Origin of the sequence: Priestia sp. J2 (assembly GCF_020790095.1) — a bacterium.
GTDB classification, from domain to species: Bacteria; Bacillota; Bacilli; order Bacillales; family Bacillaceae_H; genus Priestia; species Priestia zanthoxyli.
The window spans coordinates 160,001-210,000 of sequence record NZ_CP086208.1 but is presented as its reverse complement, the minus strand read 5'-3'; the positions used below and the strand labels follow the sequence as shown (position 1 = coordinate 210,000).

49 protein-coding genes and 6 tRNA genes (2 of these 55 running past the window's edge) are annotated in these 50,000 nt (G+C 37.9%); 7 read left to right on the top strand and 48 right to left on the bottom strand.

Annotated elements, in window-relative coordinates; translation table 11 throughout:
• The 7 genes from LJY09_RS01215 to LJY09_RS01185 all read right to left on the bottom strand — a co-directional run.
• Positions 1 to 42, bottom strand: a tRNA-Gln gene (locus tag LJY09_RS01215); it reaches 33 nt to the left of the window's first position.
• A gap of 11 nt (positions 43 to 53) precedes the next feature.
• Positions 54 to 129, bottom strand: a tRNA-Asp gene (locus LJY09_RS01210).
• A gap of 29 nt (positions 130 to 158) precedes the next feature.
• Positions 159 to 234 (bottom strand) — tRNA-Val (locus LJY09_RS01205).
• A gap of 24 nt (positions 235 to 258) precedes the next feature.
• A tRNA-Glu gene (locus LJY09_RS01200) sits at positions 259 to 333 on the bottom strand.
• A 9-nt stretch (positions 334 to 342) separates the two neighbouring features.
• A tRNA-Ser gene (locus LJY09_RS01195) sits at positions 343 to 433 on the bottom strand.
• A gap of 3 nt (positions 434 to 436) precedes the next feature.
• Positions 437 to 511, bottom strand: a tRNA-Asn gene (locus tag LJY09_RS01190).
• 134 nt (positions 512 to 645) lie between these two features.
• Positions 646 to 1,095 (bottom strand): SprT family protein, encoded by a 450-nt coding sequence (locus tag LJY09_RS01185; protein ID WP_028411875.1) that lies wholly within the window; start codon positions 1,093 to 1,095, stop codon positions 646 to 648.
• 109 nt (positions 1,096 to 1,204) lie between these two features.
• On the opposite strand from LJY09_RS01185, the gene cmpA reads away from it, so the two are divergent.
• Positions 1,205 to 1,321 carry a cortex morphogenetic protein CmpA gene (gene cmpA / locus LJY09_RS01180; RefSeq protein ID WP_013055014.1) on the top strand — a complete coding sequence of 39 codons (117 nt, stop codon included), beginning with the start codon at positions 1,205 to 1,207 and terminating at the stop codon, positions 1,319 to 1,321.
• A gap of 57 nt (positions 1,322 to 1,378) precedes the next feature.
• Here cmpA and LJY09_RS01175 read toward each other — a convergent pair whose 3' ends face one another.
• From LJY09_RS01175 to acpS, 14 genes are all read right to left on the bottom strand, one after another.
• Positions 1,379 to 3,553 carry a Tex family protein gene (locus LJY09_RS01175; RefSeq protein WP_155010745.1) on the bottom strand — a complete coding sequence of 725 codons (2,175 nt, stop codon included), beginning with the start codon at positions 3,551 to 3,553 and terminating at the stop codon, positions 1,379 to 1,381.
• An 84-nt stretch (positions 3,554 to 3,637) separates the two neighbouring features.
• A complete protein-coding gene (locus LJY09_RS01170; protein WP_033580804.1) occupies positions 3,638 to 4,243 on the bottom strand; it encodes a PP2C family serine/threonine-protein phosphatase in 606 nt (201 codons plus the stop codon).
• Positions 4,243 to 5,037, bottom strand: a complete 795-nt coding sequence (sigB, locus tag LJY09_RS01165) for an RNA polymerase sigma factor SigB (RefSeq protein ID WP_013055011.1) — start codon at positions 5,035 to 5,037, stop codon at positions 4,243 to 4,245. Before sigB ends, LJY09_RS01170 begins: the two co-directional genes overlap by 1 nt.
• A complete protein-coding gene (rsbW, locus tag LJY09_RS01160; RefSeq protein ID WP_025753516.1) occupies positions 5,003 to 5,488 on the bottom strand; it encodes an anti-sigma B factor RsbW in 486 nt (161 codons plus the stop codon). Before rsbW ends, sigB begins: the two co-directional genes overlap by 35 nt.
• Complete coding sequence (locus tag LJY09_RS01155) at positions 5,485 to 5,817, bottom strand: anti-sigma factor antagonist (RefSeq protein WP_013055009.1); 333 nt, start codon at positions 5,815 to 5,817, stop codon at positions 5,485 to 5,487. The genes rsbW and LJY09_RS01155 overlap by 4 nt, the downstream gene beginning before the upstream one ends.
• Positions 5,818 to 5,876: 59 nt before the next feature.
• Positions 5,877 to 6,887, bottom strand: a complete 1,011-nt coding sequence (locus LJY09_RS01150; protein ID WP_013055008.1) for a PP2C family protein-serine/threonine phosphatase — start codon at positions 6,885 to 6,887, stop codon at positions 5,877 to 5,879.
• 13 nt (positions 6,888 to 6,900) lie between these two features.
• Entirely contained in the window at positions 6,901 to 7,302 is a 402-nt protein-coding gene (locus LJY09_RS01145; RefSeq protein ID WP_013055007.1) for an anti-sigma regulatory factor, read from the bottom strand.
• A gap of 3 nt (positions 7,303 to 7,305) precedes the next feature.
• Positions 7,306 to 7,662 carry an STAS domain-containing protein gene (locus LJY09_RS01140; protein ID WP_013055006.1) on the bottom strand — a complete coding sequence of 119 codons (357 nt, stop codon included), beginning with the start codon at positions 7,660 to 7,662 and terminating at the stop codon, positions 7,306 to 7,308.
• A 2-nt stretch (positions 7,663 to 7,664) separates the two neighbouring features.
• Positions 7,665 to 8,501 (bottom strand): RsbT co-antagonist protein RsbRA, encoded by an 837-nt coding sequence (locus LJY09_RS01135; protein WP_013055005.1) that lies wholly within the window; start codon positions 8,499 to 8,501, stop codon positions 7,665 to 7,667.
• Positions 8,502 to 8,658: 157 nt separating this feature from the next.
• A complete protein-coding gene (gene ndoA, locus LJY09_RS01130; protein ID WP_013055004.1) occupies positions 8,659 to 9,009 on the bottom strand; it encodes a type II toxin-antitoxin system endoribonuclease NdoA in 351 nt (116 codons plus the stop codon).
• A gap of 4 nt (positions 9,010 to 9,013) precedes the next feature.
• Positions 9,014 to 9,295, bottom strand: a complete 282-nt coding sequence (locus tag LJY09_RS01125; RefSeq protein ID WP_013055003.1) for a CopG family ribbon-helix-helix protein — start codon at positions 9,293 to 9,295, stop codon at positions 9,014 to 9,016.
• 200 nt (positions 9,296 to 9,495) lie between these two features.
• On the bottom strand, positions 9,496 to 10,686 hold the full coding sequence (alr, locus tag LJY09_RS01120) for an alanine racemase (RefSeq protein WP_034327253.1): 1,191 nt from the start codon (positions 10,684 to 10,686) through the stop codon (positions 9,496 to 9,498).
• A gap of 113 nt (positions 10,687 to 10,799) precedes the next feature.
• Complete coding sequence (locus LJY09_RS01115) at positions 10,800 to 11,858, bottom strand: LolA family protein (RefSeq protein ID WP_033580802.1); 1,059 nt, start codon at positions 11,856 to 11,858, stop codon at positions 10,800 to 10,802.
• Between the two features lie 58 nt (positions 11,859 to 11,916).
• A complete protein-coding gene (acpS, locus tag LJY09_RS01110) occupies positions 11,917 to 12,282 on the bottom strand; it encodes a holo-ACP synthase (protein WP_028411881.1) in 366 nt (121 codons plus the stop codon).
• 64 nt (positions 12,283 to 12,346) lie between these two features.
• On the opposite strand from acpS, the gene LJY09_RS01105 reads away from it, so the two are divergent.
• The gene (locus tag LJY09_RS01105) at positions 12,347 to 12,949 is read left to right on the top strand and encodes a rhomboid family intramembrane serine protease (protein WP_028411882.1); all 603 of its coding nucleotides are present in this window, start codon (positions 12,347 to 12,349) and stop codon (positions 12,947 to 12,949) included.
• A gap of 8 nt (positions 12,950 to 12,957) precedes the next feature.
• On the opposite strand, the gene uvsE is transcribed toward LJY09_RS01105, so the two are convergent.
• The 4 genes from uvsE to LJY09_RS01085 all read right to left on the bottom strand — a co-directional run bounded on the left by uvsE (position 12,958) and on the right by LJY09_RS01085 (position 18,295).
• A complete protein-coding gene (uvsE, locus tag LJY09_RS01100) occupies positions 12,958 to 13,929 on the bottom strand; it encodes a UV DNA damage repair endonuclease UvsE (protein ID WP_033580801.1) in 972 nt (323 codons plus the stop codon).
• A 95-nt stretch (positions 13,930 to 14,024) separates the two neighbouring features.
• Positions 14,025 to 15,536, bottom strand: coding sequence for a degradosome RNA helicase CshA (locus LJY09_RS01095; protein WP_028411884.1), 1,512 nt, complete (start codon positions 15,534 to 15,536; stop codon positions 14,025 to 14,027).
• 196 nt (positions 15,537 to 15,732) lie between these two features.
• Positions 15,733 to 17,115, bottom strand: coding sequence for a UDP-N-acetylmuramoyl-tripeptide--D-alanyl-D-alanine ligase (locus LJY09_RS01090; RefSeq protein WP_033580800.1), 1,383 nt, complete (start codon positions 17,113 to 17,115; stop codon positions 15,733 to 15,735).
• Between the two features lie 97 nt (positions 17,116 to 17,212).
• Complete coding sequence (locus LJY09_RS01085; protein ID WP_013054995.1) at positions 17,213 to 18,295, bottom strand: D-alanine--D-alanine ligase; 1,083 nt, start codon at positions 18,293 to 18,295, stop codon at positions 17,213 to 17,215.
• A gap of 293 nt (positions 18,296 to 18,588) precedes the next feature.
• On the opposite strand from LJY09_RS01085, the gene LJY09_RS01080 reads away from it, so the two are divergent.
• From LJY09_RS01080 to LJY09_RS01070, 3 genes are read left to right on the top strand one after another with little or no spacing between them, the layout of a single operon-like run.
• Positions 18,589 to 19,101 carry an FMN-binding protein gene (locus LJY09_RS01080; RefSeq protein ID WP_033580799.1) on the top strand — a complete coding sequence of 171 codons (513 nt, stop codon included), beginning with the start codon at positions 18,589 to 18,591 and terminating at the stop codon, positions 19,099 to 19,101.
• 14 nt (positions 19,102 to 19,115) lie between these two features.
• Positions 19,116 to 20,045, top strand: a complete 930-nt coding sequence (locus LJY09_RS01075) for an FAD:protein FMN transferase (protein WP_228123024.1) — start codon at positions 19,116 to 19,118, stop codon at positions 20,043 to 20,045.
• A complete protein-coding gene (locus LJY09_RS01070) occupies positions 20,026 to 20,916 on the top strand; it encodes an RnfABCDGE type electron transport complex subunit D (RefSeq protein ID WP_228123023.1) in 891 nt (296 codons plus the stop codon). Before LJY09_RS01075 ends, LJY09_RS01070 begins: the two co-directional genes overlap by 20 nt.
• A gap of 16 nt (positions 20,917 to 20,932) precedes the next feature.
• Here the strand turns inward: LJY09_RS01070 and LJY09_RS01065 are convergent, their stop codons facing one another.
• From LJY09_RS01065 to mscL, 10 genes are all read right to left on the bottom strand, one after another.
• Positions 20,933 to 22,168, bottom strand: coding sequence for a sensor histidine kinase (locus LJY09_RS01065; protein WP_028411889.1), 1,236 nt, complete (start codon positions 22,166 to 22,168; stop codon positions 20,933 to 20,935).
• The gene (locus LJY09_RS01060; RefSeq protein WP_028411890.1) at positions 22,161 to 22,838 is read right to left on the bottom strand and encodes a response regulator transcription factor; all 678 of its coding nucleotides are present in this window, start codon (positions 22,836 to 22,838) and stop codon (positions 22,161 to 22,163) included. Before LJY09_RS01060 ends, LJY09_RS01065 begins: the two co-directional genes overlap by 8 nt.
• A gap of 145 nt (positions 22,839 to 22,983) precedes the next feature.
• A complete protein-coding gene (locus LJY09_RS01055) occupies positions 22,984 to 24,096 on the bottom strand; it encodes an acyltransferase (RefSeq protein ID WP_155010744.1) in 1,113 nt (370 codons plus the stop codon).
• Between the two features lie 218 nt (positions 24,097 to 24,314).
• The gene (locus tag LJY09_RS01050; protein ID WP_028411892.1) at positions 24,315 to 25,388 is read right to left on the bottom strand and encodes an ABC transporter substrate-binding protein; all 1,074 of its coding nucleotides are present in this window, start codon (positions 25,386 to 25,388) and stop codon (positions 24,315 to 24,317) included.
• Positions 25,385 to 26,191, bottom strand: a complete 807-nt coding sequence (locus tag LJY09_RS01045) for an ABC transporter permease (RefSeq protein ID WP_028411893.1) — start codon at positions 26,189 to 26,191, stop codon at positions 25,385 to 25,387. Before LJY09_RS01045 ends, LJY09_RS01050 begins: the two co-directional genes overlap by 4 nt.
• Before the next feature lies 1 nt (position 26,192).
• Positions 26,193 to 26,993, bottom strand: a complete 801-nt coding sequence (locus tag LJY09_RS01040) for an ABC transporter permease (protein WP_028411894.1) — start codon at positions 26,991 to 26,993, stop codon at positions 26,193 to 26,195.
• Entirely contained in the window at positions 26,983 to 28,092 is a 1,110-nt protein-coding gene (locus LJY09_RS01035; RefSeq protein ID WP_028411895.1) for an ABC transporter ATP-binding protein, read from the bottom strand. Before LJY09_RS01035 ends, LJY09_RS01040 begins: the two co-directional genes overlap by 11 nt.
• Before the next feature lie 20 nt (positions 28,093 to 28,112).
• The gene (locus tag LJY09_RS01030; RefSeq protein WP_028411896.1) at positions 28,113 to 28,655 is read right to left on the bottom strand and encodes a helix-turn-helix domain-containing protein; all 543 of its coding nucleotides are present in this window, start codon (positions 28,653 to 28,655) and stop codon (positions 28,113 to 28,115) included.
• Positions 28,656 to 28,856: 201 nt separating this feature from the next.
• Complete coding sequence (locus LJY09_RS01025) at positions 28,857 to 30,926, bottom strand: LTA synthase family protein (RefSeq protein WP_099000531.1); 2,070 nt, start codon at positions 30,924 to 30,926, stop codon at positions 28,857 to 28,859.
• A gap of 194 nt (positions 30,927 to 31,120) precedes the next feature.
• Positions 31,121 to 31,516: a large conductance mechanosensitive channel protein MscL gene (mscL, locus tag LJY09_RS01020; protein ID WP_028411898.1), complete on the bottom strand. Its 396-nt coding sequence runs from the start codon at positions 31,514 to 31,516 to the stop codon at positions 31,121 to 31,123.
• A gap of 277 nt (positions 31,517 to 31,793) precedes the next feature.
• Between mscL and LJY09_RS01015 the strand changes: the two genes are divergently transcribed.
• On the top strand, positions 31,794 to 32,330 hold the full coding sequence (locus LJY09_RS01015; protein ID WP_155010743.1) for a L,D-transpeptidase: 537 nt from the start codon (positions 31,794 to 31,796) through the stop codon (positions 32,328 to 32,330).
• Between the two features lie 36 nt (positions 32,331 to 32,366).
• On the opposite strand, the gene LJY09_RS01010 is transcribed toward LJY09_RS01015, so the two are convergent.
• The 12 genes from LJY09_RS01010 to sigW form a co-directional block, all read right to left on the bottom strand.
• Positions 32,367 to 32,852 (bottom strand): VOC family protein, encoded by a 486-nt coding sequence (locus LJY09_RS01010; RefSeq protein ID WP_028411900.1) that lies wholly within the window; start codon positions 32,850 to 32,852, stop codon positions 32,367 to 32,369.
• An 89-nt stretch (positions 32,853 to 32,941) separates the two neighbouring features.
• Positions 32,942 to 34,084, bottom strand: a complete 1,143-nt coding sequence (locus LJY09_RS01005) for a mannitol-1-phosphate 5-dehydrogenase (RefSeq protein WP_028411901.1) — start codon at positions 34,082 to 34,084, stop codon at positions 32,942 to 32,944.
• Between the two features lie 5 nt (positions 34,085 to 34,089).
• Positions 34,090 to 36,180 (bottom strand): BglG family transcription antiterminator, encoded by a 2,091-nt coding sequence (locus tag LJY09_RS01000; RefSeq protein WP_033580794.1) that lies wholly within the window; start codon positions 36,178 to 36,180, stop codon positions 34,090 to 34,092.
• A 60-nt stretch (positions 36,181 to 36,240) separates the two neighbouring features.
• Positions 36,241 to 38,133: a PTS mannitol transporter subunit IICBA gene (locus LJY09_RS00995; protein WP_155010741.1), complete on the bottom strand. Its 1,893-nt coding sequence runs from the start codon at positions 38,131 to 38,133 to the stop codon at positions 36,241 to 36,243.
• A 160-nt stretch (positions 38,134 to 38,293) separates the two neighbouring features.
• Positions 38,294 to 39,862: an SH3 domain-containing protein gene (locus tag LJY09_RS00990; RefSeq protein WP_099330569.1), complete on the bottom strand. Its 1,569-nt coding sequence runs from the start codon at positions 39,860 to 39,862 to the stop codon at positions 38,294 to 38,296.
• A gap of 143 nt (positions 39,863 to 40,005) precedes the next feature.
• Positions 40,006 to 40,722: a YebC/PmpR family DNA-binding transcriptional regulator gene (locus tag LJY09_RS00985; RefSeq protein ID WP_013054976.1), complete on the bottom strand. Its 717-nt coding sequence runs from the start codon at positions 40,720 to 40,722 to the stop codon at positions 40,006 to 40,008.
• A gap of 861 nt (positions 40,723 to 41,583) precedes the next feature.
• Positions 41,584 to 43,386, bottom strand: coding sequence for a glutamine--fructose-6-phosphate transaminase (isomerizing) (glmS, locus tag LJY09_RS00980; protein ID WP_014461996.1), 1,803 nt, complete (start codon positions 43,384 to 43,386; stop codon positions 41,584 to 41,586).
• Between the two features lie 430 nt (positions 43,387 to 43,816).
• Positions 43,817 to 45,163 (bottom strand): phosphoglucosamine mutase, encoded by a 1,347-nt coding sequence (gene glmM / locus LJY09_RS00975; protein ID WP_028411905.1) that lies wholly within the window; start codon positions 45,161 to 45,163, stop codon positions 43,817 to 43,819.
• 28 nt (positions 45,164 to 45,191) lie between these two features.
• Positions 45,192 to 46,748, bottom strand: coding sequence for a CdaR family protein (locus tag LJY09_RS00970; RefSeq protein ID WP_028411906.1), 1,557 nt, complete (start codon positions 46,746 to 46,748; stop codon positions 45,192 to 45,194).
• Entirely contained in the window at positions 46,741 to 47,562 is an 822-nt protein-coding gene (gene cdaA / locus LJY09_RS00965; RefSeq protein ID WP_013054971.1) for a diadenylate cyclase CdaA, read from the bottom strand. Before cdaA ends, LJY09_RS00970 begins: the two co-directional genes overlap by 8 nt.
• 191 nt (positions 47,563 to 47,753) lie before the next feature.
• On the bottom strand, positions 47,754 to 48,359 hold the full coding sequence (locus LJY09_RS00960; RefSeq protein ID WP_013081391.1) for an anti-sigma factor family protein: 606 nt from the start codon (positions 48,357 to 48,359) through the stop codon (positions 47,754 to 47,756).
• A 14-nt stretch (positions 48,360 to 48,373) separates the two neighbouring features.
• A complete protein-coding gene (sigW, locus tag LJY09_RS00955) occupies positions 48,374 to 48,937 on the bottom strand; it encodes an RNA polymerase sigma factor SigW (protein WP_013054969.1) in 564 nt (187 codons plus the stop codon).
• A gap of 164 nt (positions 48,938 to 49,101) precedes the next feature.
• Here sigW and LJY09_RS00950 point away from each other — a divergent pair, with 164 nt between their 5' ends.
• Entirely contained in the window at positions 49,102 to 49,263 is a 162-nt protein-coding gene (locus LJY09_RS00950; RefSeq protein WP_013054968.1) for an aspartyl-phosphate phosphatase Spo0E family protein, read from the top strand.
• Between the two features lie 82 nt (positions 49,264 to 49,345).
• Here the strand turns inward: LJY09_RS00950 and rocF are convergent, their stop codons facing one another.
• Positions 49,346 to 50,000: the 3' portion of an arginase gene (gene rocF, locus LJY09_RS00945; protein ID WP_028411907.1), read on the bottom strand. Its footprint extends 245 nt past the window's final position; the window shows 655 of its 900 coding nt (coding positions 246–900); the start codon falls outside the window, past its right edge; its stop codon occupies positions 49,346 to 49,348.

Below are 50,000 nucleotides of genomic sequence, written 5' to 3'. Positions count from 1 at the left end.
ACGGAATCAAAATCCGTTGCCTTACCGCTTGGCGATAGCCCAATAATTTAAAATGGCGGTCCCGACGGGAATCGAACCCGCGATCTCCTGCGTGACAGGCAGGCATGTTAACCGCTACACCACGGGACCATCCAAAATTATGTATGAAACAGTCAAAATGGTGGAGGATGACGGGATCGAACCGCCGACCCCCTGCTTGTAAGGCAGGTGCTCTCCCAGCTGAGCTAATCCTCCACAGGATATGTAAATAAAAATCAATGGTGACCCGTACGGGATTCGAACCCGTGTTACCGCCGTGAAAGGGCGGTGTCTTAACCGCTTGACCAACGGGCCATTATAAAATGGCGGAGAAGGAGGGATTTGAACCCTCGCGCCGCTTACACGACCTACACCCTTAGCAGGGGCGCCTCTTCAGCCACTTGAGTACTTCTCCATATGGCTCCACAGGTAGGACTCGAACCTACGACCGATCGGTTAACAGCCGATAGCTCTACCACTGAGCTACTGTGGAATAATATTTATCAGACTTCTTACATTGTAATCGACATTATATGTAATGTCAATAAGTTTTTGTAATTTCTTTGCCGTTTATTTGAGACGGCTTTATTAATTTACCATAATGAATCTATTTTAGTCAAGCATCTTCTACATTTTTTTTAATTTACCTTTACACTTCCCACAAACATATTTAACTGTGTTCACTTTTCTTTTTCGAACATATTTTTGATCACACTGCATACATACATATATGTGCTCTTTTTTCTTTCCATCACTTTCTTTTTTCAATGCCTGACAAAATCGAGGTGCATCTACTTCTTTCATTAACCTTTTAAAGTCTTGATCTCCATGCTTATACCCTTTCCCCTCAATATGCAAATGATAGTGACAGAGCTCATGTTTAATAATTTCTACTATTTCTTGTGTGCCATATTGTTCAAAGTATTTGTAGTTTACTTCTATATTAGATGTACGTAACAAATACCTTCCGCCTGTCGTACGTAACCGAGAATTAAAAGTGGCTTCATGACGAAATGGTTTGTGAAACAGCTTCAATGAAATTTCTTCTACAAGTATTTGTAAATCCTTATCATTCATCTTACATACTCCTCTACTGTATGAAATCACCTGACTAGCTCTTGGGGCATACACTTCATTACATACTCACTATTCACCTTATCATAAATGAAAAGGAGTGATTGTCCTTATGCCAATGTGGCTACAAAAACAAATGAGGCGCGCTTATTCTGAAAAAGACCGTGCACAAATAAAATTGCTCAACCAATGTTGGTTTTTTTATCAAAAAAATAATTCCGCTTCTTAAATCACTTCTTTTTACAAATAAAATTGCCTTTTCAGAAAATCTGAAAAGGCAATTTTATTATTGATGGGGCGGAATCATCGTCAGTGCAACTCTTCCTTTTTTCATATCTACGTCTTCTACCCACACATTCACCAAATCTCCTACTGAAACGACATCGAGGGGATGCTTAACGTACCGATTCGTTAATTTAGAAATATGGACTAGACCGTCTTGCTTAACTCCTATATCGATGAACGCTCCGAAGTCTACGACGTTTCGCACCGTTCCTTCAAGCTGAATACCTTTTGCTAGATCCTCTAGCTTCAAAATATCCTGACGGAGCAAAGGTTTTGGCAGTTCATCACGAGGATCTCTTTCCGGTCTTACGAGCGCTTCTATAATGTCTTTTAAAGTAAGCTCCCCTATACTTAGTTCTTCTGATATTTCGGGTAAAGAAATATGTTTTAATGCTTCTTTTACTTTCTCCGTTCCAAGTTCAGTCTCTTTCACTTCCGCTTTCTTTAAAAGCTTTTTAACGTCTCCATATGTTTCAGGATGGATACCCGTTCTGTCTAAAGGTTCTTCACCTTCTATAATACGTAAAAACCCAATACACTGCTCATATGTTTTAGCCCCTAGACGCGGAATTTTCTTCAACTGTTTTCGGTTAGAGAATTTTCCGTTTTCATCCCGATATTTTACAATGTTTTGAGCAACTGTCTTATTTAGACCAGCAACGTATTGTAGAAGCGAAGCAGAAGCCGTGTTTGCATTCACTCCTACTTGGTTTACTACTGTCTCTACAATAAAAGTCAGTGAATCATTTAATTGCTTTTGAGACACATCATGCTGATATTGCCCTACTCCTACCGACTTAGGATCGATTTTCACAAGCTCAGCCAGCGGATCTTGCAGCCTTCTGGCAATCGATACAGCGCTTCGCTCTTCTACTTGAAAATCAGGGAATTCTTCTCTAGCAACATCAGAAGCCGAATATACGCTTGCTCCCGCTTCATTCACAATCAAATAATAAACTGGGTTTTCAATTTCTTTAAGAACATCCGCTACAAATTGCTCCGTTTCGCGAGATGCCGTTCCATTTCCAATTGCCACTACTTCAATAGGGTATTCAGCGAACATTTTCTTTAATTTATTTTGTGCTTCAGCTGCTTTTCTCACAGGAGGATGTGGATAAATAACATCAATTTTTAATACCTTGCCTGTTTCATCTACTACAGCTAATTTGCAGCCTGTTCGAAAAGCTGGATCTACTCCTAATACCACTTTCCCTTTCAATGGAGGTTGGAGAAGAAGTTTTCGTAAGTTTTCAGAAAAGATGTGAATGGCTCTTTCTTCCGCTTTTTCTGATAGGTCTTTACGAATTTCGCGTTCAATAGATGGTTCTATTAAGCGTTTATAAGCATCTTCTATAGCTGAGATGATATAACCTTCAGCTGAAGAATCCCTTTTCTTGATTACTTCTTTATGTAAATATGAAAGAATACGATCTGTAGGCGCGTCAATACTCACTTTTAAAATACCGTCTTTTTCTCCTCTATTCATAGCTAAAATACGGTGAGGAACGATTCGCTTTACCGCTTCTGTATATTCATAGTACATTTCATAGATATTTTTTCCATCTTTTTCCTGATCTTTGACTGAAGTAACAATTATGCCATCTTTTACAGTGGTCGTACGAATCCATTGACGGTAAGATGCTTCGTCAGAAATTTGTTCCGCTACAATGTCTAGGGCTCCCTGAATAGCTTCGTCAGAAGATTGAACTCCTGCTTCTTCATTTATGTATGTTTGCGCTTCAATGTTCACGTCAGAATTCGGGAAACTTAGTAGCCACTGTGCTAATGGTTCAAGACCTTTTTCTTTTGCTACAGTTGCTTTTGTACGTCGTTTTTGCTTAAAAGGGCGGTATAAATCTTCTACTTGCTGCAATTTCTTCGCTTGATGAATTTGAGCAGACAGTTCCTCAGTTAATTTCCCTTGCTCTTCAATTAATCGGTGAACTTCCTGTTTACGCTCCTCTAAATTCATTAAGTAGTTCCAGGAATCTAAAATATTCCGGATTTGGACTTCATCCAAAGCACCAGTTTGTTCTTTTCTATATCGAGCAATAAAGGGAACTGTATTACCATCTTCTACTAAAGCAATTACGTTTTGTACTTGCTTGTGTGAAATCTCTACCTCTTTACTTACACGTTGAACAATTTGATTATCTAATTTCGTTGCAACAGACACAGCTTATCCTCCTACCTAAATGAAACTTTGTCTCTATTGTAACAAAACTCACATGCAATAACACATGTGAGCTAAAAAGAAAGGCTATGCAGTTGGAAGATGACCAGCGATATACGTAATATCGTCATTATGAGATCGAATTGCTGCCTGTAGGCGTGTCGACAATTGATCGACATTCATCGAGTTAGCAAAAACAGATTTAATCTCTTTTAATTCTAAGCCATCTGTATGAATCAAAAATTTAGAACCGGAGTCATATGGGAAGGTTTGTGTGCGGAACTTTTGAATTTTCCCTGATAAAAAACCTTGAATTGGCAGAGGGTACGTTAATTTCCCCTCCGGAGAATACAGATAAAAGCGGATATTACCTACATTTGTGTAATGAAATTCGTTATGTTTTTTATCAATTTTCAAAATAGCTACTGCTGCGCCTCTTGTATGTCGAGTAGCCTTGTTGCACTTAGAAATGATCTCATCTACATCTAGATGATGATGAGCTTTCGCTACATCCGTAACAGCTACAGAAGCGGCTCTGGCTTGTTCACCGCTTCCTAATCCATCTGCCACTGCACATAGAAAATAATCATCCGTTTCTTTGACATAGTAACTATCTCCACAACACACGTTCCCTTGCTTTGGCTCTTGATATATATGAGTTTGAATCGACTTTGTATTCGGGTCTACTGTCATCACGACATATACTCCGAATCGTTAGAATCTGAGCGAGCTGCAGTCCTTAGCTTATCAAGAGCTCTTCTTTGCAGTCGAGATACATGCATTTGAGAAATCCCTAATTTCTCACCGGCATCTTTTTGACTCAGATTTTCAATAAATGTATAGCGAATTACTTCTTTTTCTCTATCGCTTAATACATGAAGAATCTTTTCTAACACTAAGCGCTGATCAGTTTTCTCATAACCCGACTCTTGTTCACCTACTAAATCAAGGATTGTAACAGTACTTCCATCAGAGTCTGCTTCAATAGAATGATCAACAGACAACGCTTGATAACTTTGCCCCATCTCCATCGTTTCTAAAATTTCTTCCTCTGTCACTCCGATATGATCAGCAATTTCTTTTACTTGAGGAGATCGCTGTAAACGGGTTGTTAGCTCTTCGACAGCTGCTTTAATTTTAGGACCTAATTCTTTGATGCGGCGCGGTACGTGAACACTCCACGTTTTATCGCGTAAAAATCGCTTAATCTCTCCAATGATTGTAGGAACAGCAAACGATTCAAAACTTCTTCCAAATGAAGCATCATACCTTCTAATAGCTCCTAACAGTCCTAGCATCCCTACCTGCACAATATCTTCATGTAAGCTTCTGCCTTTTGAATAACGACGTGCAATAGATTCAACAAGGTTCTTGTAATGTACTACTAGATCACTTTGTGCTTCTTCATCCTGCGTTTTTTGAAAGCGCTCAATTCGTTCCTGAACCTGTTCTTTAGTTAATTTCATAGGTTGAGACTGTGTTTTCATCACTCTCCACCTGCTCTCTTTGCACATACTTAGTCATCATTAGCGTTACACCTTTTGAATTGACCATTTTCACTTCGTCCATTAGTGTTTCAATTAAATATAAACCAAGTCCACCTTCAGGAAGAAATTCAACTTCTTTTGATGTTTCATAAGGTCCTATATGTTCCTTAAGCTCTTCAAAATTAAAGCTTTCGCCTTTATCGACCACCATGATTTCTAAACGGTCATCAAATAAACCAAAACCTACTCTCACTTCACCATTTTCTTCACTCTTGTAAGCATGCTGTACGGCATTTGTACATGCCTCACTCACAGCAATTTTCATATCTTCAATTTCATCATAAGAAAAACCCATCCGGTTCGCTACACCAGACAGCGTCAGTCGAATAATCGCTACATAGTCTGGCTTAGCAGGAATCTTCATCTCAACAAAGTCATAAGGCTGTTTCATTTTACGCCACCTTCTACTTGTGAATTCACGTTTAAAATGTCTGTGAGGCCCGTAATATCAAATAAGCGCTTGATGCGCTCTGATACACCAACAAATTTCAAAGAGCCGTTATTTTTCTTATTGGCTTTTAACAATGCAATAAATACACCTAGTCCTGTACTATCCATGTATGATACATCGGTTAAATCGACTATAATTTCCGGTTCAGTATGTTCAGTAATTTCCATGAACTTTTCTTTTAGCTTAGGTGCTGTATATGCGTCAATCTCTCCAGCCAGCTTAATACGATATGCTTGACCGTCCTTTTGTATATCTATTTTTAAATTCATCGTATTAGTAGACCCCCTCTAATTTTGTGCTATCTTTTCTGTACCCTTATTTAGAATACTTAAACTAAACTCTTCAAAATAATCAATGTAAAGTCATCTCTCAATTGAAAATGCTGTAATTTTTCCAGCTCTTTATATACAGATTCTACAATTTCTTGAGGAGACAAATGCATGTATTTTCGAATTAATTTTATGATGTCCAATCTTTCGATAAATCCTTCTTCAGTTCTGCATTCTGTTACACCATCTGTTAACAGAACAATCATATCGCCTTTTGAAAGCTGCTGCTCGTACTGAAGATATTTCACATGGCGATCGACTCCTAGCACGAGTCCTTTTGCTTCCAAATCTTCAAATGAATCAGCTTTGGCATCATAATAAAAGCCTGGCTCATGCCCTGCAGATGCATAATCAAATAAGTTTGTCTCGGGATTATAACTTCCGTAGAACATCGTAATAAACATACTTGGATCTACGTTTCTCTCTACAATATTATTCAAGTTCTCCAATACGTAACTTGGATTTTTTCTTGAGTCCGGTAAGCTGTCCATTGCATACTTGATCATAGACATACACATTGCAGCTGGAATTCCTTTTCCGATCACATCGGCAATGGCAATACTTAATCCACCGTGCTCTTCTTCTACAAAGTGAAAATAATCTCCGTTCATCTGTTTAGCAGGTACGCTAATCGCGCCAATTTCTAAAGTTGAACTAGCCGGAACCTTTGTCCCTAACAGCGTCTGCTGGACGTTAGCGGCAACTTCGATTTCAGAACGAAGTTCCCGCTGCTTATTTTTTAATGTTTGATGCTCACGAAGAGCAAGACCGTAGCTAATCATTACCTCAAGTAAAAAGTCCAGAGAATGCAGCACTTTTTCTGGAATATCAGAATAAATTTCTTCAATCACTTCTTTATGAATGCTCACAATATCTTCTGGCGATATTTCATTCTCTAAAGATTTTCTACTTAGTTTTTGTCCTTGATACAAAATTTGTTCATTTTGTGTTTGGATATAGTTCCCCAAAATATCTTTGTATAAATCTCTCATCTCTTTATCAAAAGACATTATCTATTTCCTCCTACCGGAGCCACTTAACTGCTTTAATCTCAGTACCTTCTCCGACATTTGTTTCGATGTCAAACTCATCCATCAATCGTTTTACCCCAGGAAGCCCAGCTCCTAGTCCACCCGATGTTGAGTATCCATCTTCCATTACTTTGCGAACGTCGGGGATACCTGGCCCTTCATCTGTTGCTACGACAAGAAGACCGTTTTTTCCTCCACGATTTAATTTCTCAATATAGATTTGACCCTTACCCGCATATAGGTAAATATTACGAGCTAATTCAGAAATGGCGGTTGTAATACGAGCTTGGTCAACTGTTCCAAACCCTAGCTCTTTCGACACATTTCTACCTAATTGGCGTGCCGCTACGATGTCCCATTCTGTTACGATTTTTACGCTGGATTGGAATTCCATATACTAATCCCCCAATTCCGATTGGAGTTTCTCAAGACCTTTTTCTAAATCGAGTGCAGTAAGAACATCGTTTAGGCCAATCCCTAACTCAACAAGTGTAATAGCTACTGCAGGCTGGATACCTGTTAATACTACTCTGGCCCCCATCAAATTAGACATGCTAACCACGTCACCTAACACTTTTGCGATGAATGAATCGATCATATCAATTGAAGTTAAATCGATTACCACTCCTTTTGCTCCAGTTTGATGAATTTTACTTAGCAAATCTTCTTGGAATTGAATAGCCGTTTGATCATCCAGCTCCCATTGAATGGATACCAATAAGTAGTCGTACAATTTCAAAATGGGTATTCTCACGTTTATTCCTCCGATTCTATATCAACTATTTTCCGCTCAGTCATTTCTAACGCAAACTCTACACCTTTTTTTAATGAGTTTTTCGTAATAATTTCATTTAAGTTAATACCTAAGTTCACAATAGTCTGAGCAATTTCCGGACGAATTCCTACTAACAAACACTTGGCTCCAACCAAACGTACGGCTTCAGCAGCTTGAATGATATGATGGGCAACCATCGTATCCACTACTGGTACTCCGGTAATATCTATTAATACGACCTCTGATCGGTGCTTTACGACACCTTGCAGTAAGTTTTCCATAATTTTCTTTGCACGATCGGTGTCAATTGTTCCCACAAGCGGCATTACCGTAATTTTATCAAATACCGGTATTAATGGAGCAGACAATTCTTGAAGTGCAACTTTTTGCAACATAACTGTATTTTCCCACGAGTTGGAGTATTGTTCTACTATTTTGTTATAAATAGGGCTTAACCACTTGTCAAACCGATAGAATAATTCAGAATGAGTTTGATCAGCCTTTACATGTTCACTGTTTACATACCCTTCAACCACTACATGACCCAAGTTACGTACACCCTGTGTCAAATAAGCAAGAGGCCATCCTAAACTCACAACTCGTCCTACTACTTCCTCTAGTTCCTCTGCAAAATTTTCCTGATCACGGAATGCTTTTGCCAAAAGTAAATTTACAAAATCAGAGCTTACATTTACGTACACTTGCTCGGATACAATGTTTTTAATCCGCTCTGTTTCCACATCATTCATTAACACTAGCCATCGATCAAAAATTTCTGATTTATGATTTTGTATATAATTGAATAAATCTTGATTCATGAGGTCCTCCTTGTGAGTCAATACACTCATTTATATCTATATATATATTATCATTTTTAAAACGTTTCTTATTACAATATACGTTTACTGATTATTCCTAGTCAAATTAAAAAAGTTGCTCATAAAGGAGCAACTTAGCATAAATGGAAGTATAATTCTAAAAGTCGATAAGTCCTACACTGATTTGCAAGGCTTCATCCACTCTGTCCATCATTTCATCATCTAAATGGGTAATCTTGTCTGTTAGCCTCTGTTTATCAATAGTACGAATTTGTTCTAGTAAAATAACTGAATCTCGCTCAAATCCATAGCGCTTTGCATCAATTTCAACATGCGTAGGTAACTTTGCCTTTTGAATTTGAGCAGTGATCGCAGCTACAATAACAGTTGGGCTAAAACGATTGCCTATATCATTTTGAATGACAAGTACAGGGCGAACGCCTCCTTGTTCTGAGCCAACAACAGGAGATAGGTCAGCAAAATAAACGTCGCCACGTTTGACTACCAAGTCATTACCCCCCGCTTACTAAACGATCCACAGTATGATCAGCTTCATACTCTGCTAGAAAAGCCTCGGAAGCAATATTTAAGTTTATCTTTGCCATCTCCATATATCCACGTCTCATTGATTCGCGAATATGGCGTTTTTTTCGCTCACGAAGGTACAATTTTGTTGCTTGGTGAATAAAATCACTTCGGTTGCCATTTTCTTGTTTAACCATAAGATCGAGCTCCGATACTAAATTTTTCGGTAATCTTACTAGGATTTCTGTAGTTGCGCTCGCTTCAGACACAAACATACACCTCCAACATCAATACACACACCAATAGTCTCATCTTTCCTTATCATAACATTGATTAGCTTTAATGGAAAGTTAATTCTGTCAATTTCTACACTATTATCGTCAATTGATACCCTCTTTTATGCATGGAAGTTATTATTTTATTGTCTTTTGTTCGCAGGCTTTTTATGTTGACTCAGGAAGATGTATATTCAGCGCAAGATATAATTATTAACATGAATGTGCTGAGAATCTCTTGTATAAACCCTCGGAACCCTTGCTGCAATCATGCAAGGGATTTCATAATTAATTGTTTCAAGATGCTTTGCTACTTCATCAATTGTAATTTCAGCACCTTGTTGTTTTCCAATAAATGTTACTTTTGTACCCATTTTATACATTTTAGGCAATTTAATCATTAATTGATCCATGCATATCCTACCAACAATTGGCACTTTAACTCCATCTACTAACACTTCAAAATTACTTAATTTACGAATCCAGCCGTCTGCGTATCCTACTGGAATAGTAGCAATCCATTCATCTTCTTTAGCTTCATAAGTAGCTCCGTAACTGATATGACTCCCTTTTTTGACTTTTTTAACATGCACAATACGGCTGTGCAGCGAAAAAGCTTGTTTTAACGGAATTGGCAAGACTTCTTTTAATTCCTCTGAAGGACTCAAGCCATACATAGAGATACCTAAGCGTACGCCATTAAAGATATCGCTCGGACGACGAAGCAAAGCTGCGCTATTTGCACAGTGAATCATCGGAGGTGTAAAACTATGTTCTTTCACAATTCGAACCATTTCTTCAAAGAATGTGTATTGTTTTTCAAAATAAGACGAATTTAGCTCGTCTGCTGTTGCAAAGTGCGTAAACACTCCATCCAGCGCGAACCCTGAATGAGAAGTGATGATATTCATCGTTTCGTGTAATTCTTCTTTTGTTCTAATTCCTAAGCGACCCATGCCTGTATCTATTTTTAAATGCATATGCAACTGACTGTTTGCACCTAGAATGGACGCCGCTTCTTCAATCCAAGCTTTGCTATAAGCAGTGACCGTTACATCCCACTCCAATGCAGTTTGAATGTGTAAGGGAGGCACGGCTCCTAATACTAAAATGGATTCCTTTATTCCTTTTTTTCGAAGAGCAATAGCTTCATCCAAAAAAGCTACAGCTAGCATATCAGCGCCAGCTTGAAGCGCAATCTCTGCTACTTCTTTATCTCCATGCCCGTACGCATTCGCTTTTACTACGGCCATTAACGTTTTATGCCCCGGTATCAGTTCTCTTACATGATTCACATTTTGAAAAATGGCTTCTACATCAATTTCTGCCCATGTTTCTCTATAAAATGCATCCATTACTACGACACTTCCTTTTTTCAGAACCATTCTAAACGTACTTTCCTCTGTTAGTATAATACATCTATAGCCAAACTTCATCTCGATCTTTATTCAAATTAAGCAAGAACAAGCCTACATATATGCAGGCTTGTAAGCTTCTCTTATTTTCCCATCTGACTTTGCACAGATCTAGCAACTGTACTCAATTCATCTGGTGTCAGCTGATCAGAAGCCAGCATAAAGTCTACTCCATTATATGTCCAAGATAGACTTTTATCCGTTAAAGCTCCCACAGTAAAACCTAAATCAAATGGCTCTCCGGCAGTAACTGTAGATGTTGCTGTTTTAGCTACTTGCGCTTTTTCTTGTACAAGCGTAAACGGCTTTTCTCCTTTGTACATTAAAACGACTCTCTCACCATTTTCCGTCTCAATTTTCTTTTCCTTGGACAGCTTTGTACCTTTTGGAACGTCCTTAGGATAAAGAACGCTAAATGATTTGTGCTGAGCTAATGTCGGAATGTCAATCTTTGCACTTGTCATGTTTCTTTTTGTATCAAAAGCCCCTTTATCAAACTTAGAATCGAATTTCACCTTAGAGAAATCAACTTTTATTAACACTTTATTATCCGTATCCATAATTTTAACCGACACAGGCGCTAAGTCACTTTTGTTCAGCGTAATTTCTTGTTTAGGAAGCATTGTGCTATTTTGATAGTTCGTTTTTGTTTCAAAAATATAATGTTTATCCGTTGACTTAAAACTTGCCTTTTCATCCTTCACAATATCTTGGACAAGGGATTCATACAAATAAGCTTGACTGCTATTTTGCGGCCAGTCACTTTGAAAACGAAAGCTTTTATTTAAGGCAGGCGTTAAAACAAAAACCCCTTCATCATTACGCAAAATCATTTGGCTTTGATCTTTCTTTGTATTTTTCAAATTCACTCGATAGTACATAGGCTTACTATGCCAAATCTCTACATCGTATACTTGAGCATCTTTCCCTGTATTCAATGTCATCTTAGCATCTGATTTATACCCCGCCATTTCTTGTACCTTGGCATCCAATGCATCTGTTACATCCTGCTGACTTTTTTCACCGCATGCTGATAAGGCTAAGAGAAAAAAGGCGCAAACAAATAAGCCAATCCATTTTTTATGCATTTCCCCAACTCCTTTGTTTCGTATATTCACAGCTAAACGGAGAAGCAAGAACATATCTTGTCTCCCCTATCCACACTATGAATATATGAACAAGAAATAGTGAATATGCAGACTAGCTTGACAAGCGTTCAATAATTACTTGAGCAATCGCATAGTGCGCACTGTGGGAAATAGATACGTGTACAGATGCTTCCAGTGGTTGTTTTGTAACAATGTGGGGTTTCCCTCTTTCATCATTCACGATTTCGATATCTTGGAAGCTGAAATCTTTCCCTATTCCTGTTCCAAGAGCTTTCGAATATGCTTCCTTCACAGCAAATCTTCCTGCTAAAAATTCGACCTTACGTCGGCTTGATAGCTTTTCATAGCGTTCTCTTTCATTTTTTGTTAAAATCCGAGTAATAAAAGCGCTTTGACGCTGCACCATTTTTTCAATCCGCTCTAACTCTGTAATATCAATTCCAGTTCCTATAATCATTTTCATTTAATCCTCTCTTACAGAATAGTATATAAAAATGCCTTTATAAAAAGGAGTGACAAATATGTTCGTACGCACAGAAAATGCAGCTGAATTTAAACGTTTTTATCCTGTTACCTTCACGCTTATCTGCATCCACATTGCGCTATGGTTACTTGCCGCTCTTCCCTCACACCTTGCAGAATCTTTTATACATCAGCTTATTGGTGTGAATAGTTTAATTTCCCAAGGAGACTACTGGCGGCTTTTCACACCTATCTTTTTACATCTAAGCTTTTCACATCTTCTTTTTAACTCATTTTCATTGTTCTTGTTAGGACCAGGCGCTGAGCGTATTCTTTCTTCTTATAAGTTTCTTCTATTCTACCTTACGTGTGGATTGCTTGGAAATATCGTTACATTTCTAATCCAATCTTCTTTTTACAGCCATGTGGGTGCATCCGGTGCCATTTTCGGACTGCTCGGATTTTACCTCTATCTTGTCATAAAACAAAAGCATATGCTTTCTAAAAGCAACCAGCAAATCATTGTCGTCTTTTTAATTATTGGATTACTTTCAGGTCTGCTAACGCCAGGAACCAACAATACAGCTCATTTCGCTGGAGGTATTGCTGGATTTCTTCTCGCTTTTCTTACGTTCAAACAGAAAAACAAGCCACAGATATGAGGCCTGCTTTAGGATTTAATATAAAAAGTGGATGAGTTAATAAATTCCACATCTTCATAAGTCTTCAAATCTCTTACTAACTGAAAGAGCGCTTCATCTTTTTTCTTAGCTTCAATCATGCAATCAATTTGCGGTATCGTTCCATTTACTTCTTTTAAAAAGCTGTAAAACCCATTAACATCGATATAATCTGCATGGGCTCTAAATTCTTTATCACTTTTAGGACTAGATATATGCATTTTTAGAGGAAGTGTTTCATGTTCCCATGTTCTAATGATACGGTCCCAATGCTCTTGCCATGAAGTTTCATCGTTGTTCGCCTGATGATGATGAAGATCAAAAATGATTGGGACATTTAGTTTTTCACATAAATACAAGACGTCTTTTATATGAAAGGTTGTATCGTCGTTTTCCAACATAATCATTTGCTGAAGGGATTGAGGTACAAGCCCCCAATTATGAATAAACTGCTCCAGTGCTTTTTCTTTATCATTATAAGCTCCTCCAACATGTAGAACACAGCGATTTTGAAGCGGAATATCCATTCCTTTCAGCAACTTTTGATGCATGCGAAGAGTTTGGATAGAATGCTTAAAAACCTCTTTATCCGTTGAGTTTAAAACAACAAAATGATCCGGGTGAAAATCTACTCGCATTGGATGTTCCTTCAAAAATACAGAAATACGCTGAAGAGCATCTTTTAAAGGAGCTATGTAGTTCCACTCTTTTAGTGCCTCATGGTTAGCTAATGGAATTAACTTAGAACTGAATCGAAAAAACTCAATTTCACTCCACGCATTATGTTTTAATAACCGTAAGCAGTTTTCTAAGTTGGATATTGCAATACGTTCGAGCTTGCGAATGGCCGCTTCATGGTCTTTCACACGCTGAAATTGTGCAAAAGTCATTGTTTGAGAAGGAGAACTATTTTCCAAATGAACGCTCATCGCCACATAACCTAACCGAACAATGGTCGACATTAGTGAACACCCCATTTTATTTTACTCATAGTGTGCACCAATAAAATAGCAATTAACACATAAAAAAAACGAGCCTGTTAAGGCTCGTTTTTATTTTACGCTTTGCTGCGAGAATCTTTACGATTACTGCTGCTATTGCGATTTCTATTATCACTGCCGTTGCTTCCACCGCGACGCTTGTCACCAAAACGCTTTGAGTTTCCACGACGATTTTGCTGTGAGTAGTTTTTAGAGTTAGAACGTGAACGACCTCCGCCATTTCCACGTTTGTTTTTATCACCTTTTGCAATTACCGGTGGTTCAGCAGTTAATTGAATTGGTGATTCATTTGGTTCTTTTGTAAATAATTTGATTGCCGCTGCCACTAATGAAACTGAATCGTGCTCTTCAAGTAACTCTTCTGCCAACTGTTTGTAGTAAGATAAGTTGCCTTGTGTCACAGATTCCGTTAATTTGTCAGCCGCAATACGCTGTTGACCTTCCATTGCTTCATCAAGCGTTGGAGCAGTCATACGCTCCATTTTACGTTTTGTTGTACGCTCAATATTGTGTAACTGTCCAGTTTCTCTTGGCGTTACAAATGTCATAGCAGCACCCATTTTACCAGCACGTCCTGTACGTCCGATACGGTGTACATAGCTCTCCGGATCTTGAGGGATATCAAAGTTGTATACATGAGTAACACCAGAAATATCAAGTCCGCGTGCAGCTACGTCTGTCGCAACTAATACATCAATAGAACCTTCTTTAAATTGACGTAGTACAGATAGACGTTTCGATTGTGTCAAGTCACCATGGATACCTTGTGCAGAATAACCACGCATATTTAATGCTTCTGATAACTCATCAACACGGCGCTTTGTACGACCAAAAATGATAGCTAATTCAGGTGATTGCATATCTAAAAGACGAGTAAGGATATCAAATTTACGCTTTTCTTGTACTTCTAAATAATACTGCGTAATGTTTGGCATCGTTACTTCTTTTGCTTTTACTTTTACCACTTTTGGTTCGTTCATGAATTTTTCAGCAATGCGACGGATTGGAGTAGGCATTGTTGCTGAGAATAAAAGTGTTTGGTGGTTCTCAGGTACGTTTGATAAGATTTTTTCAATGTCTTCGATGAATCCCATGTTTAACATTTCATCTGCTTCATCTAAAATAACTGTATGAACGTCTTGTAGACGAAGTGTACGACGATTAATATGATCTAGCATACGTCCTGGTGTCCCTACGATGATATGAGGGTGCTTTTTCAATGCACGAATTTGACGACTGATATCTTGACCACCATAAATTGATAGCACGCGTACGCGCTTTGTTTGACCAATTTTGTAAAGTTCTTCAGATACCTGTACAGCAAGTTCACGAGTAGGAGCAATAATTAACCCTTGAATTGCATCTACGTTTACATCAACTTTTTCAATAAGAGGAATACCAAATGCCGCTGTTTTCCCTGTTCCTGTTTGTGCTTGTCCGATCAAATCGTGACCTTCTAGTGCTAATGGGATAGTTTCTGATTGAATTGGTGTTGCTTCTTCAAAACCCATTTTACTCACAGCTTTGTTAAGCTGTTGACTTAATCCTAAATCTTGAAATAATGCCAAGTTTTTCAAACTCCTTTTATATTTAGACTATCTATATTTTACAAAAAAAAGCATTCTCCGAGGAAACGGAAAATGCTCTAAACGACTACTTCAATAAATTCAACGTTTAGAGTATAAGCGCCTCAAGACACTCAGACTACATCATAACACTATGGCTTTCCGTTTGCAATAGAGCTTACTTATACTCTTTTTAATATCACGGTAATTTATGCATCATTTTTGAGATAACTTCCTCAAGCTTCATCCCTCGAGATGCTTTCACTAAAACCACATCTTCTCTTGTTGTAATCGCTGTTAATTTTTCAACAAGCTCATCTTTCTCCTCAAAGTGTATTACCTTATCTTCTGCAAAATTATTTTTTGCTCCTTGCTCAATTTCAACAGATAAAGGACCGTATGTTAGAACATAATCAATTTTTTCTGCTTGAATAAACTCTCCCACTTCTTTGTGGAACTCTTTTTCCTGATCGCCTAATTCAAGCATATCCCCGAGAACAAGAATTTTTTGCTTATAGCCTTCTAAATCATGCATCAACGTGATAGCCGCTTTAACGGACGTTGGACTTGCGTTATATGCGTCGTTAATGAAGGTCAGGCCATCTGTTCGTTTTACAAGCTCCATACGCATATTTGTTAGCTTTAATTCTTTTAATCCCTTAGCGATTGTTTCGTTGTCTAGTCCAAAATAATGACCTACCGCAATAGCAGAAAGCGCATTGTGAACATTATGTTTACCTAATACCGGGATAAAGAATGAATATGTTGTTTCACGTGAAACAGTGAATGTTGTTCCTAACTCTTCAGCTGAAATAGCACTTGGATACAAATCGTTTTGTTCTGAGCTGCCAAATGTCACCGTTTCAAATGCTGGATTAACTACGCGCGACGTTAAAAGTGGCTCATCACCATTATAGACAAGCTGACCTGTTGGTGCTAAGCCGCTTGTAATTTCTAATTTTGCCTCCGCAATTCCATCACGACTTCCTAAGTCTTGAAGGTGCGATTCTCCGATATTTGTAATAATGGCCACATCAGGCTCCGCTAAATTAGAAAGAAACTCAATCTCTCCTCGGCTGCTCATGCCCATTTCTAAAACGGCAATATCATGAGTTTCATCTAAACGCAAAATAGTAAGCGGCATGCCAATATGATTATTAAAGTTTCCATCTGTTTTCAGAACACGGTAAGTTGTATCAAGCACAGCTTTCACCATGTCTTTTGCCGTTGTTTTTCCGTTACTTCCTGTAATGCCCACTACTTTAATATCTAACTCGTGACGATAGGATTTCGCTAATTGCTGAAGAGCTTCTAGCGTATCATCGACTAAAATAACGCTAATGTCTGTCGGTGGGTTTTCTTCATCTTTGTTCCACAGAGTAGCGACCGCTCCGTTTTCAATTGCTTTATCGACAAATACATGCCCGTTAAAACGTTCCCCTTTAATTGGGATATATAAATTGCCTTGCTGAATAGTTCTCGTATCAATTGAGACTCCCTCAATTACAGTTGCTTCGTTCCCGCTATGAAATACACTTCCTGGAATCATTGCAGCTAGCTGTTTAAGCGTACGTTTAATCATTGTTGGTTTGCTCCTCTCGATATAAAGTAAACTATGGATACTATTTAATTGAAACTAAACACAGAAACACTATTCATGATGAATAGTGTTGTGTGAGTTACATTGTGTGTTTAATTTGCTGCTTTTCGGTATGACGTTCAATTGCTAGTGATACAAGTTTTTCAATTAAATCTGGATATTCAACACCTGCGTGTTTCCACAATAACGGGAACATACTGAAAGGTGTAAAACCAGGCATCGTATTCACTTCATTAATAATGAATTTACCTTCTGATGTTAAGAAGAAATCTGCACGTACAAGACCAGATCCATCAATTGCTTTAAATGCTTTGATTGCTAGTGCTGACATTTCTTGATGCTGTTCTTCTGTAATTTCAGCTGGAATAATAAGACCTGTATCGCCGTCTTCATATTTTGCTTTGTAATCGTAAAACGCTTTTTTAGGTAAGATTTCTCCAACTACTGAACAAGCTGCTTCATCATTCCCTAACACACCAATTTCAACTTCACGACCAACTGCTGCTGCTTCTACAATGATTTTTCGATCGAATAAGAAGGCTTCAACAAATGCCGCTTCTAACTCTTCGCGGTTATCACATTTGCTAATCCCAACACTTGAACCTAAGTTTGCTGGTTTAACAAAGCAAGGGTATCCAAGTGTTTCTACTTTTTCATAAGCAGCCGTTCGATCTGCTTCCCACTCGCGGCGGATAAATGATACGTACTCCACTTGAGGCAGACCTGCCTGTGCAAACAGCTGCTTCATTACAACTTTATCCATACCAGCTGCTGAAGCTAATACGCCGTTTCCAACATAAGGAATATTCAATAATTCTAATAATCCTTGTACCGTACCATCTTCTCCATTTGGACCATGAAGAAGTGGGAAAATAACATCTAGTTGATCATCTGTTTTTGAATCTGTTAATGCAAACATTTCTGTATTCAATGAAACTGGTGAAATAGCTGTTCCGTTATCTTGAATTTCTAATTGAGCAACTGTTTCAAGCGGACCAGTCAGCTGTGTGCCGCGAATCCATTTTCCTGTTTCCGTAATGTAAATTGGATGCACTTCATATTTATCGTGATTAATTGCTTTTGAAACTGCTAGAGCTGTTTGTAAAGATACTTTATGTTCAGCGGATTTTCCTCCGTATAAAAGGCCAAGCTTAATTTTCACTGATGTTCCTCCTAACACATATTCATCTTTTCTATTTTATCATGCACGTTTAGATAGTAAACAGAAATATTAACTATTATTACGTATGTCAAAATAGCTAGGCTTGTGAAAGAAATTCCAGCTTCTCCTTTCATTATTTAAAATGACCTTTTCACTTGAATCATTTATTTTTGAAAAAACTTTTTTGATTTTAAATCTTTTTTAAAAGTTTATTTATAAAGTTTATTTATGCTAAAGATCACCATCAATAATCGAAACTATAGTTCTGGTATAAATCGGGAGGTTCAACAAATATGAGCAAAATGGGAAAAACGATGATTGCTGCATGCAGCGTAGCCATTGGAAGTATTTATGCAACGGGTTATATAAACACTCTATCTGACGCGCAAGCTGTTCAAGTCACACCGGCTCATCATCAGAAAAAAACGAGAGATCAGACAGACAATCAAACAATTGTTAATGATAACTGGGGAGAAGATATCGCTTCTTCTAATAAGCACCCTTCATCAGCGAGTACCGAAAGTTCTGCTCCTAAAACAAAATACAAAGATGGAACGTATTCTGGTCAAGGAAGCAACCGTATCGGAACTGTTTACGTATCTGTGACCATTAAAAACGACCGAATTGATACAGTTGAAATTACAGAAGCGGATACTCACTATTCTGAGAGTTACATTGAGGATCTTCCGTCTCAAGTCGTACAAAGACAAAGCTCAGATGTCGACGTCGTGAGCGGAGCAACGCTTAGCACAGAAGATTTTCAAAATGCCGTGGATGACGCCCTTCAGCAAGCAATGAATGCATAAAGGAGAAACGAATGATGTCCATAAAAACGTATAGCCGCTCTGTCTTATGTATGGGAACAACCGTGTCCATTCAAGTAATTGCTCCCCAATCGGAGGAAGCAAATGTCCTTCACCATATCTCAAAGGCATTTACTATTTTTAAGACCGTCGAAACGACATGCAGTCGATTTGATGCCAAAAGCGAAGTTATGAAGCTAATTAGACATATCAAAGAACCTGTTGCTGTTAGCCCCCTATTATTTGAAGCCCTTCATTTCGCTATCTTAGTAGCAGATGAAACGCATGGAATCTTTGACCCAACGGTAGGAAAACAATTAGAAAAACGTGGTTTTAACGAACATTATTTAGATGGAAAGCTCGTACAAGTGAACGAAGCAGTCGATTCTGGAAGTTATAAAGACATCGTATTGAATACACATAAAAAAACGGTTCTCTTACAAAAACCGATGATTATAGATCTTGGAGCGGTCGCCAAAGGATTAGCTATTGATTTGGCTGCCCACTCCCTTCCTTATCAGCATTTTATGATTAATGCCGGAGGAGACATCCTAGTTAAAGGACTCAATCAACACGGAGATTTGTGGAAAGTCGGGATTCAGCACCCTCAGATTCAAACGCAGTCATTACTGACCTTGCGTGTAACAGATACGGCTGTCTGCACATCAGGAAATTATGCTAGAAAAAATAAGACGCAACCATTCATGCATCATTTGGTTAATCCCTTATCTCCATCTACTAGAAGCAGTCTAATGAGTTGTACAGCTATTGCTCCTTCTGCCATGCTGGCCGATGCATTATCTACATCAGCTTTTATTTTAGGAGCGGAAAAAGGAGTAAATTTATTGAATGATGCCGACGTACGCGGCGTACTCTTCGATTCTAGTTTCACTCCTTTTTTCACATCAGATATGGAGGAATTAATGAATGATGACCACACGTTCTGAACGAAGAAGCGGTGTTAAATATATTAGTACACCCAAAGGTTATATTATTGTAGATGAAAACAAACCAAAAGAAATAAGTCGGTGGGGGCAGCTAGTTAAAACACCTAAAAGATACGTGATGGCTATGCTGCTGCTTTTAACCTTATTAGGTGAATTCAACTCTTCTGCCTTTCAAGGATTAGGACACCTACTACTCGCCGTATGCTCGGCGGCCGCCTTAGATTTAGGATTTTCTTTTGCTTATAAAAAGAAAATTCAGCTTCCTGACGGCGGAATTATTACTGGATTAATTATTGCCTTAGTGCTCAGCACCTCTACACCTGCTTGGGTCACATTTTGCACTGTAGCTGTTGCTATTTTATCGAAGCACTTAGTAAAAGTAAAAAAGAAGCCTATTTTTAACCCTGCTGCTTTTGGTCTTCTCTTTTCACTTATTGTCTTTTCAAGCGGCCAAAGCTGGTGGGGAAGCTTATCTTTACTACCCGTCTGGCTCATTGTATTCGTGTTTGTGACAGGGTACCTTGTGACGAGCAAAGTAAATAAATTCCCTCAAGTATTTGCGTTTTTAGGCGTGTATTTTGCTATTTTTACGATTATGTCATTAATAGGAGTAGGTGATGTAGCGGATGCTTTACGAGCTCCTTTTGTTAATTCCGCTTTATTTTTAGCCTTCTTTATGGTGACGGATCCGCCAACTTCTCCTGCGAAGTATAAAGACCAAATAAAATTTGGGATGCTTGCAGGGGCGATTAGCGCCGTAGATTACTTAGTTTTTGGCGGCCTTGCCTATTTATTAATCGGCCTGTTACTTGCTAATGCATGGAAAGCATGGAAGACTGCAAACAAAAAAGTGACAAAAAAAGCTGCCTAATGACAGGCAGCTTTTTTCATAGCGGAATTTTCACATAAAATTCCGTACCCACGTTTTTTTGACTAAAAACCTTAATTTCTCCGTCATGAGCTTGTACAATCCATTTGGCAATCGCGAGCCCTAAACCTGATCCTCCTTCGGCACGCGCCCGACTCTTATCACTTCGATAAAAGCGATCAAACACATACGGAAGATCTTTCGCTTCAATTCCAATGCCTGTGTCTTTGACAATTAGCATCATAGAGTGATGATGTTTCTTTAGACTAATATGAATGCTTTCTCCAGGTGGGGTGTACTTAAAAGCGTTGTCTAATAAAATCATACATAGCTGATGAAGTCGTTCTTGATCTCCTCCGCACATTAACGATTCAATTTCCCTTGTGAAATGCAGCTCCTTTAGTTCAAATATAGGCTCAAACTGATTAGCTACTTTATCAACTAGCTCACCCATATTAAAGACCGTTTTGTTTAGCAGCTGTGCACTTGAATCAGATCTAGCGAGTGTTAGTAAGTTGCCCACCAGCTTCGTCATCCGCTTTACTTCGTTTAAGCTTTGATAAATGTTTTCGCTTTCTTGCTCAATCGTATGATTTGGTCGTCTAAACAATAGCTCGAGATGCGTTTGCATCACGGAAAGAGGCGTCCTTAACTCATGGGAAGCATCTGCAATAAATTCGACTTGTTTGTTCCAAGATTTTTGGATAGGTACAAGCGCTCGATTGGCTAAAAACAAGCCAGCTACAAGCGAAAGAAGCAGTCCAATAAAAGCTGAAATGACAAGAAGAAAAGCAAGGTGCTCTAAGGTTTGAGTTTCTGGATCTACGTTTAAGACAAGTTGAATTGTTGAAACGTCTTGATCTTTTATATATCCTTCATTTTTCACATTCATCACTCGATAAGCATGACCGTTTACCTCTTGCGACGTTTGGATTTTTCCTTCTGAGAGCGCAGGCTTAAAGTCGTCAATATCGTTTGTATATAACCCTTTTTTAGGTGTAATTTTGATTAATTTTTTATCACTGCTCCAAAGTAAAAACGCAACGCGACGTTCTGTTTCTCTCTCATTGTTTTCCTGAATTTCATGTAAATTTCTTTTTTTAACCTGCTCGCTCATCTCACTTAGCCGATTGTCCGGGTTTAAAAAAATAAGATGCTGCATGTAAAAATATAAAACCACACTAAAAATGCTCAAGATAACCATCAGCACCATTGTGTTAAATAACACAAGCCTGATTCTCGTCTTTTTAAACATGCTCTTCCCCTTTTAACATAAAGCCTACGCCTCTGACTGTACGTACATAATTGTCACAATTAAAAGGCTGAAGCTTCTTTCTTAAATGGTGAACATAAACATCAACTACGCCCACTCCTACATCGGATGTAAAACCCCATACCCGATTAAAAATTTGATCTCGAATAAGGATTTGTTCTTTATTTCGAATAAAATATTCCAAAAGCTGAAATTCTTTAATCGTTAACGTGAGGACACTTCCATTAATCACTACTTCATGATTGGCTTCTCGTATAGAAATGGGACCATATGAAATCATACCTTCTTCTGCCTGCAAGTCCCTAAGCATTACCCTTAACCTCGCAAAAAGTTCAGCCATGGCAAAAGGCTTAACCAAATAATCATCGGCTCCATAGTCGAGTCCTTTCACTCGATCTTCTACACTATCTTTTGCAGTAAGAAAAATAACTTTGGTCAACACCTTTTGTTTTCTTAGTTTTTTTAGTATGTCAAGCCCTGTCATACCCGGCAGCATAATATCTAAAATTAAGGCATCATAAATATTCTGCTCTGCTAAAAACAAACCTTCATCTCCATCAGACGCACAATCAACTTCATATCCTTCTTCTTTTAAGCCTTCTACGATACCGTGTAATAATGAAGCATCATCTTCTACTACAAGTACACGCATATCAAATTCCCCCTTTTGTGATTACCTAAATAATCATTATCTTAGCATGTCACTTTTAAAAATATTTTAAAACTAGCGCGTTATCATCTCTTATACTTTATAAAAAAAGTTATGCCTGCAAGCAGGCATAACTTTTAACTAAACGCTATTTATGATCAGGACGTCGGTAAATGAACACCGCTTCTTTTGGCAGTTTACCAAACAAAAAGCTAGCAAACGGTAAAAGACGATGACATCCCCAAATAATGAGGTAACAGCCCGCTAATGTCAAAATATAACGTGCCAAGATTTCCACGTGAAACATATAGTTGCCTTGTATTGGTACTGCTTTTGCCACAAAGTTTAAAACCATTGGATGAATCAAGTAAAATCCAAACGAGTACATGGCAATATTTTTAACGACCGTCACGGACTTCACAGAAAGCTTTTCAGCTAATATCTCTGCAATTCGGAAGAAGAAATAACTTCCCACGACCAAATAAAGCGTATTAACAGCCTCATACGTAAAGCCTGAAATGTGAATTGTCTTCATTGTGTATAAGTGATAATTTAACAGTGAAATAGCTATTCCCGATCCGAGCGTCACCAGAAATAATACAATATTTGAACGACTGTACTTTTTATCCACTTGTTCGCGATAATAAATACCAATCCAACCGCCGAGTAAAAACGTAGCCATTGTATTTAAAAATAAATTAAATGAAGTGATATGATACGTATTGTTAAGCATTAAATAACCAAGCTGAATGATAATACCAAACAGCCACATGTATTTTTTAAAAATGGTTACTTTTTGTGCTAGCCATACAAAAACCGGCAGCACGAGATACACTTGTACAATTAAAAAGATAAAATGAAGCTGATAGTAGGACTCTCCGCGTAAAATACGTTTCACAATATCAGCTGCATTTAATTCTGTTGCTCCCACATGGTACGAATAAAATTCATAAATAAGTGCCCAAATAACATAGGGAACTAAAATATATGTCACTCTTCGAGCATAATACGTTTTCCATAAAGTCTTTGTTAACGGCTTGTTAATGTAACTATAAAAGAAAACTAAACCTGTGATCACAATGAAGATCCCTGCTTCAATTCGAACAATTCGGTTAAGGAAATGATATTTCTGATAAGCTTCACTTGCAAATGGCAGTACCGTTGCATACGCTGCTGTTACATGTACGAGCACAACCATCATCATAGCGAATAATCGTAAAAAATAAATGGATTGAATATGCTGCTTTTGTTTTTGCTTCACTTTTTCTCTCCTATATAATGTGAAATATACATTCTAGATGAATAATAGAACATTCAATTTTTTCTTATCTTTCCCGTTTTACAAATAAAAAAGCTAATAACATAAAATAAATGTTATTAGCTTTACTCGTTTGTATTTTATCTTTCCTCTTGCTATCACGCAACTGAATTCACAAAAACAATAAAGAACTTGAGTATAAAGGCCTAACTAAGTACCTTTTATTTACGGTGCATTTTGAATTCTAAAAATAATTCATTGTAATAAGCAAGCATTCGTTTGCCTAAGTTATTATATACTTCAAGCTTATTGGTTAGTTCTTCATCCGGATAAAAACGTTCATCTTTCGCTACTTCTTTCGGCAAATAATCTAACGCTTTTTTATTAGGCGTAGAATACCCTACATATTCTGCATTTTGAGCAGCGTGTTTAGGATCTAGCATAAAATTCATGAATTTATGTGCACCTTCTACGTTTTTAGCCGTTTTTGGAATAACCATGTTATCGAACCATAAATTCGAACCTTCTTCTGGAACAACGTAATTCAGCTTATCGTTTTCACTCATAATTTCAGAAGCATCACCTGACCAAACAACGCCAACTGCCGCTTCTTCATTTGCTAGGAGCATCTTAATCTCGTCTCCTACAATGGCTTTTACGTTTGGTGTTAATGTATCAAGCTTTCTTTTTGCTTCTTGAAGATGAGCTTTATTCGTATCATTTAATGAATAATTTAAGCTGTTTAGCCCCATTCCCATCACTTCTCTAGCGCCATCTGCAAGTAAAATTTGATTTTTTAGCTTAGGATCCCATAAATCATTCCAACTCTTTATCTTCTTACCATGAATCATATCAGAGTTATAAACAATACCCACAGTTCCCCAAAAATAAGGAATAGAGTACTTATTGCCAGGATCAAAAGATAGGTCTAAAAAACGCGGATTAATGTATTTTAAATTAGGCAGCTTCGAATGATCAATTGGCAATAGTAAATTTTCTTCACGCATCTTGCTAATCGCGTATTCAGAAGGAACAGCAATATCAAATGTCGTACCGCCTTGTTCAATTTTTGTCATCATTGCTTCATTCGAATCAAAGGTCTGATAAATGACTTTAATTCCGGTTTCTTTTTCAAACTGATTCACTAAATCAGGATCAATATAATCTCCCCAATTATAGACGGTCAGCGTATCTCCTCCAGAGTATCCTTCGGCATTGTTCAAATGATGAACCACATACATAAGAACGAAAGAAAGGATGACGATGAAGATAAACGGCTTTGCTAATTGCTTCATTTTCCAGTCGCCACCCCTTTCGCTTTATTGCTATATCGCTGACTGATAAAGTAATAACCAATTACAATCAGCACGGTAAACATGAAAATAAGAGTAGAAAGAGCATTGATTTTCAGCGAGACCCCTCTTCTTGCTAACGAGTAAATTTCTACTGAAAGCGTGGAAAAACCATTCCCGGTCACAAAGAACGTAACCGCAAAGTCATCCAAAGAGTAAGTTAAAGCCATAAAAAAGCCTGCAAAGATACCCGGACGAATAAATGGCAATACCACTTTCGAAAGTACTTCAAAGCGACTTGCTCCCAAATCACGGGCTGCATCGAGCAGTGTCGGACTCATTTCCTGCAGCTTAGGCAGAACCATGATGACCACAATCGGTACACTGAATGCAATATGCGCTAATAATACCGATATAAACCCGAGCTTTACACCGATAATGGTAAATAGAATTAAAAAAGATGCGCCAATAATAACATCTGGACTCACAATTAACACATTATTAAATGTTAACAGTGTATTTTGAACACGTCTGCGCTTCACGTATACGATAGCAAGTGCTCCTATCACACCAATAATCGTTGAAATAACCGAAGACAATAGAGCAATAATTAAGGTATTCAAGACAATAATGAGCAAACGTGTGTCTTGAAACACTTCTTTGTACCAATCTAACGTAAACCCTTCAAACTCTCGCATGTTTCCTCCGCTGTTAAAAGAGTAATACATTAAATAAAAAATGGGCGCGTATAAAATGAAAAAGACAAAAAATAAATAAAGGTGGCTGAACTTCCACTTTCTCTTCATTTTACACACCTCTCTTTCCAGTGCCTGTTATGAGCATCATAACGGCCATCGCAATAATTAAAAAGACAGCAATTGTGGCTCCCATGCCCCAATCCTGCGTCACTAAAAAATGTTGTTCAATCGCCGTTCCCAGTGTAATGACGCGGTTTCCAGCAATTAAACGCGTAATCATAAAGAGTGACAGTGCTGGAATAAAAACAGCCTGACAACCTGATTTAACCCCTTCTAGCGTTAGCGGAAATACCACGCGCTTAAATGTCACCCATGAAGATGCCCCCAAGTCTCGCGAAGCGTAGATAAGCGAGGGATTAAGTTCTTCTAAAGAGTTAAAGATCGGCAAAATCATAAAGGGGATAAAAATATACACTGATACAAATACAAAACTAAAGTCAGTAAATAAAATTTGATGAGTACCAAATCCCAGAAATTCAGTAAATTTATTAACCGTACCGTACGTGCCGAATATGCCTAAAAAAGCATAAGCTTTTAATAATAGGTTAATCCACGTCGGTAAAATAATCAGTAGAAGCCAAAGCTGCTTATGCTTAAGCTTCGTTAGTAAATAAGCTGTTGGATAAGAAAAAACCAAGGAAAATAACGTAATTAAAAAGGCATACCAAAATGAGCTCAGCGTCATCTGTAAATAAACAGGGGTAAAAAATTTCTTATAGTTTTCAAGCGTCAGCTCATTATCAATGCTGAAAAAAGAATAATAGACAACTAATACAATGGGAGCAACTACAAAAAGCAAAATCCATAACACATACGGGACTAAATAAATATTTCTTGATTTAGTTTGCATGGTAATCCTCTTCATAACCTTCGAGTCGCTTATCGAATTCTTCTTCCGTTTCATTAAATCGCATAACGTGAATAGCTTCAGGTTCAAAATATAAACCAATTTCTTCGCCAACCGTTGCCTTTTTTGTAGAGTGGACGAGCCACTCATTCCCTGCATGGTCATAGCCTAAAATTTCATAATGGACTCCTCTAAACAGCTGTGAATCTACACGAACCTGCAGCTTTCCTTGATCGGAGCTTGTAATGGCTAAATCTTCAGGGCGAATCACAATTTCAACCTGCTCATTTCGGTTTAACCCTTGATCGACACATTCAAATTGCTGGCCGCCAAACTCCACTAAAAAGTCAGCAATCATTTTACCTGGTACAATATTTGATTCACCAATAAAATCGGCAACAAAACGATTAATTGGCTCATCATAAATATCTGTAGGTTCCCCGCTCTGCTGAATTCTTCCTTTATTCAAAACAAAGATTTCATCGGACATCGCAAGCGCTTCTTCTTGATCGTGCGTAACAAAAATGAACGTAATACCTAGACGGCGCTGTAATTCTCTTAACTCGTATTGCATTTCCGTACGCAATTTTAGATCAAGAGCTGAAAGCGGCTCGTCCAGCAGAATGACTTCGGGCTGATTTACAATTGCTCGTGCAATGGCTACGCGCTGTCTTTGACCGCCCGACATTTCCTTTATTTCTCTCTTTTCATATCCTTCTAGGTTAACAAAGCGAAGGGCTTCTTTAACTTTTATCCCAATATCAGCATTTTTCATCTTCTTGATTCGAAGACCAAATGCTACATTTTCAAATACATTCAAATGCGGGAAAAGCGCGTAGTCTTGAAAAACCGTATTAACCTGACGTTTGTTAGCCGGGACATCATTAATTCTTTTTCCATTAAAATAAATCGTTCCGCTCGAGGCCTCCGTAAAGCCTGCAATTAATCGTAAAATCGTTGTCTTTCCACATCCCGATGGACCTAAAAGGGTATAAAACTTCCCTTTTTCAATTTCAAAGCTTACATGATCCAATACAACTGAATCATTATCATATTGCTTGGTCACATTTTCAAATTGAATAATTGTATTCGTAGATGTCATTTCACTTCACCTCTTTTGTTCTATAAATAAGACTCTGTCGCCACGATAATTAACTCTGTTATTCCGTCATGAGCATTTAAAATCTGATGTTCTTCAGAAGCTTGAAAATAGATGGTTTCCCCTTGTTTAGCCTCATATATTCTGCCTCCAAGCTTCACCTTCACACACCCGCGCAAAATGTAGCCAAACGTTTCTGAAAGAGAAGGTTCAAATCTCTTAAATGCACCTTTTTCATGAAGAATAAGACGAATTGGTTCCATTTCTTTTTCATTTGATTCATGTACAAGCCACTGAATATGGTAACCTTTTTCATCTTCGCAATAACTCGTGTAGTCTTCCTCTTTATATACAACCTTTTGAACATGCGTATCAATTTCGAAGAATTCTTTCGGTTCGCACCCCAGCACTTCCAAAATACTAAAAAATGTTTCTAAAGACGGCGAACTTAAATCGCGCTCAAGCTGCGAAATATAGCCTTTGCTTAAATCAGTACGTTCTCCTAGCTCTTCTTGTGTTAAGCCTTTTTTTAATCGTAAATTCTTAATTTTCTTTCCTATTTCCATACTCTCGATCCTCAACTGTATTTAAAATTAGCAAACAGCATGAATAATTGTTCATGCTGTTCCAAACTCAAGTTTTGTTTTACTTAACTTAAAGTTTACTTTTAACCTTAAAATATTATACATGAATTATTTTTTAGTACAACCTTAAACACTTAAAAAATAAAAACTCCTTTTATTTAAAAGGAGTTTTTATTTTTATTTTTATTTATACAACCTACGCGTTTCATACTGTTTCCCGGATAATGTATCAAACTCAACTTCATGGTAATCTTGAAGGTCTTTTGCAGCTTTATTAGAGAGCGCTGCCGGATCATCCACTAGCTTTCCTTTTGAATCTATATACATATTTGAACGAAAAGCCGGCACTTCTGTTTTCATTTGATTCAGCTGATCGTAGAACAGATTACTTTTGTAACCAAGAGATTGAACAAGCGTCGGAGCAATATAAATAGGACTCATCGTACCGAGATTTTTATCTATTTTCGTATCGTAATTAGATAAAAATAAGAGCGGCGTCTCATAAAATTTTTGAGATGTTTGCTGCGTCTTCTCGTTTCCAAAACCCGTTTCTTTGTAAGCTTGAAGGTTTTGTCCAAGTGCTGGCAAATGATCTCCCCAAAATACTACAATGGTCGGCTCGTCCAGCTTTTGAATTTCATCGTTCAATCGTTTTAAAGCAGCATCTGAACGTTTAATTCCTTCAGCATAAATTTCAATTTCCTTTTGCATTTCTGGTGATAACCCTTTACCGGTTACTTTAATGGTTTCCTGACCATTATACTTATCCGCAGAATAAGGAAGATGATTTGCAATCGTTACAGCATGCACAAACGCAGGCTTTTTCGACTGACGAAGCGTATCGAGCACTTCATCAACTACCGCTTCATCAGAAACAAATTCTTTGTTATCTTTTTGCGTATGCTTCATTTGATCAATAAACTTCACTTGATCAAAGCCCAAATTTGGATACACATTTTGCCTCATATAAAGCATACCGCTGTTTGGATGCATAGCTGTTGTAGCATAGCCTTGTTTTTCTAAATAAGAAACAAAAGACGGATATTCTTTTTTACTCAATACATGCTGATAAGGAAGACCTCCAGGGTTAAAGAAAGACAAAGAGTAGCTCGTCAATGCTTCAAACTCTACATTAGCTGTCTCCCCGCCAAATGAAGGACTTAAAGACCACCCAGAAGGATATTTCTTTTGAAGTTCTCTTGTATTTTTCATTGGATCTTCAGAGAACGTCACGTTAAGCTTTGTTGGGTCCCAAAACGTTTCATTCATTACAAACACGACGTTTGGTTTGACTTCAGCCTTGCTTTCTTGTGTTTTCTCTTCCTTTGAATGAATGCGCTTTGCCACTTTGGCCATTACTTCCTGTGAGTAGTCATCCGGCTCTTGCAGCACATCTGTTTTAACATTTGAAATCATGCCAATAACCGGTCCATTATAGTAATAATTATTTTGCTGATTCCAAGGCATCAGCGCAGCATATTGATCATAATATTTTTGAGCAAACGAGTGTTCAAAGAATAAAAATGATTTCATTAAAAAGATAAGCGGCAGAATCATAATAATTCGAAGAAACCATCGAATTTTAATTTTCGGCAAGAAAAACCAAAGAGCAACCAGTACGACAATAGATCCAATAACTCCTATGACAATAGGAATTGAAATCGAATCTTTAATCATTGGAATAACTTCTTTTAACTGACTCGCCTGAATAAAATCGTTCGGGAACAATGGTTCATTTCGAAAGATTTTTTTATAATAGTTTACAAGAGCTAAAATAAAATACAGAACAAAGGTAATCCCAGCCCCTAAATAAGCTTCCCCTACTAGCATAATGATCGCTAGTGTTAACAGCGAAAGTAAAAATACCGTAAAAAGATAGCGTTCAGGGTATGCTTGCATCCACTCTATTGTTTTGCCTGGATTATGTATATCAATATGATAGATAACAAAAACCATAGCAGAAACGGCTGCTACCGCAATTGAAAACACAATTGCCGTAAAAATGGCGTACCACTGCGAACCTTGTATTCTCTCTATCTGATTAAATCGAAGCAGTAAATAGAAAGTGAGCGCCCATAAGACAAGTGAGCATCCCCCTATTAATACGACGAACCCAGCTGTATGGATTTGGGCCCAGTCAAACAATATCTTTGTGTCATTTGATATATTAAGCATAACAACACTGTATAAAAAAACGCTAAGCAGCCCATACGCCACCAGCATTGGCAAAGAACGATACAAATGTTTAAACATAACCTTAAGCCTCCTATTTACAATATCTTAACACTTTTAATATGATTTTAACATTCCTATCTCTCTCGCCTTCACGCCTAATTTTCTCAAAATCACATCAATAACATTTCCCGAGAAATTCCACAAAAAAAAGCCCGCTTTTCTGATGAAAAGACGGGCCTCTTAGCCGTTTTATACGTATGTAAAAATTGCTGTTATGAACGCTCTTTCACTGCTTCTGCTTTTAGCAGATCACGAATTTCTGTTAAGATCTCTTCTTCTTTTGACAGAACAGCCACTTCTTCCTCTACTTTCTCTTCTTCTTTTCTCTTAAAACGATTAAAGAAACGAATAAATAAGAAAATCGAGAATGCAACAATTAAGAAATCAACAATTGTTTGAATAAAAGATCCATATAATACCGTAGCATCTCCAACCGTAAAGGATAAATCTTTAAAGTCTATCCCTGCTAACAACAAACCAATCAGCGGCATAATAATATCATTTACAAGAGACGTGACAATTTTTCCAAATGCAGCTCCAATAATAACACCGACAGCTAAATCTAATACATTTCCTCGCAAAGCAAACTCTTTAAATTCTTTAAGCATCTGTTTATTCCACCTCCTGCCCTTCATTTCAAACTTTCATGATAATACATCCTAAATTAAACAAACAAGGTGCATTTTCATTTTTCTCTTTTTCATGAGATATGTACCAGACCTTTAGTTGTATTTCTGCCCAGATTTTCACTTTATATTCGCATGTAAAAACGCACTTTCAGTTTTCATTCAGGTAAGGTTCATGTTCAGTCCATTTTTCTTTTATACACTAATAGCATGTAATTCATCAAATATGTAATCGAACAATAGAGGAGATGGCTAGAACGTGAGAAAAATTCTACTGCGAGCAGCGGCTTTGTGTCTCGCAGCTATTATCAGTATTTCTTATACAGCAAGCACGGCGGACGCAAGTGAAAACACAGCAAGTGAAGATTTAATTATTATTAATAAAAAAACAAATCAGCTTGCTTATTTTCATAACGGAAAGTTAGAAAATACGTATTCAGTAGCTACGGGAAAAACATGGAGCGATACGCCGGTAGGCTTTTTCAAGATTGTTAACAAAATTAAAAATCGCCCTTACTATACAGGGCACATTGCAGGAGGCGCTCCCAATAATCCTCTTGGCTCTCGCTGGCTAGGGCTTAATGCAAACGGAACAACCGGCGACACATACGGTATTCATGGGAATAACTCAGAAGCTAGCATTGGCAAATATGTAAGCCACGGCTGCGTACGGATGCACAATGCGGATGTGGAAGAACTATTCGATAAAGTAGCAGTAGGAACATCTGTAACTATTACGTATTCATCAAAAACCTTCGAAGAGCTGGCAAAGGTATATGGCTACGGACAGATGTGAAAAATAAAAGCTTATCCAAAAAATGTGGATAAGCTTTTATTCTTCTTTATTCCCATACATGAGCTCCGTACTATGTGAATATAGCTCAATAATATTCCCAAACGGATCTTCGCAATAAATTAAGTAATAAGGTTTTCCAGGTCTTGTATTCCATACTTGGCTACGCTTTTTACCGCCTGATTGTTCGATTTTATCCGCTAATTTTTCCACGTCATCGGCTATTAAACACATGTGAAAATAACTTTGATACTGCTCATCGCTGTCTTTTAATACAAGAGGCATTTGCGGCTTATTAAATTCAAACAGTTCAATGCCTACCTGGTTATCAGCTGTCATGTGAGCATTTTTCATTTTTTTAATATGAGACCCTAGTAAATCTTGAGTCATATTTTCAGCTTTTTCTTCCTCCGCATTAAACGTATAAGGACCGGCAATCAGCTTAAAACCTAAAACTTTCCCATACCACTGGACGGCTTCTTCTACATCAGGTACAGCTAATCCAACGTGAGTAATAGCTACCATTTTATCATCCTCCTATACACAAACATTCCCTTTCTACAAAAAGAAAAACAGCCCATTTAAAATGGACTGTTTACACGTATTAGAGTCATTTACGATTTTAAAGCATTATATTGAGCAATGATTTCTTTTGTTAAATTATTACTTGCCTCTAACCCACTGACCTCTTTTAACACATACTCAATACCATACTCATGAATATTCGCTTGAAGCTTCATAGCCTCTTTATCTTCTTGCGGGTCAAATAGAAGCGCAGCAGCGATGGCCTTCGCTAAGTGGGTATAAGAAAGGCCCGCTTTTTTTGCTTCTAGCGCTGGACGAATCAAACGATCCTGAGGTCCAAGCTTGCGAATTGGCGCTCTTCCTACCCGTTTAACTGAATCATTTAAATGAGGATTCTTAAAGCGCTCAATAATTTTTACGATGTAGGCTTCGTGTTCCTCTCTATCTAAGTCATATCTTTTAATTAGATAGTCTCCTGTTTCTCGTAGCGTTTGCTGTACTTGTTGGTAAATATCTGAATCTCTTAACGTTTGATCAATCGTTTCTTTTCCTTTTAAATAACCAAAATATGCAATCACCGCATGTCCTGTATTTACTGTAAATAGCTTTCTTTCAATAAAAGGAGCAAGGTCAGGCACAATCGTCATTCCTTCTACAAAAGGAATATTTTCAGGTGCCTCTACTACCCATTCATAATAGGATTCTACTAAAACATCAAGCGAACCTTGGTTGTGTTGAAGAGGTACGATACGATCTACAGCTGAATTGAAGAAAAAGACCTTATTTACCATATGAGCTTTTGTCTCTTCATCCAGCGCATCAAAAATATAGCCTTTTAATAAATCTGTCGCAGAGATTTGATTTTCACATGCAATAATATATACCTTTTCGTCGCTTGTTTTCACACGCTCAGCCAAACCTTTAGCAATTAAAGGAGCAATGCGAGGCAGAACGTTCGGTCCGATGGCTGTCGTAATGTACGTTGCTTCTTTAATCGCTTTAATGACTGCTTGTTCTTGCGTCAGATTATTTAAACCAGATACGTTTTGAACAGCTAATGTCTCTGGGTGCTCTGCGGCTGTTATTACGTTATACCCTTCATCTGTGTTTAACTGATTAATAATCTTTTCAGCAATATCTACGAATGTAACGTGATAGTTGCTTTGAGAAAATAATGCCCCAATAAATCCTCGCCCAATATTACCTGCTCCAAAATGAACTGCTTGTTTCACAAAAATCATTCCTTTATCAAATTATTTCGAAGGTACTCATGAAACGTATCCTCTAGCCTTTTGCGAATTATCTCTTCGTTCGAAGACGAAAAAACCATCATTGCTTCATGATCTTCAATTAAACTTGTACTAATTAAACTTAAGATTTCTTGCTGTACTTCACTTAACTCCTCAGGTGCTAGCATTAATAGAAGGTTACGCGCCTGCATGTTTGTTCCGTCCATACCTTTAACTGTGCAAGGCTGCTCTAAATGTGAAACTTGAAAAATCAGCTCTTTCACGTGATGTTCACGGCAATGGAACAGTGCCATACTCGTTTGCGGAATACCTAAACCGCCTTTGTTTTCTCGTTCCTTAAGCTGATCAATAACGCAGCTGGCATTGGTTATTAAACGTTCTTTTTCAGCTGCTTTTACTACGTGCGAAATCACTTGATCATGACTCACTGCATCCGAAAATCGATACATTCTAAGGTTTTGAAGAATTGATTCGATACTTCCATGCACATCTTTAATTTGCTTCATCGTTTCCTCAAAAGACGGTTTTTGTGTAGAGACGGTCTTATTTTTATATTGGAACGAACGATAGCCCTTATCTTTGGTTAACTTTTGAATGTTTTTCTGTAAAAAATTCTGAACGGACTGAATATCCTCTTCGGTTAAGAGTGGATTGACTAAAATGTAATCGACATTTAAAAAAGGAAGTCTTACTGTTGAAATCACTACGTCATACCCTTCAAGCGCCGCTTCTTTGATTTCTTTTACCGACTTAATGACAACTGAATTAATCTCCGGAATCTCTTTACGAATACGGCTAGCTAACATTTTCGAAGTGCCGATTCCAGTTGGACAGACAATCAGTGCCTGAATTTCCATGACTTCTTCTTTTAGCACTAGCGTTGAACCGAAATGCAAAACAAGATATGCCACTTCATCATCTGGAAAAACTAAATCCGGCAGCTCTTGATCGATACTGTTTCTCACAGCCATAAATAAAACAGGATACTTTTTCTTAATCTCTTCCGTTAATGGATTAAAAAGCTCCATTTTTTGCTTAAGACGAAAAATTGCCGGTTCCATATGAGCAAGCAGCCCTTGGTAAAGGGAAAAATCACCGGTCAAGTCGGTGTTAAGCTGAACAGAAACATGAGAAATCATATTCTTAATAATCTGCCCAACCACTACGCTGTCGTAATATACGTCTCTAGTAGTTTGGAACTTAGCTGCACGCAGCCGTACTGCTAAGAAATGAATATCTTTTTCCGTGAAAGAAAGAGAAAATACCCGTTCAATTTCGCGGCAAATATCCTTCATTAAGAACAGTTCACTCGCCAGCTCTTCCGTTTGGCCGCCGTCGTCTTCTAGATACATTTGCTTTTTCGTTCGCTGTATCATAATGCAAATATGAACAATGAGCCCTATATAATCGCTGTCAGCCAGCTTAGAATGATGCTGATTAATCGCTTGATGTACAATTCGGTCTACTTCTGCTAAATAATTCGGATAAAAATAATGCAAAATCGTTTCATCCGTATGCTGGTGATTTTCTACTAGAAACAAACATTCAATTAACTCTTCATTAAAGTGGACAAGAAAATAATTGGCTAATGCGTTCCGTTTATTGGCTTCAGTAGCTTGAACCTCTACTCCGACCCCTCTCTTTCGATGAAGGAAAACGTCAAATGTGGTTAACCACTCTGTTAATTCATCTAGATAAGCAGTTAGTGTAGTAATACTTACTTCTAAGTCTTTAGCCAGCGTTTGTAATTTAAATGAATCTCCTTCTTCTAGAAGAAGAATTAAAAGAATTAATTTTCTTTCCTGTGGAGACTGATCCGTCGTTTTAATCTTCATCAGCTCTTGGATAAGACGAAAAATTTGTTCATTTTTACCTTCAATCATTAGTCCTTCATCTTGTGTACGAATCAGCTTTAAATCAAATTTTTCAAGTATTGATTCAATTGCCTTCAAATCTCGGTGAACGGTTCTTACACTTACATTCAAAAAAGTAGCAAGTGTAAGTGCTGTATGCTTTCCTGCCGTTTTAATAATTAACTCAATGATTGATTTTTCTCTTGAAGTAATAAACAAGAACATCAACTCTTTTCTTATTTATAAACAAAGGATAAAAAGGCATCCTCATGCCTTTCTATCCCGTTAGTTACTTTGAATAATAGCCATTAATTCTTTAGCTGATTTGGCATGAACCATCTTTTCAATATTGTTCATATCAGAACATGTAATCGCGATACCAGATAAAATTTCTAAATGGGTGCCGTCTTTTCCGGCAATTCCGAAAATCAAACGAACTTTCTCACCATCAAAATCAACGCCTTCTGGAACTTGAATTACTGTAAAACCTGATCTTAAAACGTTCTTTTTCGCTTCTTCGGTACCGTGCGGAATCGCTACGTCATTTCCCATATAAGTAGAAGTCATATTGTCTCGCTCAATCATCGCTTCAACATAGTTTTCTTCTACATATCCGCCTTTTACTAACACACTTCCTGCAAATCGAATTGCTTCTTCCTTAGAAGAAAAGTGCTGATTCAAGAAAACGTTTTCTTCTTTTAATAAACCATCATTACTATCTGTATAGTTTTCTGCAGATACATTCTTTTCTTCTTCCGCCTTAGAAGTAGTATGATCATTTTTTAGTTGATCAATTAGTTTGTCATATTCCGGGCTAGATAGAAAGTTATCCACCGAGATATGATACGCATCTGGAACTTTGTTTTGAGCTCTTGGCGTTAGCTCTTCCTGTGTAATAACGATTTGAGCATCACTTGGAATATTACTGATAGCTGTATTTGTTACCGAAATATTTAAATCTGCTTGTTTAACTTTCTTGCGAAGAAGAGAGGCGCCCATTGCACTCGATCCCATACCTGCGTCACAGGCAAAAACAATTTTTTGAACGCTTGCTGGTACTTCGCCTTGCTGTTTTGTAAAGCTTCCTGCTACAGAGCTCTTCTTGCCCTTCATCTCTTGCATTTTGCGAGCTGCTTCGTCCAAATCTTCTGTTTGCTTGCCCGTTTTTAAAATTAACGAACCTACAATAAACGATACGACGGCTGCAACAAGAACACCTGAGATATTTGCAACATAGCTGCCTGCATTACCTGGTGTAGCAGCTAAAATAGCCAAAATACTTCCTGGTGAAGCAACGGCTTGTAAGCCTCCTCCTAAAAGAACAAATGTAAATACTCCGCTCATTCCTCCTAAAATAGCCGCAATGATTAGAAGAGGACGCATTAAAACGTAAGGGAAGTAAATTTCGTGAATTCCGCCAATAAAATGAATGATGGCCGCTCCCGGTGCTGACTGTTTTGCTGTTCCTTTTCCAAAGAAGCAATACGCTAACAGAATTCCTAATCCCGGACCAGGATTTGTTTCTAATAACAATAGAATGGACTGTCCGTTTGTTCGAATTTGTTCTGCTCCAATCGGAGATAAAATGCCGTGATTAATGGCATTGTTTAAGAATAAAATTTTAGCTGGTTCAATTAAAATACTTGTAAGAGGAAGAAGGCCATGTGCAACCATCCAATCTACACCCACTACAAGTGCACCTGTAAATCCGTCCACAGCTGGGCTAACTCCTAAAAAGGCTAGAATCGCTAGAATTCCTCCAAGAATACCTGCTGAGAAATTATTAATTAACATCTCAAATCCTGTTTTGACTTTACCTTCAATAAACTGGTCAAACTTCTTGATGATATAACCGCCCAGCGGCCCCATAATCATAGCGCCTAGAAACATCGGAATATCAGATCCAACAATGACGCCCATGGTCGCGATAGCACCTACAACGCCTCCGCGCTGATCGTGTACAAGCTTTCCTCCTGTGTAGCCGATTAGCAGCGGAAGCAAATACTTGACCATTGGATCCACTAGTTTGGCAAGGCTTTCATTTGGAAAAAAGCCTGTTGGAATAAATAAAGCAGTAATAAGTCCCCATGCAATAAATGCTCCGATATTTGGCATAACCATTGAACTTAGAAAGTTCCCAAATTTTTGTACAGCTACTTTTATATTAGATTGAGCCATTTGCTCTCTTCCTTTCTCTACGTGATGATACTTTAATCGTAAGAGATTAAACGCTTTCATTCAATGAATAGGAAAACTAACTTTGTCGTACCACAGACGGACAAAGCTTTTAATTACATAAAAAAGCAGCTGAATTACACGAGTTCAGCTGCTTTCTAACTTAATATTTATCTAATTCACTTACAGGAGATTGAATAATAACTGGATTTTTCTCTGGATTTAACCATTTTAAAATAGAGACAACTTGTTCTTTAGAAGTGGCCGTACATCCTGCTGTATAATTTGTTCCTACATGAAAGAAGATTGCACTTCCCTTTCCTGGGGTTCTAGATTCATTATAATTAATGACAAACCCATAATCATAAGCCGGGATATCCATGTTCTCAGCGCTCGTCCAGCGGCCATTCGCTGGCTTTTGCTGCCACGTATTATACAGAGAGCTTTTTGAATCGTCTACCCACACATCATTTGATGTAATCTTTCGATATGGAAGCTTAGTTCCAGGATTTGCATAGCGTCCGAATGCTGTGCCAATTGTATATTTCCCTGTCGGAGACTCCATATCTCCTTCTTTTTTCGCTAAAGCGAATCCTTTTTGTCCAAGTACACCGTTCGCAGTTAAAACTTGCTTCCATTTTCCATCAACTTTTTCAAATGTTTGAATTTTAGCAGACTTCGTATCGTAGTTATCTGCTGTAACCAAGATGACTTGCTGAGCGTTGCCTAACGTTTTAAAAGAATCGACTACGAGCTTTGGAGACGCTGTAGCTGAAGCCTGTACATAGTCACTGCTTACATAGCCTGTGCGGCCGTTATAGTTAATTTTGTACCAGCTTCCGCTTTTGCTCACCACAGACAGCTTCTGGCCTTTTGTCACACTTCCTATAGATGCGTAGTTGGTGCCTGCTCCGCTTCTTACGTTCAGCGTGCTCGCCGTTACTGTGTACGTTGTGCTTTCTGCTGGTGGCGTTGTTGGGGCCGTTGTTGTTCCCGATGCTTGTACATAATCGCTGCTTACGTAGCCCGTGCGGCCGTTGTAGTTAATTTTGTACCAGCTTCCGCTTTTGCTCACCACAGACAGCTTCTGGCCTTTTGTCACACTTCCTATAGATGCGTAGTTGGTGCCTGCTCCGCTTCTTACGTTCAGCGTGCTCGCCGTTACTGTGTACGTTGTGCTTTCTGCTGGTGACGTTGTTGGGGCCGTTGTTGTTCCCGATGCTTGTACATAATCGCTGCTTACGTAGCCCGTGCGGCCGTTGTAGTTAATTTTGTACCAGCTTCCGCTTTTGCTCATCACAGACAGCTTCTGGCCTTTTGTCACACTTCCTATAGATGCGTAGTTGGTGCCCGCTCCGCTTCTTACATTCAGCGTGCTTGCCGTTACTGTATACGTTGTGCTTTCTGCTGGTGGCGCTGTTGTTCCTGATGACTGTACATAATCGCTGCTTACATAGCCTGTGCGGCCGTTATAGTTAATTTTGTACCAGCTTCCGCTTTTGCTCACCACAGATAGTGTTTGATCTTTTACTACGCTGCCGATAATCCCGTAATTCGTTCCCGCTCCGCTTCTCACATTTAGCTTGCTTGCCGTTACTTTATATGTAACTGTTGCTGCATATGCCTTTTCTTGATTTCCCCCAATTGAGCCAAAGCCAGGCGTTACAGCCGTTGCAAGCGTAGCTGTTAACGCCATCCCCACCATTAATTTTTTCAACTGCTTTCCCTCCATTTATTCCTTATAAAATTCTACTATTTTCTATTCTTAATTCATTATCTTACCATATTCCAAACGAAGGGAAAGGGTCAATAGATGCTTTTCACACGGCCTATAAAAAAAGACAGACCTCTTTGATAGGTCTGCCTCTTTCACTATTATCCTAAATCAACGTTGTGATATACTTGCTGCACATCTTCTAAGTCCTCTAATGCATCAATCATTTTTTCAAACTGAGCTTGTGCATCTTCAGGAAGAGTTACATCATTTTGAGCAAGCATCGTTTGCTCAGCTACTGTAAATTCCGTAATACCAGCATCGTTGAACGCTTTTTGTACCGCATGGAATTGATCCGGATCAGCATAAACAATTACAGAATCTTCTTCTTCTAAAATGTCACGCACGTCTACATCTGCTTCCATTAACAGTTCTAGCGTCTCTTCTTCATCTTTACCTTCTACACCAATAACAGCTGTTGGATCAAACATATACGCTACTGATCCGCTTACTCCCATATTACCGCCGTTTTTACCAAAGGCAGCACGCACGTCTGAAGCTGTTCTGTTTACGTTATTCGTAAGAGCATCTACGATAACCATTGAGCCATTTGGTCCAAAACCTTCGTAACGAAGATTATCGTAATTTTCTTCTGAACCGCCCTTTGCTTTTTCAATGGCACGGTCAATAATTGCTTTTGGCACATTGTATGTTTTCGCGCGTTCTAATACAACTTTTAACGCTTGGTTTGATTCTGGATCTGGCTCACCTTGTTTTGCAGCCACATAAATCTCACGGCCAAACTTGGCATATATACGACTTGTATTAGCATCTTTTGACGCTTTCTTTTCTTTAATATTGTTCCACTTACGGCCCATATTGTTTCACTCTCTTTCAAAATTGAATCTAATAAAATAAATAGGCAATGATATATCCGTTTTTATTATACATCAATTCCCTCTTATCTTTCGAGTTTAATACCTAAAAAAGACAAGCAATCTTTTGGTATATTTCGTTAACTAAATAAATGAGAAAACCATTTGATAACAGGCTGAATGATTTTTGTATATACTTTTTTCAGCGGTTTGTATATACATCTCACCCAAATCCACCGTAGGGGATAGTAGATCATATTAATTATGATCCACTTAACTCCTTTCCAAAAACAGAAGAATATACGCTGACAAAATGAAACCACGGGAATAACAATTTCATTGTAAAATGGCAGCACAACATATTTCCATAGAAGATAACAAGGGTAACAAACCATGTATAAAACAGGGTATAAAACATACTTCCATATAAATCTAGTTATAGGCAAAAAACATCGTTTCCAAACGAAGAGAATAAAAGGATAGATGAGGACACTCCATAGCCAAGAAATAGGATAAACGAATAAAAAACGTATAATGTATCTCCAAATGAAATCAATGACAGGTTGAATAATTCTTGTTCCTATCCATATGAGGGGCTTAGCGATAAAATATATCCATATCTTACACAAAATTTGAAATACAAAATAAAAGGGAAAATACAAGACAAAAAAGATGCCTCGCAACACGTACTTTATACTTTGAGCTACTCCACTAATACTTTTCACTTCCTTTTTTATAAATGAGTTTCATTCATTTACCTACTCTATTATATAAAATAAATGAAGCAAGCAAATATATTTTTTAGCTCAATGAGAATTATATACAAAAACACCCTTCTATAATAGAAGGGTGTCTAGAACCTTATTATTCTACAGTAACTGATTTTGCTAAGTTACGTGGTTTATCTACATCGCAATCGCGGTGCAATGCAGCGTAGTAAGAGATTAATTGTAAAGGAATAACCGCTGCTAGTGGTGAAAGTGTTTCGTGAACTTTCGGAATCACGTAGCGATCTTCTTCTGTTTCTAATCCTTTCATTGAAATGATACAAGGATTAGCTCCACGTGCTACTACTTCTTTTACGTTACCACGGATGCTTAAGTTTACATGTTCTTGTGTTGCTAATGCAATAATTGGCGTGTTGTTTTCAATTAAAGCGATTGTTCCGTGCTTAAGCTCTCCTCCAGCAAATCCTTCTGCTTGAATGTAAGAGATTTCTTTTAGTTTTAACGCGCCTTCTAAACCTACATAATAATCAACAGAACGTCCAATAAAGAATGCGTTGCGAGTTGTTGCTAAGAATTGAAGAGCAATGCTTTCCATTTCTTCTTTGTCGTCGCAAAGTACTTCCATTGTGTTTGCTACGATTGCTAACTCTTGAACTAAATCAAATTCTAATTCAATGCCGCGTGTTTTTGCTGTTACAGCCGCTAGAATTGATAGGACTGCTAATTGAGCTGTATAAGCCTTTGTTGATGCTACAGCAATTTCCGGACCTGCATGAAGTAATAACGTATAATCAGATTCACGAGATAATGTTGATCCCGGAACGTTTGTGATTGTTAACGCTTTGTAACCTAGTTCTTTAATTTGAACTAATACTGCACGGCTGTCAGCTGTTTCTCCACTTTGAGAAATAAAGATAAACAGTGGCTTTTCAGATAAAAGCGGCATGTTGTAAGAGAATTCACTTGCTACGTGCACTTCTACCGGAACCTTCGCCCACGTTTCAATGAATTGTTTACCTACTAGGCCTGCATGATAGCTTGTTCCACATGCTACGATATAGATGCGGTCTGCTTCATCCATTGCTCCTAAAATGTCTGCATCAATGTGCAGTTCATTGTTTTCATTTTGATACTCTTGAATGATTTTACGAACAACTAAAGGCTGCTCATCAATTTCTTTTAACATATAGTGAGGGTACGTACCTTTTTCAATATCACTTGCATCAAGCTCTGCTGTGTAAGGTGCTCTTTCTACCACTTCACCATCAAGCGTTTTAATTGTTACGCCTTCTTTTGTAACAATTACTGTTTCTTTATCCATTAATTCTACGTACTGATCTGTTACTTGAAGCATTGCCATAGCATCGCTTGCTACAACGTTAAATCCTTCGCCAACACCTACAAGAAGCGGGCTTTTGTTTTTAGCTACGTAGATTGTATTTTTATCTTCGTTATCAACAAGAGCTAGTGCATAAGAACCGTGAAGCAAACTTACTGTCTTGCGGAACGCTTCTTCTACATCTAAGCCTTCTGCTGCGATTTTTTCAATTAACTGAACGATTACTTCTGTATCCGTTTCGCTTTTGAACGTTACATCTTGTAAATATTCACGTTTTAAAATAGCGTAGTTTTCAATTACACCATTATGCACAAGCGTGAAGCGTCCAGATGTACTTTGATGCGGGTGAGCATTTTCTTGGCTTGGTACACCATGAGTTGCCCAACGCGTATGACCGATACCTGCTGGTGCTACAACACTGTTATCTACTGCCTGACGCAATTCTGCAATACGGCCTTTTTCTTTGAATACGTGTACGCCTTCATTGTTAACAACTGCAATACCTGCTGAGTCATAACCACGATATTCTAACTTTTCAAGACCACGTAATAAAATTTCTTTCGAATCTTCTGTTCCAATATATCCTACAATTCCGCACATAGATAAAATCCTCCTTCATGTATGAAAAGAGAGTCTCTTTTCATCATCAATGATTATCATCTCAATGCTTTTGTCCAATAAGTCACCTCATTGTTTTTCACATCAAGTTTTCGGCCGTGATAATCAACAACCGGGAGGCATCCGCCGATACTTCGATAAACCTCCTCCTCGTCAACTAAGTCGTTTCCGTCCCTTTACTTAGTTCAGGCGCTTTGTATTCACTTTTAAAATAGATTGTTCACTCCTTTACATAAATTAAGAGACGAACAGATTTAATATTACAATAAGAAGTGAGAAAACGTCAATTATCTTCTTTACTATCTGTAAAAACAGCCTTTAGCATCAGATAATTTCCAAGAATTTTTCTCAACAATATAAAAATATGCATAAGCAGCTTGAAACGTCACCGCTTATGCATATAATTAATGAATTACTCTAAGCCCATTTCTTCTTTTACCACTTCTACGATACGCGTTACATAAGTTTCACATTCTTCTTGTGTTTGTGCTTCAACCATAACACGTACTAACGGCTCTGTTCCTGAAGGGCGTACAAGTACTCGGCCATTACCGTTCATTTCTTTTTCCACTTCTTCAATAACCACTTTTACCTTCTCGTTATCTGTAACATGATGCTTATCCGTTACTTTTACATTTACAAGAAGCTGAGGATACTTCTTCATTTCAGCTGCTAATTCTGATAAAGGCTTTTTCGTTGCTTGCATAATGTTTACAAGCTGAATAGCTGAAAGCATACCGTCACCTGTTGTGTTGTAATCTAAGAAAATAATATGACCTGACTGTTCTCCACCTAGGTTATATTGATTAGCTTTCATTTCTTCTACTACATAACGGTCGCCTACACCCGTTTGTGCACTTTCAATTCCGCTAGCTTCTAGTGCTTTATAGAAGCCTAAGTTACTCATAACGGTAGAAACAAGCGTATTTTTCTTTAAACGTCCTTGTTCATATAAGTACTTTGCACAAATGAACATGATTTGATCACCGTCTACAATCTCGCCTTTTTCATCGATTGCGATTAAACGATCTCCGTCTCCATCAAATGCTAACCCAACATCCGCTCCTTTTTCTTTTAAGAAGGCACTTAATGCTTCCGGATGTGTAGATCCTACACCGTCATTGATGTTTAATCCGTTTGGTGATGCCCCCATTGTAGAGATATCCGCATCTAAATCTGCAAATAAATGTGCTGCTAACGATGACGTTGCTCCGTGCGCACAGTCTAATGCAACATGAATACCTGAGAAGTCTTCATCAACCGTTTGTTTTAAGTATTGAAGATATTTTTGTCCACCTTCGAAGTAGTCATTTACCTGACCTAAATCTCCCCCAACAGGTCTTGGTAATTGATCTGTTTCACTATCCATTAACGCTTCAATTTCATTCTCTTGTGCATCTGACAGTTTAAATCCATCTGGACCAAAGAATTTAATTCCGTTATCTTGAACTGGGTTATGTGAAGCAGAGATCATGACTCCTGCTTGTGCGCCAAGTGCTTTTGTTAAATACGCTACCCCTGGAGTTGAAATAACGCCTAATCGCATAACTTCTGCACCAATTGAAAGCAAGCCTGCAACAAGCGCTCCTTCTAACATGTGACCAGAAACGCGTGTATCGCGTCCGATTAATACCTTTGGTCGCTCTGCATCTTTTGTTAGAACGTAACCACCTAAGCGTCCAATTTTAAAAGCAAGCTCAGGAGTTAATTCACTATTGGCAACTCCTCGTACTCCGTCTGTTCCAAAATACTTACCCATTAATTTTCTCTCCTTCATGTCAAAACATTTAGTTTCCTGATGTATTATCTGTCTGTCCATCTACGGGTGTAGAATTTTCATCACTTTGATTACTACTATCGTCACCAGTTTCTGTATTATCTGTTGGTGTATCTGTATTGTCTTCAGGTGTATCAGTCTCTTCGCTTGGTTTATCAGTTGAATCACCTGAATTTCCCGTCCCAGGATTTGTTCCTGATCCTGATCCAGTTCCCGTGTCTGGCTTTGTTTCTTTATCGCTCGTGCTTCCACTTGTTTCTTTATCCGTTTGCTCATCATTTGTCCCTGATTGTTTTTTCGCTGTTACACGAACTTTTGCCTGTTTAGTCGATAGTGTTGATGTAACAGAGTCAGGACTATTTATTATAATAGGAACCGTGTGCTCCCCAGCAGATAAATTCCCTACATTCGCTGACAAGCTAATGCCGCTTTTCGTTAACTTATCTAAATCAGATTTTGGTCCTTTTACATCCGCATCTACTGAAGTAGGAGAAAGCAGTTCATACGTGTACTTTGAGGATTGACCAGTTAAAGAAACCGGCAAATTCTTAAATGACTTAGTCTCAGCTGCACTTGCGTCCGTTTCTTCTGCGTCTTTCTCATCACCTTGTTTGTCTACTTCCACATGAACGGTAATTTGTTTAGGACTTACACTATCTATTCCGTCTGGAACAGGGACATTCACCTTAATATCTTTAGATTTCGTAATACCGGTAACATCGACTGGAATATTATCAATTTTATCGATTTTCTCTAAAGAATCAGATGGACCGATAATTTTCACGGTATCTGTTTTAGGCTCTAGCTTCGTAATGTTGACACCGTCGCCTGGCGTGCCTTCTTGAATCACATCGATCGGCACTTTTTTACTAATATTTTTCACCGGGATTGTTACATTGACCGTTTCTGGTTGAACTGTTACATTCAATTTATTTAAATTCTTGTCTAATGCGACAACAGTTGCTTGTTTCGTCACTGTTTTTGAAGCATTATCTAAATCAATAATAGCTTTTACATAAGCAACTTGGTCTAATTGACTTGATGCGCCCGTTACCGTGACGGCTCTTGGGCTAACGGTTGCTTCCCCTGCTTCATACCCATTTTTGACCTTATTTTTATCATAGCTTGCCTCTACTGAAAACTGTTTTGAATCGCGTTCTTCAATTGTTACATTTACAATATCAGGCTTAACCACTACGTTTAAATTATCAGAGATATTTCGATACTGAACCTTAACTCTATGCTGCCCTAAGCTTAAATTATCAAGGTCAATATAAGCTTGATAATCTTTTTGTAGCTTTGTTTGAGCCAAAATATTTTTAGGACCTTCCAGTGTCATAATGACCGTATCCGGAACACCTCTTACAATTCTGTTCTTCTCATTGTAGGATACTTGAACCGGAACATCTGTTAATGTTTCTACTCCAGTGTTGGCAGAACTGCTTCGGTTCAGAATTTTATTTGATGAACTGGCACCATCATCTAAATTAACAGATAAATATAACATGAAGGCTAACAGCAACGCGATAATTTTCATAACCCACGATCGATTCATCAATTTATCCATTCTTCTTCAACCTCCATTGCCAACGAGTGGAAGAAGTTGCTTTAGAAGTTGTGACTAATTCTTTTTCTAGCATTTCTCTTAATGTATCAATGGTCAATTCACGATACAATTCACCGTTTTTGGTAACGGAAATGCCTCCAGTTTCTTCAGATACAATGACAGTCACACTATCTGTTACTTCACTTATTCCTACAGCAGCACGATGGCGAGTACCTAATTCTTTTGAAATAAAAGGACTTTCAGATAAAGGTAAGTAACATGCTGCAGCGGCTACTTGATCCCGCTGTAAAATAACCGCTCCATCATGAAGTGGTGTATTCGGTATAAATAAGTTGATTAATAATTCAGAAGAAATATTAGAGTTGAGCGGTATACCTGTTTCAATATAATCACCCATACCCGTCTCTCTTTCAATTGAGATCAATGCACCTATGCGTCTTTTAGCCATATAATGCGTTGCTTTTATAATCGCCTCAATCGTAACGGTACGTTCATCTTCTTCAGGCAAATTACTGCGTGAAAACAAACGTCCTCTCCCAAGCTGTTCAAGCGCTCGGCGCAGCTCTGGCTGGAAGATAATAATAATAGCTAAAAATCCATACGTTAACGCTTGGTCCATTAACCATTGCAACGTATTTAGTCCAAGGAAGTTACTTATAAAGCGGACAACTAAAATTACCGTGATTCCTTTTAAAAGCTGTACTGCTTTTGTACCTCTTATGACCATAATTAATTTATATATGACGAACCATACCAGGAGAACATCAACAATTTTTCCTAAATATGAGAGGATTGGCAGGTCTCCAATAGGCATCTTCTCACTTCCTCTATATATGTAATAAAGATAACATAACCGTTTTATTATACCATAAAACAAAATTACACTGTAAATTACATCTTATTTTTAAATCCTTGTTCCTATATAATGTAGCCTTCTTTTTATATAAATAAAACCGTCCACTGTTCCTCTCTAACAAGATAAGCGGACGGTTTTATGTTTAACTATTAAAAGTCAACAGCTTGCTTGGCATGAGTTTTGACGTTATACCATACCCAGTCAAAAATCTTGTCTAACTCTTCAATATTGCCTGTCACTTCTCCTGCAGAAGCTAGATACTTATCACCATGTATAACAGTAACGTTTCCATCTACTTTTCCTTCAATTTTAATATCGCCATTTCTCACAGTAATATCACCTTTTACGGTCTCACCTTTTGGTACAACGACTGTTTTATCGTGAATGACCAGGTTCGGCTGCTTTGAAACAGAAAAGTCTTCATCCGTTTCCCAAGCTGAAAACACCGTGCCGGACATTAAAAGCACAAATACAGCAGCTGCACTAAGAATCGGATGGTTTGTAAACCATCTATTCATTCGAATTCGATTCTTCTCACGTGGTAACCCGGCCATAACACCTGCTGTAAAGTTCATAGGTAATTCTATATGAGAAGTGCTTTGCACAAATGCAATCGTTCTTTTTAACTGATGCATATGCTGCTGACAACCTTTGCATTGGTGCAAATGCTCTTTTAATAACAGTTCATTTTCTTTTGTAATATCTCCATCTAAATGCTCATGAATGAGGTTTACATACATTTTTGGACATTTCATTCTTAGTTCACTCCTTACAAGTGGCGAAGTCGATTTCTTAAAGCTTCACGTCCTCTGTGAATTCTAGTCTTTACCGTACCAAGAGGCAGGTCTAAAATATCGCTGATTTCTTTTAACGACAGCTCATCTATATATTTTAGGACAATGACAGTTCGATATTTCTCAGGTAGCTTTAATATTTCCGACTGAATGAATTCTTGCAATTCTACTTGCTCTAGCTCTTCCTCTGGTAAGGCCTGATCGGCAGCTATTTGAGAGTACATATTTAACCCGTCGGTCCCGGCTACTTCTGCATCTAAATAATAGTCTGGCTTTTTCTTACGAATTCGATCAATACAAAGATTTGTAGCAATTCGATATAGCCAGGTGGAAAACTTTTTACTCGTGTCATAGCTATGAATATTTACATAGGCTCGAATAAACGCTTCTTGTGCAGCGTCTTGCGCTTCTTCCCGGTTTCCTAGCATTCGATAACATAGATGAAAAAGTTTATCCTTGTGATATTCTACTATGTCAGCAAACGCATCCTGGTCACCTTTTTTTACTTTTTTTATTTTTCTTTTTAATAATAAATCCATGTAACGGTTACCTCCGCCCATTGCGGGATAGTATATATACGTGTACTTTATCATAAAGTTTCACTTATGCTTAATTATTTTAACAAAAATTTGTCAAATACGTTTAAAAAGATCGTACGTAGGTTATGTAATTAGTATAGATGAAAAGAAGAGGAGTGGAAAGCTTGACTCATACAAAAGAAAACCTTTTGAATCAAATTGAAGAATGTAGAAATAACATGGTCACTCTTGCAGCAGAAAATCCTTTATCATCACTAACAGTGGTGAGAGTAAGCTCAGAGCTAGATGGTCTATTAAATGAATATGAAAAGTTTTTCTCTATATAAAGAAGCTCTAGAATCTGAACTAAGAGCTTCTTTTTTTTATCTTCACATTTGTTTCATGTACCTTTTGGTAGGCAATAATGTTTTATACTAATTTTTCTCCTAAAAGTGAGCCCATTAATGCAACAGCTACGGTAGCTGTTTTATTCCGCTCATCTAAAATAGGATTCACTTCCACAAACTCGGCAGAAGTGATTAGCTGAGATTCTGCCAACATCTCCATAGCTAAATGACTTTCTCTGTAGCTTATTCCACCGATAACTGGCGTTCCTACTCCAGGTGCATCATGTGGATCCAGTCCATCTAAATCGAGTGATAGATGAACGCCATCTGTTTTATCACGCAAATATAAAATTGTTTCTTCCATTACTTTTGTCATACCCATTCGATCTATCTCATGCATCGTATACACTTTAATTCCTTTTTCCTTTATTAGCTCTTTTTCTCCTTCATCTAAAGAACGGGCTCCGATAATCACAATATTCTCGGGCTTGACTTTAGGGGCATAGCCACCAATTCGAGTCAATGCTTCGTCTCCTATACCTATACTTGCCGCCAATGGCATACCGTGAATATTTCCGGAAGGAGACGTATCTGCTGTATTTAAATCTCCATGTGCATCATACCAAATTACACCCAAATTTTTATAATGACGACTTACTCCTGCTAGTGTTCCGATAGCGATGCTGTGATCTCCCCCTAGCACTAAAGGAAACCTTTTATTTGTAATAACATCACTT

What these genes read in the sequence shown, in the direction of transcription:
- LJY09_RS00960 (WP_013081391.1), bottom strand. Translation starts at nt 48,359, where the DNA reads ATGAAATGTCCAAAAATGTATGTAAACCTCATTCATGAGCATTTAGAT.
- acpS (WP_028411881.1), bottom strand. Translation starts at nt 12,282, where the DNA reads ATGATTATAGGAACTGGAATTGATATTACAGAGTTAGAGCGGATTGAA.
- LJY09_RS01050 (WP_028411892.1), bottom strand. Translation starts at nt 25,388, where the DNA reads ATGAAGCAATTAGCAAAGCCGTTTATCTTCATCGTCATCCTTTCTTTC.
- sigB (WP_013055011.1), bottom strand. Translation starts at nt 5,037, where the DNA reads ATGAAAACACAGTCTCAACCTATGAAATTAACTAAAGAACAGGTTCAG.
- LJY09_RS00970 (WP_028411906.1), bottom strand. Translation starts at nt 46,748, where the DNA reads ATGGATAAATTGATGAATCGATCGTGGGTTATGAAAATTATCGCGTTG.
- LJY09_RS01150 (WP_013055008.1), bottom strand. Translation starts at nt 6,887, where the DNA reads ATGTCTTTTGATAAAGAGATGAGAGATTTATACAAAGATATTTTGGGG.
- LJY09_RS01075 (WP_228123024.1), top strand. Translation starts at nt 19,116, where the DNA reads ATGTCCATAAAAACGTATAGCCGCTCTGTCTTATGTATGGGAACAACC.
- LJY09_RS01080 (WP_033580799.1), top strand. Translation starts at nt 18,589, where the DNA reads ATGAGCAAAATGGGAAAAACGATGATTGCTGCATGCAGCGTAGCCATT.
- LJY09_RS01115 (WP_033580802.1), bottom strand. Translation starts at nt 11,858, where the DNA reads ATGTTCTTGCTTCTCCGTTTAGCTGTGAATATACGAAACAAAGGAGTT.
- glmS (WP_014461996.1), bottom strand. Translation starts at nt 43,386, where the DNA reads ATGTGCGGAATTGTAGGATATATTGGAACAGAAGATTCGAAAGAAATT.
- cmpA (WP_013055014.1), top strand. Translation starts at nt 1,205, where the DNA reads ATGCCAATGTGGCTACAAAAACAAATGAGGCGCGCTTATTCTGAAAAA.
- LJY09_RS01090 (WP_033580800.1), bottom strand. Translation starts at nt 17,115, where the DNA reads ATGATTAAACGTACGCTTAAACAGCTAGCTGCAATGATTCCAGGAAGT.
- LJY09_RS01045 (WP_028411893.1), bottom strand. Translation starts at nt 26,191, where the DNA reads ATGAAGAGAAAGTGGAAGTTCAGCCACCTTTATTTATTTTTTGTCTTT.
- LJY09_RS01010 (WP_028411900.1), bottom strand. Translation starts at nt 32,852, where the DNA reads ATGGTAGCTATTACTCACGTTGGATTAGCTGTACCTGATGTAGAAGAA.
- LJY09_RS01040 (WP_028411894.1), bottom strand. Translation starts at nt 26,993, where the DNA reads ATGCAAACTAAATCAAGAAATATTTATTTAGTCCCGTATGTGTTATGG.
- LJY09_RS01000 (WP_033580794.1), bottom strand. Translation starts at nt 36,180, where the DNA reads ATGTTCTTGTTTATTACTTCAAGAGAAAAATCAATCATTGAGTTAATT.
- LJY09_RS01155 (WP_013055009.1), bottom strand. Translation starts at nt 5,817, where the DNA reads ATGAATTTAAAAATAGATATACAAAAGGACGGTCAAGCATATCGTATT.
- uvsE (WP_033580801.1), bottom strand. Translation starts at nt 13,929, where the DNA reads ATGTCGACCATTGTTCGGTTAGGTTATGTGGCGATGAGCGTTCATTTG.
- LJY09_RS01065 (WP_028411889.1), bottom strand. Translation starts at nt 22,168, where the DNA reads ATGTTTAAAAAGACGAGAATCAGGCTTGTGTTATTTAACACAATGGTG.
- LJY09_RS01025 (WP_099000531.1), bottom strand. Translation starts at nt 30,926, where the DNA reads ATGTTTAAACATTTGTATCGTTCTTTGCCAATGCTGGTGGCGTATGGG.
- LJY09_RS00985 (WP_013054976.1), bottom strand. Translation starts at nt 40,722, where the DNA reads ATGGGCCGTAAGTGGAACAATATTAAAGAAAAGAAAGCGTCAAAAGAT.
- LJY09_RS01070 (WP_228123023.1), top strand. Translation starts at nt 20,026, where the DNA reads ATGATGACCACACGTTCTGAACGAAGAAGCGGTGTTAAATATATTAGT.
- LJY09_RS00995 (WP_155010741.1), bottom strand. Translation starts at nt 38,133, where the DNA reads ATGGCTCAATCTAATATAAAAGTAGCTGTACAAAAATTTGGGAACTTT.
- LJY09_RS01035 (WP_028411895.1), bottom strand. Translation starts at nt 28,092, where the DNA reads ATGACATCTACGAATACAATTATTCAATTTGAAAATGTGACCAAGCAA.
- LJY09_RS01105 (WP_028411882.1), top strand. Translation starts at nt 12,347, where the DNA reads ATGTTCGTACGCACAGAAAATGCAGCTGAATTTAAACGTTTTTATCCT.
- sigW (WP_013054969.1), bottom strand. Translation starts at nt 48,937, where the DNA reads ATGGATTTATTATTAAAAAGAAAAATAAAAAAAGTAAAAAAAGGTGAC.
- LJY09_RS01135 (WP_013055005.1), bottom strand. Translation starts at nt 8,501, where the DNA reads ATGAATCAAGATTTATTCAATTATATACAAAATCATAAATCAGAAATT.
- glmM (WP_028411905.1), bottom strand. Translation starts at nt 45,163, where the DNA reads ATGGGTAAGTATTTTGGAACAGACGGAGTACGAGGAGTTGCCAATAGT.
- rsbW (WP_025753516.1), bottom strand. Translation starts at nt 5,488, where the DNA reads ATGAAACAGCCTTATGACTTTGTTGAGATGAAGATTCCTGCTAAGCCA.
- LJY09_RS01170 (WP_033580804.1), bottom strand. Translation starts at nt 4,243, where the DNA reads ATGACAGTAGACCCGAATACAAAGTCGATTCAAACTCATATATATCAA.
- LJY09_RS00990 (WP_099330569.1), bottom strand. Translation starts at nt 39,862, where the DNA reads ATGGAGGGAAAGCAGTTGAAAAAATTAATGGTGGGGATGGCGTTAACA.
- alr (WP_034327253.1), bottom strand. Translation starts at nt 10,686, where the DNA reads ATGGTTCTGAAAAAAGGAAGTGTCGTAGTAATGGATGCATTTTATAGA.
- LJY09_RS01185 (WP_028411875.1), bottom strand. Translation starts at nt 1,095, where the DNA reads ATGAATGATAAGGATTTACAAATACTTGTAGAAGAAATTTCATTGAAG.
- LJY09_RS01145 (WP_013055007.1), bottom strand. Translation starts at nt 7,302, where the DNA reads ATGGAATTCCAATCCAGCGTAAAAATCGTAACAGAATGGGACATCGTA.
- cdaA (WP_013054971.1), bottom strand. Translation starts at nt 47,562, where the DNA reads ATGCCTATTGGAGACCTGCCAATCCTCTCATATTTAGGAAAAATTGTT.
- LJY09_RS01060 (WP_028411890.1), bottom strand. Translation starts at nt 22,838, where the DNA reads ATGCGTGTACTTGTAGTAGAAGATGATGCTTCATTATTACACGGTATC.
- mscL (WP_028411898.1), bottom strand. Translation starts at nt 31,516, where the DNA reads ATGCTTAAAGAATTTAAAGAGTTTGCTTTGCGAGGAAATGTATTAGAT.
- LJY09_RS01030 (WP_028411896.1), bottom strand. Translation starts at nt 28,655, where the DNA reads ATGGAAATAGGAAAGAAAATTAAGAATTTACGATTAAAAAAAGGCTTA.